The sequence below is a fragment of the Blautia intestinalis genome, assembly GCF_014297355.1.
In the GTDB taxonomy this organism is placed as follows: domain Bacteria; phylum Bacillota; class Clostridia; order Lachnospirales; family Lachnospiraceae; genus Blautia_A; species Blautia_A intestinalis.
This window is the reverse complement of the sequence record NZ_JACOQE010000009.1, coordinates 57,672-115,342: the sequence shown is the minus strand read 5'-3', so window position 1 is coordinate 115,342 and position 57,671 is coordinate 57,672. Positions and strand designations below refer to the sequence as shown.

The 57,671-nt window shown below is 41.4% G+C and carries 51 protein-coding genes, 1 tRNA gene and 2 pseudogenes (1 of these 54 only partly in view); 32 read left to right on the top strand and 22 right to left on the bottom strand.

Annotated features, from left to right (window positions below):
- The 8 genes from H8Z79_RS13185 to H8Z79_RS13150 all read left to right on the top strand — a co-directional run.
- A protein-coding gene (locus H8Z79_RS13185) for an ABC transporter substrate-binding protein (protein WP_015540680.1) crosses the window boundary here: on the top strand, nt 1–1,061 show its 3' portion. The gene continues 184 nt to the left of window position 1, outside the view; only the last 1,061 of its 1,245 coding nucleotides appear in the window; its start codon lies off the left edge, out of view; it ends in the stop codon at nt 1,059–1,061.
- 20 nt (nt 1,062–1,081) lie between these two features.
- Nucleotides 1,082–1,975: a carbohydrate ABC transporter permease gene (locus H8Z79_RS13180; RefSeq protein WP_015540681.1), complete on the top strand. Its 894-nt coding sequence runs from the start codon at nt 1,082–1,084 to the stop codon at nt 1,973–1,975.
- Nucleotides 1,976–1,979: 4 nt separating this feature from the next.
- On the top strand, nt 1,980–2,786 hold the full coding sequence (locus H8Z79_RS13175) for a carbohydrate ABC transporter permease (RefSeq protein ID WP_187002866.1): 807 nt from the start codon (nt 1,980–1,982) through the stop codon (nt 2,784–2,786).
- A 12-nt stretch (nt 2,787–2,798) separates the two neighbouring features.
- Nucleotides 2,799–5,279, top strand: a complete 2,481-nt coding sequence (locus H8Z79_RS17315; protein ID WP_118049057.1) for an alpha-L-rhamnosidase-related protein — start codon at nt 2,799–2,801, stop codon at nt 5,277–5,279.
- Nucleotides 5,280–5,301: 22 nt separating this feature from the next.
- Nucleotides 5,302–6,351: a LacI family DNA-binding transcriptional regulator gene (locus H8Z79_RS13165; RefSeq protein ID WP_015540683.1), complete on the top strand. Its 1,050-nt coding sequence runs from the start codon at nt 5,302–5,304 to the stop codon at nt 6,349–6,351.
- Between the two features lie 46 nt (nt 6,352–6,397).
- A complete protein-coding gene (locus tag H8Z79_RS13160) occupies nt 6,398–7,588 on the top strand; it encodes a glycoside hydrolase family 172 protein (protein ID WP_015540684.1) in 1,191 nt (396 codons plus the stop codon).
- A 653-nt stretch (nt 7,589–8,241) separates the two neighbouring features.
- On the top strand, nt 8,242–8,934 hold the full coding sequence (locus tag H8Z79_RS13155; protein ID WP_015540685.1) for a response regulator transcription factor: 693 nt from the start codon (nt 8,242–8,244) through the stop codon (nt 8,932–8,934).
- Between the two features lie 87 nt (nt 8,935–9,021).
- The gene (locus tag H8Z79_RS13150) at nt 9,022–11,598 is read left to right on the top strand and encodes a sensor histidine kinase (RefSeq protein ID WP_015540686.1); all 2,577 of its coding nucleotides are present in this window, start codon (nt 9,022–9,024) and stop codon (nt 11,596–11,598) included.
- Nucleotides 11,599–12,118: 520 nt separating this feature from the next.
- Here H8Z79_RS13150 and H8Z79_RS13145 read toward each other — a convergent pair.
- Entirely contained in the window at nt 12,119–12,331 is a 213-nt protein-coding gene (locus H8Z79_RS13145) for a FeoA family protein (protein ID WP_015540687.1), read from the bottom strand.
- Between the two features lie 276 nt (nt 12,332–12,607).
- On the opposite strand from H8Z79_RS13145, the gene H8Z79_RS13140 reads away from it, so the two are divergent.
- The 7 genes from H8Z79_RS13140 to H8Z79_RS13110 all read left to right on the top strand — a co-directional run bounded on the left by H8Z79_RS13140 (nt 12,608) and on the right by H8Z79_RS13110 (nt 21,488).
- A complete protein-coding gene (locus H8Z79_RS13140) occupies nt 12,608–15,463 on the top strand; it encodes a fibronectin type III domain-containing protein (RefSeq protein WP_118049054.1) in 2,856 nt (951 codons plus the stop codon).
- A 537-nt stretch (nt 15,464–16,000) separates the two neighbouring features.
- Nucleotides 16,001–17,959, top strand: coding sequence for a methionine--tRNA ligase (metG, locus tag H8Z79_RS13135; RefSeq protein WP_118049053.1), 1,959 nt, complete (start codon nt 16,001–16,003; stop codon nt 17,957–17,959).
- A gap of 221 nt (nt 17,960–18,180) precedes the next feature.
- Nucleotides 18,181–18,669, top strand: coding sequence for a cyclic pyranopterin monophosphate synthase MoaC (gene moaC / locus H8Z79_RS13130; protein WP_118040227.1), 489 nt, complete (start codon nt 18,181–18,183; stop codon nt 18,667–18,669).
- Entirely contained in the window at nt 18,666–19,646 is a 981-nt protein-coding gene (moaA, locus tag H8Z79_RS13125; RefSeq protein WP_118040229.1) for a GTP 3',8-cyclase MoaA, read from the top strand. The genes moaC and moaA overlap by 4 nt, the downstream gene beginning before the upstream one ends.
- A gap of 2 nt (nt 19,647–19,648) precedes the next feature.
- Nucleotides 19,649–20,140, top strand: a complete 492-nt coding sequence (locus H8Z79_RS13120; RefSeq protein WP_118040231.1) for a MogA/MoaB family molybdenum cofactor biosynthesis protein — start codon at nt 19,649–19,651, stop codon at nt 20,138–20,140.
- Between the two features lie 119 nt (nt 20,141–20,259).
- Complete coding sequence (locus tag H8Z79_RS13115; RefSeq protein WP_118040233.1) at nt 20,260–20,700, top strand: MOSC domain-containing protein; 441 nt, start codon at nt 20,260–20,262, stop codon at nt 20,698–20,700.
- Nucleotides 20,700–21,488 carry a TatD family hydrolase gene (locus H8Z79_RS13110; protein WP_118040235.1) on the top strand — a complete coding sequence of 263 codons (789 nt, stop codon included), beginning with the start codon at nt 20,700–20,702 and terminating at the stop codon, nt 21,486–21,488. Before H8Z79_RS13115 ends, H8Z79_RS13110 begins: the two co-directional genes overlap by 1 nt.
- A gap of 400 nt (nt 21,489–21,888) precedes the next feature.
- Here the strand turns inward: H8Z79_RS13110 and H8Z79_RS13105 are convergent, their stop codons facing one another.
- The gene (locus H8Z79_RS13105) at nt 21,889–23,409 is read right to left on the bottom strand and encodes a CapA family protein (protein ID WP_182001897.1); all 1,521 of its coding nucleotides are present in this window, start codon (nt 23,407–23,409) and stop codon (nt 21,889–21,891) included.
- Nucleotides 23,410–23,624: 215 nt separating this feature from the next.
- Here H8Z79_RS13105 and H8Z79_RS13100 point away from each other — a divergent pair, with 215 nt between their 5' ends.
- The gene (locus H8Z79_RS13100) at nt 23,625–24,077 is read left to right on the top strand and encodes a MarR family winged helix-turn-helix transcriptional regulator (RefSeq protein ID WP_118049052.1); all 453 of its coding nucleotides are present in this window, start codon (nt 23,625–23,627) and stop codon (nt 24,075–24,077) included.
- Nucleotides 24,078–24,082: 5 nt separating this feature from the next.
- Here H8Z79_RS13100 and H8Z79_RS13095 read toward each other — a convergent pair whose 3' ends face one another.
- Entirely contained in the window at nt 24,083–25,930 is a 1,848-nt protein-coding gene (locus tag H8Z79_RS13095) for a DUF885 domain-containing protein (RefSeq protein WP_118049051.1), read from the bottom strand.
- Between the two features lie 100 nt (nt 25,931–26,030).
- On the opposite strand from H8Z79_RS13095, the gene trxB reads away from it, so the two are divergent.
- On the top strand, nt 26,031–26,951 hold the full coding sequence (trxB, locus tag H8Z79_RS13090) for a thioredoxin-disulfide reductase (RefSeq protein ID WP_118049094.1): 921 nt from the start codon (nt 26,031–26,033) through the stop codon (nt 26,949–26,951).
- Nucleotides 26,952–27,429: 478 nt separating this feature from the next.
- Here the strand turns inward: trxB and H8Z79_RS13085 are convergent, their stop codons facing one another.
- From H8Z79_RS13085 to H8Z79_RS13045, 9 genes are read right to left on the bottom strand one after another with little or no spacing between them, the layout of a single operon-like run.
- Nucleotides 27,430–28,053, bottom strand: coding sequence for a V-type ATP synthase subunit D (locus H8Z79_RS13085; RefSeq protein WP_015540698.1), 624 nt, complete (start codon nt 28,051–28,053; stop codon nt 27,430–27,432).
- Between the two features lie 14 nt (nt 28,054–28,067).
- Nucleotides 28,068–29,450, bottom strand: a complete 1,383-nt coding sequence (locus H8Z79_RS13080) for a V-type ATP synthase subunit B (protein ID WP_015540699.1) — start codon at nt 29,448–29,450, stop codon at nt 28,068–28,070.
- A 17-nt stretch (nt 29,451–29,467) separates the two neighbouring features.
- Nucleotides 29,468–31,237 (bottom strand): V-type ATP synthase subunit A, encoded by a 1,770-nt coding sequence (locus H8Z79_RS13075; protein ID WP_015540700.1) that lies wholly within the window; start codon nt 31,235–31,237, stop codon nt 29,468–29,470.
- Nucleotides 31,230–31,817 (bottom strand): V-type ATP synthase subunit E, encoded by a 588-nt coding sequence (locus tag H8Z79_RS13070; protein ID WP_015540701.1) that lies wholly within the window; start codon nt 31,815–31,817, stop codon nt 31,230–31,232. The genes H8Z79_RS13075 and H8Z79_RS13070 overlap by 8 nt, the downstream gene beginning before the upstream one ends.
- 18 nt (nt 31,818–31,835) lie before the next feature.
- Nucleotides 31,836–32,144 (bottom strand): V-type ATP synthase subunit F, encoded by a 309-nt coding sequence (locus H8Z79_RS13065; protein WP_015540702.1) that lies wholly within the window; start codon nt 32,142–32,144, stop codon nt 31,836–31,838.
- Between the two features lie 12 nt (nt 32,145–32,156).
- On the bottom strand, nt 32,157–32,588 hold the full coding sequence (locus tag H8Z79_RS13060) for an ATP synthase subunit C (RefSeq protein ID WP_015540703.1): 432 nt from the start codon (nt 32,586–32,588) through the stop codon (nt 32,157–32,159).
- Between the two features lie 59 nt (nt 32,589–32,647).
- Nucleotides 32,648–34,594 carry a V-type ATP synthase subunit I gene (locus H8Z79_RS13055; protein ID WP_015540704.1) on the bottom strand — a complete coding sequence of 649 codons (1,947 nt, stop codon included), beginning with the start codon at nt 34,592–34,594 and terminating at the stop codon, nt 32,648–32,650.
- Between the two features lie 20 nt (nt 34,595–34,614).
- Nucleotides 34,615–35,658, bottom strand: a complete 1,044-nt coding sequence (locus H8Z79_RS13050) for a V0D/AC39 family V-type ATPase subunit (RefSeq protein WP_015540705.1) — start codon at nt 35,656–35,658, stop codon at nt 34,615–34,617.
- Between the two features lie 15 nt (nt 35,659–35,673).
- The gene (locus H8Z79_RS13045) at nt 35,674–35,985 is read right to left on the bottom strand and encodes a hypothetical protein (protein ID WP_015540706.1); all 312 of its coding nucleotides are present in this window, start codon (nt 35,983–35,985) and stop codon (nt 35,674–35,676) included.
- Between the two features lie 237 nt (nt 35,986–36,222).
- Here H8Z79_RS13045 and trmB point away from each other — a divergent pair, with 237 nt between their 5' ends.
- The 3 genes from trmB to H8Z79_RS13030 all read left to right on the top strand — a co-directional run bounded on the left by trmB (nt 36,223) and on the right by H8Z79_RS13030 (nt 37,388).
- On the top strand, nt 36,223–36,885 hold the full coding sequence (gene trmB, locus H8Z79_RS13040) for a tRNA (guanosine(46)-N7)-methyltransferase TrmB (protein WP_118040249.1): 663 nt from the start codon (nt 36,223–36,225) through the stop codon (nt 36,883–36,885).
- 148 nt (nt 36,886–37,033) lie between these two features.
- Nucleotides 37,034–37,213, top strand: coding sequence for a hypothetical protein (locus H8Z79_RS13035; RefSeq protein WP_015540708.1), 180 nt, complete (start codon nt 37,034–37,036; stop codon nt 37,211–37,213).
- A gap of 102 nt (nt 37,214–37,315) precedes the next feature.
- A tRNA-Lys gene (locus H8Z79_RS13030) sits at nt 37,316–37,388 on the top strand.
- Between the two features lie 97 nt (nt 37,389–37,485).
- On the opposite strand, the gene H8Z79_RS13025 is transcribed toward H8Z79_RS13030, so the two are convergent.
- Nucleotides 37,486–38,349 carry a LysR family transcriptional regulator gene (locus H8Z79_RS13025; RefSeq protein ID WP_015540709.1) on the bottom strand — a complete coding sequence of 288 codons (864 nt, stop codon included), beginning with the start codon at nt 38,347–38,349 and terminating at the stop codon, nt 37,486–37,488.
- A 185-nt stretch (nt 38,350–38,534) separates the two neighbouring features.
- On the opposite strand from H8Z79_RS13025, the gene H8Z79_RS13020 reads away from it, so the two are divergent.
- From H8Z79_RS13020 to guaA, 3 genes are all read left to right on the top strand, one after another.
- Nucleotides 38,535–39,224: a DUF6198 family protein gene (locus H8Z79_RS13020; RefSeq protein WP_015540710.1), complete on the top strand. Its 690-nt coding sequence runs from the start codon at nt 38,535–38,537 to the stop codon at nt 39,222–39,224.
- A gap of 216 nt (nt 39,225–39,440) precedes the next feature.
- Nucleotides 39,441–40,148 carry a nuclease-related domain-containing protein gene (locus H8Z79_RS13015; protein WP_118041525.1) on the top strand — a complete coding sequence of 236 codons (708 nt, stop codon included), beginning with the start codon at nt 39,441–39,443 and terminating at the stop codon, nt 40,146–40,148.
- Between the two features lie 328 nt (nt 40,149–40,476).
- Nucleotides 40,477–42,054 carry a glutamine-hydrolyzing GMP synthase gene (guaA, locus tag H8Z79_RS13010; RefSeq protein ID WP_119246862.1) on the top strand — a complete coding sequence of 526 codons (1,578 nt, stop codon included), beginning with the start codon at nt 40,477–40,479 and terminating at the stop codon, nt 42,052–42,054.
- 292 nt (nt 42,055–42,346) lie between these two features.
- Here the strand turns inward: guaA and H8Z79_RS13005 are convergent, their stop codons facing one another.
- Complete coding sequence (locus H8Z79_RS13005; RefSeq protein WP_009247529.1) at nt 42,347–42,877, bottom strand: helix-turn-helix domain-containing protein; 531 nt, start codon at nt 42,875–42,877, stop codon at nt 42,347–42,349.
- Between the two features lie 448 nt (nt 42,878–43,325).
- On the opposite strand from H8Z79_RS13005, the gene H8Z79_RS13000 reads away from it, so the two are divergent.
- Genes H8Z79_RS13000 through H8Z79_RS12985 form a run of 4 tightly spaced genes read left to right on the top strand, consistent with a single transcriptional unit; the run spans nt 43,326 to nt 46,075 of the window.
- Complete coding sequence (locus H8Z79_RS13000; protein WP_009247528.1) at nt 43,326–43,514, top strand: helix-turn-helix domain-containing protein; 189 nt, start codon at nt 43,326–43,328, stop codon at nt 43,512–43,514.
- Nucleotides 43,515–44,606: a site-specific integrase gene (locus tag H8Z79_RS12995; protein WP_009247527.1), complete on the top strand. Its 1,092-nt coding sequence runs from the start codon at nt 43,515–43,517 to the stop codon at nt 44,604–44,606. It abuts the gene before it with no gap.
- The gene (locus H8Z79_RS12990; protein ID WP_009247526.1) at nt 44,596–44,931 is read left to right on the top strand and encodes a plasmid mobilization protein; all 336 of its coding nucleotides are present in this window, start codon (nt 44,596–44,598) and stop codon (nt 44,929–44,931) included. Before H8Z79_RS12995 ends, H8Z79_RS12990 begins: the two co-directional genes overlap by 11 nt.
- A complete protein-coding gene (locus H8Z79_RS12985; RefSeq protein WP_009247525.1) occupies nt 44,921–46,075 on the top strand; it encodes an AAA family ATPase in 1,155 nt (384 codons plus the stop codon). Before H8Z79_RS12990 ends, H8Z79_RS12985 begins: the two co-directional genes overlap by 11 nt.
- A 313-nt stretch (nt 46,076–46,388) precedes the next feature.
- Here the strand turns inward: H8Z79_RS12985 and H8Z79_RS12980 are convergent, their stop codons facing one another.
- Genes H8Z79_RS12980 through H8Z79_RS12970 form a run of 3 tightly spaced genes read right to left on the bottom strand, consistent with a single transcriptional unit; the run spans nt 46,389 to nt 48,158 of the window.
- Complete coding sequence (locus H8Z79_RS12980; RefSeq protein WP_187002865.1) at nt 46,389–46,718, bottom strand: hypothetical protein; 330 nt, start codon at nt 46,716–46,718, stop codon at nt 46,389–46,391.
- A 33-nt stretch (nt 46,719–46,751) separates the two neighbouring features.
- A complete protein-coding gene (locus H8Z79_RS12975) occupies nt 46,752–47,465 on the bottom strand; it encodes an EcsC family protein (RefSeq protein ID WP_118041482.1) in 714 nt (237 codons plus the stop codon).
- Between the two features lie 51 nt (nt 47,466–47,516).
- Nucleotides 47,517–48,158, bottom strand: coding sequence for a helix-turn-helix domain-containing protein (locus H8Z79_RS12970; protein WP_118041480.1), 642 nt, complete (start codon nt 48,156–48,158; stop codon nt 47,517–47,519).
- Nucleotides 48,159–48,377: 219 nt separating this feature from the next.
- Between H8Z79_RS12970 and H8Z79_RS12965 the strand changes: the two genes are divergently transcribed.
- Nucleotides 48,378–48,575, top strand: coding sequence for a hypothetical protein (locus H8Z79_RS12965; protein WP_022431210.1), 198 nt, complete (start codon nt 48,378–48,380; stop codon nt 48,573–48,575).
- A complete protein-coding gene (locus tag H8Z79_RS12960) occupies nt 48,576–49,400 on the top strand; it encodes a tyrosine-type recombinase/integrase (protein WP_225876994.1) in 825 nt (274 codons plus the stop codon).
- Here H8Z79_RS12960 and H8Z79_RS12955 read toward each other — a convergent pair.
- The 4 genes and pseudogenes from H8Z79_RS12955 to H8Z79_RS12940 form a co-directional block, all read right to left on the bottom strand.
- A complete protein-coding gene (locus tag H8Z79_RS12955) occupies nt 49,357–49,560 on the bottom strand; it encodes a plasmid recombination protein (RefSeq protein WP_225876993.1) in 204 nt (67 codons plus the stop codon). The genes H8Z79_RS12960 and H8Z79_RS12955 overlap by 44 nt on opposite strands.
- 280 nt (nt 49,561–49,840) lie before the next feature.
- Nucleotides 49,841–50,218 (bottom strand): TnpV protein, encoded by a 378-nt coding sequence (locus tag H8Z79_RS12950; protein ID WP_187002864.1) that lies wholly within the window; start codon nt 50,216–50,218, stop codon nt 49,841–49,843.
- 30 nt (nt 50,219–50,248) lie between these two features.
- Nucleotides 50,249–50,620, bottom strand: a complete 372-nt coding sequence (locus H8Z79_RS12945) for a plasmid mobilization protein (protein WP_118041476.1) — start codon at nt 50,618–50,620, stop codon at nt 50,249–50,251.
- Nucleotides 50,604–50,903 (bottom strand): annotated as a pseudogene (locus tag H8Z79_RS12940) (tyrosine-type recombinase/integrase); the annotation flags it as partial. The gene H8Z79_RS12945 and the pseudogene H8Z79_RS12940, both read right to left, overlap by 17 nt.
- A gap of 17 nt (nt 50,904–50,920) precedes the next feature.
- Between H8Z79_RS12940 and H8Z79_RS12935 the strand changes: the two are divergent.
- From H8Z79_RS12935 to H8Z79_RS12930, 3 genes and pseudogenes are all read left to right on the top strand, one after another.
- Nucleotides 50,921–52,831 (top strand): annotated as a pseudogene (locus tag H8Z79_RS12935) (UvrD-helicase domain-containing protein); the annotation flags it as partial.
- The gene (locus tag H8Z79_RS17310) at nt 52,808–53,794 is read left to right on the top strand and encodes an RQC domain-containing protein (RefSeq protein WP_330607580.1); all 987 of its coding nucleotides are present in this window, start codon (nt 52,808–52,810) and stop codon (nt 53,792–53,794) included. The pseudogene H8Z79_RS12935 and the gene H8Z79_RS17310, both read left to right, overlap by 24 nt.
- A gap of 271 nt (nt 53,795–54,065) precedes the next feature.
- The gene (locus H8Z79_RS12930; protein ID WP_118040968.1) at nt 54,066–56,084 is read left to right on the top strand and encodes an ATP-binding protein; all 2,019 of its coding nucleotides are present in this window, start codon (nt 54,066–54,068) and stop codon (nt 56,082–56,084) included.
- Nucleotides 56,085–56,451: 367 nt separating this feature from the next.
- Here H8Z79_RS12930 and H8Z79_RS12925 read toward each other — a convergent pair whose 3' ends face one another.
- Nucleotides 56,452–57,540 carry a sensor domain-containing diguanylate cyclase gene (locus H8Z79_RS12925; protein ID WP_118040970.1) on the bottom strand — a complete coding sequence of 363 codons (1,089 nt, stop codon included), beginning with the start codon at nt 57,538–57,540 and terminating at the stop codon, nt 56,452–56,454.
- Nucleotides 57,541–57,671: the final 131 nt, after the last annotated feature.

Genomic DNA, 57,671 nt, shown 5'->3' with positions numbered 1-57,671 from the left:
TTGAATATTCAAGTGTTAATCAGACAGATTATACCACAACACTTGTGACAACCGCATATGCAAATGGTGAATGCCCTGATATTCTCTGGGTAGAACCGGCAACTTACAAAAAATTCACGGAAGCAGGAATGTTGGCAGACCTTTCTTCCTACTATACAGATGATCTGAAAAAGGATATTCTTCCCTCATACCTTGAAGCGGCAACCGGAGACGATGGAAAAATTTATACATTGCCATTTGAGTGTGAGACTCTTGGACTGTTTTATGATGCGGATGTACTTAAAGAAGAAGGCATTGAACCACCGACAACGTGGGAGGAACTGAAGAGTGCAGCTGAAAAACTCACAACAGATGACAGATATGGAATCGTTCTTCCGGTAGAAAAAACAGCATATACACTGTTTAACTGGTGGCCATTTATGTGGATGGATGATGCAGATATTTATGATGCTGATGGTAATGTAACAATTGGCAGCGACAATATGGCAGATGCCCTTGATTTCTGGGGATCATTTTATCAGAACGGATACTGCCCATCATCATTACAGAGCGGCCCATGGAGTATTGATAATATTGCAAATGGCGTAGCTGCTATGCAGATTGGCGGAACCTATATGATAAATGCAGCAGAAGAATACAACAAAGATGGACATAATATTGGAGTTGTACCGCTTCCGACACCGGAAGGAAAAGATGCTGTAACTGTCGCAGGAGGACAGATGCTGGGAGTTTCCAGTCAGAGCAAAGATGTTGATGCAGCAGCTGATTTTATTTTCTGGTGTTTCGGAAGCGATGATACAACTAATGTCGTAAAATGGTGCACAGAAACCAAATTTGCATATCCGGTACGTCAGTCCATAATCGATAATAATAAAGACCTTTTCCAGGAAGGAATAAAGGCAACCTTTACAGAATTTTATGATACAGCAAGACCTGAACCACAGTATTCAGCTGAAGTATCAGATATTATGGGGGATACATTGCAGGCTGTAATGTTTGGAGGAAGCTCAGGTGAGGAAGCAGCAAAGGATGCACAGGAAAAGATTGAAGCATTAAAATAAAACACAAAAGAGGTAGAATTATGAAGCAGAAAGGAAAAATGTCCGGTAAAAAAATGAAACAAATGCTTGTAACATATACATTTGTTCTTCCTGATTTTATTGGTCTTCTGGTTTTTATTATCATACCAATCATATATTCGTTTTATATGAGTTTATATAACTGGAATTTTGCGAATATAAAGGAATTTATTGGATTACAGAATTATGTAACAATGTTTAGTGATTCTGAATGGTGGCAGTCTCTGGGAAGAACTTTTAAATTAACTTTACTGTATGTTCCGGCATTATTTATATTGTCAATATTATTTGCAGTTTTGATTAACTATGTCAAAAACGAAAAAGCTGCCGGATTTGTAAAAACAGCTTTTCTGCTTCCATATTCTATCACATCTGTAATTGCAAGCTGTCTGTGGATGTTTCTTTATATGGACAGAAGTGGATTTATCAATGTATTTCTGAAGGCCTTTGGACTGAAAGGAGAAAAGTTTCTGGGATCTACTTCTCAGGCAATGGTTTGTATTGCAGTTGTTTTGATATGGATCAATCTGGGTTATAATATTATTCTTTTTCTATCAGCAATAAAAGATATACCTTACAGCTATTATGAAGCAGCAAAACTGGATGGAGCAAATTCCTGGCAGATTTTCTGGAAGATAACGTTTCCGTTATTAAAGCCAACCAGCGTTTTTGTACTGATCACATCAGTGATTGCATCCTTCCAGTGTCTGGATCTTATCATGGTAATGACCGGGGGTGGACCGGCAAAATCGACAGAAGTTGCCAGTCTGTATATATACAAACAGTCATTTGAAATGATGAAGGCTGGATATGGAGCCGGATTGTCAGTTGTAATGTTTCTAATTCTGACAGTGCTTGCCGTTATCATGTTAAAAATAAATGGAAAGGAGGAATGATGATATGAAGAAAAAAACAAATAACATACTTGCAGTAATTCTTATAGTATTGGGAATTGTAATGTTGTTTCCGATTTACATTTTATTTATGGTCAGTTTTAGAAATGAAAAAACTGTTTTTGTAGGATCACTGATCACAGCATCTCCTTCTTTTGAAAGTATAAAATCAGCGATAACACCGGATTTTCTTGTTGCAATCGGTAATTCATTTCTTATTGCAGTAGCAGTTACGATTATTGCTTTAATTCTTCATTCAATGTGTGGATACGCATTTGCAAGAATGAATTTTCCGGGGAAAAAGCCGATGTTTACAGTGATTATCAGTACTTTGATGATTCCTGTATCGTCTATTCTTGTACCTTTGTTTATGATATGTAAACAATTAGGAATTACAAACAGCTATGCTGGAATTCTGTTACCGGCATTGTTTAATGCTTATGGTATATTTTTGTTCAGACAGTTTTATATGAGTTTCCCTGTAGATCTTGAAGAGGCTGCAAAACTGGATGGCTGTTCTACCTACAGAATGTTTTTCACAATTATTTTTCCACTTTCACGACCGATCATTATTCCACTGTGTATTGCCTTTTTCCTGGGTAACTGGAACAATTATCTTTGGCCGTTGATCGTAAATAAGAAACCGGAATATCGAACAATTATGGTGCATCTCGCAAATATGGTTGGAGGCTATAACACGAAGTGGAATGTGGTTATTGCAAGTGCAATGCTGGCCTGCTTGCCGGTATTTCTGATATCGCTTTTCCTGCAAAGCCATTTGCAGAACAGCATAAAAATGTCAGGCATCAAATAGGAGGGAAAGCTTGTGGAAATCAGAGAAAGTTATGAAACCAGAAGACGCGAAGAAGAATACAGGGCAGCTCTGGAAAAATCAGTACATTATTTTAGTGGGAACAGCTATATTACAGAACTCAGAAAAATGGGTTATGATCAGGCAAAACTGCAGGTAGAATATGAAACAGAAGAATCTGGAAAGCAGATAATCTGCAGTGCGGCAGCAGAAACAAAAACATTTTTTGACACAAAGGCTACAGAAAAATTCAGTGCAAAAAATAGTCTTTTTAAATGCGAAGATGTGAATATTTATGGTGATATCAGGCAAATTTACAGCCTTGAAAATAATGGTAAAAAGACAGTTTACGGCTTGACAGAATCAGATGGGATACAGAACTATATCACCATTCCCTATGTTTCAGGAGAAGACGGGAAAGTATATGAAGACATTTCCTCTCATAGAATCTGGAAGCGTGAATTTAGTGCAAAAACATCAGATCTGGACTGTGCGCTGAGATTTCGTATCGCACCGGATATCTGGCCGAATATAAAAATCAAAGAAGCAGATTTGTCACCTGAGGATATTTTTGCACATGCTTATGAAGCTATTTTTGATATAGAAACAAAAGGTAAAAAACAAGTGGAAATTCAGCTCCCTTATCAGACATTTTACTGGAATTCTGATACGGAAATGCTTATATGCGGAAAGTACCAGATTGAAATAAAATGCGATGAAAAGCTGTCCTTTGTAGCAGTATTTGACCAGTATGTAACAGAAATTATCGCAGGTGATAAGGTGCTGGTACTGCTGAATAATCTGACCAATGAAGCAAAAGAAATCAGTGTTATTGATATCAGTGGAAATCTTGGAAAAATCCGAGTTGGAGAAAATAATGATCCACATATCCATGTGGTGACAGAGAAAGAAACAGAGACTGAGATTACTGTATACGGACTGAGAGGTCTGGCATACAGTAAAGAAGCAACAGAAGCATTGAGAAGAAAAAAGAGCGAAGACAGGCTTATCTTCGCAAATGACAAGTTTAAAGTTTATGATAATCATGTTGAAGATATCTGTTATGGGAAACCGGATGCGTATATCATAAACTCAGAAGAAATTGTGTCAGCAGACAGGATTCTTGAAGAATTTCAATGGAGAAAAACAAAATGGGGCGACATGACAAGAAAGTCATGGAGAACAGACAAGTGGACAGCAGATAGGAATCTGAAAAAATATCCTATACTGAAATCCAGTTCTGATATTCTTTCCGCAACATGGAATCTGGCGATGACAGTCTTTGACCGTTGTACCGATGGCGGATATGCACTTCCCGGACAGGAACATATGTGGCAGGCAGGACTCTTTCAGTGCAAAGGGGAGGGTTTTGGAGTCTGGCTGAGGGATTCTGTGCATATAGCGATGCGTGGCGGCAGTCTGATCGATCCGGAAACAGCAGGGCGTTCCCTTTTGTATGCTATAAAAAAAGGATTTGACAATGGAAGCGACGGACCGGCAATGGGGGCTGTCGGATTGTGGGATTATTATCTGGCTACTGGCGACAGAAGCTTACTTGAAGATGGATATGACGTACTAAGAGAAACAATGACAGAGATTGAAAACAGATATAATGAGGATAAAGGTCTTGTACGTGCAGAACAGTCTACTTCTAATGATGCGTTTCCTGAACCGGAAAATGCCGGTTATTCCCTGGGTAGTGAATGTTATTACATGAAGGCATATGATTCCATGGCAAAGATAGAAAAGCTTTTGCATGGAGAAAATGAAAATTCTGAAAAATGGAGTAGGGTTTCCGAACAATTGCGTGAGAAAATTCGCGAGGAATACTGGAATGATGAGGCTGGATACTTTACCAGCGGGCCAAAAGGCAGTGAAGCATATGAAAAGAAAATCTGGGAGACTTCTGGTGAGGAAGCCGCTCTGTGGGATAAGTTCCAAATTGCAACACAGAAACAGCGAAGAAAAATCCTGAACAGTGGAATACATACTGCGATGACACCATATGGAATCCGCTTGTTCCCTCACAGGAAAGAGCGTAACCATTTCGTGGGACCGGTATGGCCGGTATGGGAATCTGGCTTCGCTTCTGCGGCAGCTGAAACACAGAACAGAGAACTTTTGCTTACAATGCTTGCACAACAAATGAGAACAGCAGTTCTCCATAAAAATTTTCATGAAGTTCTTGAAGCTGATACAGGGAAATCCTGGAGATGGCCGGGACAGCTCTGGCATGCCTGCGGATTTGCCGCACAGGTTTTATATGGTATTTTGGGAATCAGCTATGATGAACAGGGCCTGAGATTTCAGCCATGTGTTCCAGATGCTTTTAAAGGACTTGAAATAGAAAATCTGAATTACCAGTCAGCAAAACTAACTGTCAAAACAAGTGGCGTTGGAACTGTGGAATATGTTATATTTGATGGTGAAAAAGTTGATTTTATACCATATGGTCTTACTGGAAATCATATAGTCCATATAAAGCTGAAAAATTAATATGAACAGAGAGTGAAAGCATATGAAAGCAAAGATTACAGATGTGGCTCAAAAAGCCAACGTTTCCATATCCACAGTATCGCATGTGTTGAATCACACACGTTTTGTATCCGAAGAGACCAGAAAAAAAGTCATGGATGCAGTAGAAGAATTGGGATATTCACCGGATGCATCTGGCAGAACTTTTCGCACCGGCAAAAAAATGATGATAGGACTTGTTGTACCAGATATTACAAACTCCGTTTTTGCTGCACTTATTGAAGATGTAGATGATGTGATATCAAAACAGGGATATAATTTGGTTATTTCCAATACAAGAGATAATCTTAGAATGGAAAAACAGGCGTTAAGAAGTTTGGCATCAGGTGTTGTAGACGGAATTGTGATTGCTTCTACGGCAGAAGATTTTCAAACAATAAAGAGCCAAATGCCAGATAAGTTTCCACTGGTATTCATGGATCGAGTGTTGCCAGATCGAAATTATGACAGTGTTATTTTGGATTGTCGGGAGGCAACTGCCAAAATGCTGGAAGAAATGATTGGAAATGGATTTAGAAAGATTGGTTTTCTGGTCGGTCTGCCACAGATTAGCCCAACATATGAAAGGGTAAGTATCTATCAGGAGATTTTAAATAAGCATGGCATACCGGAAGAAGAACAATACATCCGGTACATCAATCGTAAAAATAATACGTATGATGTAGCCAGTGAGTTGATTGAAAAAGGATGTACAGCACTTATAGCGACAAACACAGCAATGACTCACAGTGTGCTGAATTGTGTGGAAGACAGAGGGTTAAAGCTCGGAGAAGAGATAGTTATAGGTGGCTTTGTAGATTCTGATTTTGCAAATCGCTTTATGCATAAGATTCCGGTAGTTTATGAGCCGATGAAAGAAATGGGAAAACTTGCAGGAGAGATGATCGTAGAAAAAATAGAAGATAAAAACGAAAAATTTTCTGTAAAAGCGCTGCTATGTGAATATGACTCTAATAACTTTTACAGAAATCAGGTAGCGAAATACAAAGTAACAGGAAACACAGACACCACACAGACAAAGAGTATGCTGTAATGAAAGTTGACATTATATCACCTTTCAGACAAAAGAGAGGTATTTTATGTTAGAAAATAAATTGTTTAAATTTGAAGAGGGTGTTGTATCAAGATGGGCAAGCTATGAAAATCCAGATGGTGCAAAAGGTGCTGGTGGAACAGTGAGAAATGGCAGAAAAGGAGCTCCTTGGTTTACACTGAATCCAGGAGAGAGCCGGGTTTTAGCTCATGCTGAAAATACAAGTGGTATTATCCGACGCATGTGGATTACAATTAGTGATCAGACCCCAGAAACTTTGAGAGGAATAAAATTGGAGATGTTCTGGGATAATAGCGAGAAGCCTGCAGTAAGTGTTCCATTTGGTGACTTTTTCTGTGTGGGATTGGGAAAAGTTGCAACATTTAAAAATGCATTATTCTCAAATCCGGAAGGACGTAATTTCAGCACCTATATTCCAATGCCATTCAAAACAGGTATGAAAATTTTAGTTACAAATGAATCCAGTGTTACGATTAAGCATTTTTACTATGATATTGATTATACACTGGGTGATAAGTTCACAGAGGATACTTTGTATTTCCATGCTTTCTTTAACAGAGAAAATCCTACACACATGAAAAAAGATTTTGAATTGCTTCCATACATTGAAGGAAAAGGAAGATTTTTAGGCACTAATATGGGTGTTCGGTGCAATAAAAAACTGTATTCAGATACATGGTGGGGCGAGGGTGAATTCAAAGCGTATATTGATGGCGATACTGATTATCCGACCATATGTGGTACAGGTGTAGAGGATTATATTGGAACAGCATGGGGACAGGATTATTATTATGATCTGTACTGTGGCTGCCCGGTATATGATAAGGAGAATATGGAATTGTGCTGTTACCGTTTCCACATTCCGGATCCTATTTATTTCAACAGTAATTTTAAAGCAACGATACAGCAGATAGGTGGAGTTGACAGAGATGATTATTTCCATCATGCTCAGTTGCTGTATAAGAATAAGATAGCCAATAATCAGGTGATTTCTGTTGATGGAGATCCTATAGATTTTGCTGATATTCCAATGCTGAATGGTATCCCTCTTTTATTTGAAAGGGAAGATGACTGGTCATGCTGTACTTATTTCTACTTAGATAAGCCTGAAAATAATTTACCGGAATTAATGGATGTTTCCGAAAGGACGAAAGATTTGGTTGCCCGCCCTGGCTTTATGGGAAAATATCCACAGGATATGCCGCTGTTTCGTTAGCAGCCGGTAAGTGAAAATTATAAGTGAAAGTTTTTTTACTTTATTGAAAAAAATAAAGTTCACAAAATTCTCAAATTTGAAATATGTATTTTGCACAAAAAAATAAGAAAGTCTATTGATAAAGGAATAAATACGATATAATTCCCATAAAACATAAAGGCTTTACCCAGAGAATTATTGAAGTAGAGAATGTGCTGCTACACACCCTATGGGTCAAAAGAAATGTAGGAAGGGGCACACCCGCCAATAATTCTTTGGTTTAGCAATATAGATGATACTATGGGGCTATCGGGAAATAGATAGTTCTAAAACAGGGAGTGTATGACTCACAACGAGTCATACACTCCCTAAAATTTATCTGAAAAAAGAAAAAAAGATGGCTAACGACAACCATCTTTCTCTCCGTTACATGTTATAATGTAACTATGCTAACAACTAATTATTATAACGATTTTTTTGAATTAGGGCAACAGAAAATTAACTTTAGTTTCTTCGAAATTTATTCTTCGGTGCTGTTATTCAGATATAAATAAAGAGTATTTTCTGTTACAATGGAAAAGGTTAAAAAGATAAGAGAATCTTAAGATTTTACCCCACAGATATTAATTCTTAACAGCTATAGTAAGACCATAACAAACAGGAGGCAGGGGACAATGGCAGAGATACTGGTATGCGATGATGACAGGGACATCGTAGAGGCAATAGAAATCTATCTGACGCAGGAGGGACATCACATTCTGAAGGCATATGACGGTGAGCAGGCGATTCGGGCGCTGCAGAGTAATCCGGTGGATCTTTTGATCATTGATGTAATGATGCCGAAGCTTGACGGCATTCGGGCAACGCTGAAAATACGTGAAAAAAATGCGCTGCCAATCATCATTTTATCAGCAAAATCAGAGGATGCAGACAAAATTCTCGGATTAAACGTCGGAGCAGATGATTATGTGACGAAACCGTTTAATCCGCTGGAGCTGGTGGCGAGAGTGAAATCTCAGCTTCGCAGATACACCCAGCTCGGGGCAGCTGCAGAAAAAAGAGGCAATATTTATGAGACCGGCGGGCTGATGATCGATGATGACCGCAAAGAAGTCACAGTTGACGGAGAGGTTGTAAAGCTGACACCGATCGAGTACCGTATTCTTCTTTTACTGGTGAAAAATCAGGGACGCGTTTTTTCTATTAATCAGATTTATGAAAGTATCTGGGAGGAAGAAGCAATCGCAGCGGACAACACGGTCGCAGTTCATATCCGGCATATCAGAGAAAAGATTGAGATCAATCCGAAGGAGCCGCGTTATCTGAAAGTAGTGTGGGGACTTGGGTATAAAGTGGAAAAGATCTGAACTTCGTCCTTTGGTTGTGGAAAATATCCTGCACAACTTCTCTACCTGTTACCGAGGCTGGTTTATATAGAAAGGAATGGGGCATAAATGAAAAAAAGATGGTATAGAAAGAGTGGCATAAAGGGACTTCTTGTGCTGCTGACGATATTTTTTGTGACGGTTTCCTGCGTGGGAGCCGGAGCATCCGCAGTGATCATGAATAAAGGGGTTCAGCCGCTGGACAGCAAAAGCTACGTGGATTCGCAGAGTTTCAGAGACAATGTTTATAATCTTTCGCATACGATTGTCAATGCGATCAGTAACAGATATATTCTGGATCAGGCATCGGATGATGAGCTGGTCGATCTCGCCGAACTGAACCAGGGGACAGAGCTGACACACAAAAATACGTCGGGGCTTGCATACAGGGCAGGAGATCTGTACGACTGGGCCAAAAAATCGTCCTGGGACAGAAGTGTAAATGTTCTGATATGCCGTCAGCCGGACGGTAATGATTACTACATGTATTATAATGATTTTGCTGACAAGATCATCACCGGGGAACTGAAGCTTGTTTTTGGAAGCGAGGAAGGACAGGAAGAATATACAAAAGATATACTGTCCATGCTTTCGGGTAAGGAATATATCTATTATGGATACACTGATAACAGTATAGGAATCCGTAATGACGGAGTGGAATACGTTGCAGATGCAGAGGGCAATGTTGTTTACACAGATGTATATAATTATGAGTCCAGCGGAAATAATGATGCTCCATTGAAGGAAGAATATAAGCCGGATGGAGCGGACGGCATTCTTGATGTTGTAAATAACAGTAAAGAATGGAAAGGGAACATCAGCAGAGCATATCAGTATTTATATGAGGCACTGGTAGAATACAGTGACGCATCATATGGTGAGAAAATCCTGAAAACATATACGCAGGGTGCGACAAATATCAACTATATGTATGTAGATACAAAGTCCGATAAAGTGTACAGTAATATAAATGGGGTCACTTCGGCAAATTATGAAAAAATGCTGGATAAGCTGACATCTGGTGCTGATCCTTTCATGCTCATTTCACCGGAGATGCAGGACTGTATACTTGGTTTTACTAATGTTTCGGATTGGACAGTATCTTACTGGCAGAGTATGGTTGAGAATACAGGATTTGCCGGAGAAAATTATCTTTACTTTGTTTCTGTAGATAAAGATTTTCCTGTATTAGACAGAATCAAGCAGGAAAAACTGGCTTATGAGAAGTTTGAACCATGGCTGGTGCCGATCATGGTTGTTTCTGTGGCTGCATTTATTCTGGCACTCGTAGGAATTGTGATTCTGACAGTTGCAGCAGGACGAAACAACGAAGATGAAAAAGTACATCTGAATTTCTTTGACCGATGGTATACAGAGATTGCAGCAGGTATGATTGTTGTAATCTGGCTGATGGGACTTTCAATACTGATACAGGCAATGGATTCAGAAGAAATGCGGATAATCTGGGAAGTCATTGATTTCGGAATGATCGGCATTTGGACAGGAGGCTGGTTCCTGACGGGCTGGCTCAGTCTGGTGCGCAGGATCAAAGCGAGATCACTGTGGAGAGATTCACTTCTCAGACATGTGTTGCGGATGATTAAAAAAATTTTCAAAGCTATCGGAAATCTGGTGGTTTTTATGAGTAAAAATACCATCAGCAGAATAAAGATAGCTGCCGGGTTTGGATGTTTTGTATTTGCACAGATGCTGCTTGTTATGTTGGGATTTGGAGCTGGTGCCATGCTTCCCTTGTTGCTTTTGCTTGTATTGGATGTGGCAGTACTTTACTGGCTGCTGAAAAAGGCATGGGGACGAGAACAGATCATTGGTGGTTTGAAAAAAATCACAGACGGTGAGCTGCAATATAAAATTCCAACGGAAAAACTCTCCGGTGAACAGGAAATGGTGGCGGATTATATTAACCATATCGGGGAGGGACTGGACGCAGCCGTAGAAAACAGCCTCAAGAACGAGCGGATGAAGACAGAACTGATCACGAATGTTTCACATGATATCAAGACACCGTTGACATCGATCATCAACTATATAGATCTTCTCAAGAGAGAAAATCCGGAAGATCCCAAGATCAGGGGGTATCTGGAAGTTCTGGAAAATAAGGCACAGAGACTGAAGGTTCTTACAGAAGATGTCGTAGAGGCATCCAAGGCAAGTACCGGAAATATCACACTGGAAATGACAGAACTGAATTTTGTAGAGCTGGTCAATCAGGTGATCGGAGAATTTGAAGAGAAATTTGAAGAAAGAAAGCTTCAGATGATAGTTCATTTTGATGAGGAAGAGGCAATCATCTGTGCCGATGGACGAAGACTCTGGAGAGTTCTGGAGAATGTCTTTGGAAACACAGCTAAATATGCCATGGAAAACACGAGAGTTTATGTAGATGTAAGTGTGAATCGTCCGAATGTACAGCTCTCCCTCAAGAATATTTCCGCGCAGCCGCTGAATATTACGGCAGACGAATTGACAGAGCGTTTTATCCGCGGGGATGTTTCCAGAAATACTGAAGGAAGCGGTCTGGGATTGTCTATCGCGAAAGACCTTGTGCAGCTGCAGGGAGGTACGTTTAACCTGTATCTTGACGGGGATCTGTTTAAAGTGACGATAGAATTTAAGATGAAGTAACAAAAAAAAACTGTCGATTGTATAGAAATATATAATTGGCAGTTTTTTCACATTATAAGATATTATATGTCTGTGATATATGAAATAACCATTCAGACAGGCTTCGTCGTCCGGAAGTACTAAAGATATTCCTGATTGTTAAAAGCGCTTATAAAAATCGTAAACTCGTTTCACTCAAACAGTACGATTTTTATTCGCAACACAGTCAGATCATATCTAAGTACTTCTCAGACTCCTGCAGAAAGTCTGGATGGTTATTTCAATATACAGACATTTTTATTTTCTTATATCGGAGATGTAAAAGATAGATATAGTATATTTTTTATACTTCACGATGATTTTATTTCACGGGGCAGGTGATAGCCCTGTTTCATATCAGAGAAGTATGAGACTTTCTATTCATAATGATTCAAAACGGGGAGAATTGTAAAAAATTTCTGTACATGAAAAACAGCCGGTGAGATATAGCCGCAAAAATTTGTACGGAACTTTTTACGACTATCCCCGTATCCTCATTACCCTATACCTGAATCCGGTCGGCAACCTCATTGCCGACTGCCAGCCTTCGGTTGTTGCTTCCGATGATCAGCCAGTCCCGGCACTTCTGGATGACCTGAATGGTACTGCCTTCTTTAATATCCATGTTTCTCATCGTTTCCAGAATCTCCGGAATGCCAAACATCCATTTGATCGTACAGGTATCGCCTGCATTTGTCTGTGATAAAGCCTGCATAAAAGTCCCTCCTTTAGGAAAGATAGAAAAGAGTTAACGTCAGATAATTTACACTTTAATTATTGAATTAATCATACAACTCGGAATATATGTTCGTCAATTGGAACATTAGCTAGTCAAATCTCATATTGGATAGCATCCGCTGACAGTAGATAGTGTGCACTAAGAGACCGATTGTATACATAATGAAGCGATAATGCAATTGACAGAATTTCTAAGAAATGTTATTCTTTAACAAGGTTTTAAATAACTAACTAAAGTAAGAGGGGGAGAACTGTGAAGAGACAGATTGCATTTTTAGTTTCGGCAATGATGACTGTAAATTTATTTACAGCGGTGCCGGCTTTTGCGACAGATGATTTTTCTGATGCAGAGGTGGTAGTTGAGGAAGACAGCAATGAAGATGCTGAAGAAATGGAAATTCAGGATTCAACAGAGGAAGATTTTGAGGATGAAGGTGCAGTAACGGAAGATAGCGCTGCATCAGAAAGCGAAGTAGACAGTGTGACAGATGTGGATCTGTTTTCAGACGCGGATTCCGAAGATGCAGTTGCAGAATCCAAACAGTTAAAAGATGCACCGACTGCAGAAGCAAAACTGGAGTCAGGCTTTGGGAGCGATTATCAGAAACTTCTTTTTTCTGACGGTGCATATGCAGGAGGAATCAGCCAGATCCTTGTAAATGGAAATGTATGGGAAAAAGTATCTTCAAAATACAGTTTGTTTAGAAGAAATGCATATTATATGGATAGTTCAGATGCTTCGGCAGTCTTTGACGGCAGTGGAGACGGCATGCTGACTATCGGAGATATTATTACGATAAAAAATCCGTCATATCAGGATCTGCTTCTTTGTGTGAAGGGGAGTGGAAGTGATTTCGCAGTGGAGCCTTATGATCCAAGCAGTGGAAATGATAAAGAAGGTCCATCTGATGGACAGAACACATTATATGTGAGATTAAACGGATATTTTGACAGTGCACTTACCGGTCAGCAGAAATATGATGCGATCAGTGGAGCATCTACTTCGGTTTCTACGAATAAAAACAGCAATGTTATTGTTGAAGCGGCAGTGGTTCCGGACGGAACAACGCCGGGAAAAAATGACTGGAAACCTTTACATGAAGCAGTAACGGTAAATACAAAAAAGACAAGCGTAAATATTGACACGGAATCCTGTGGAATGTCAGGTGTATACTCGATTTATGACAGCTCCCTGTCACTGAGCGGTGTTCCCGATCAACCGGGTTCTTATCCGGTAAGTGTAACAGTAACAGATCAGAATGGCAGAACCGCAACCAGTAATGAGCTTGCATTTAAGGTTTATTCACGTACAGAAAAACTGAGTGACTGCCTGAAACTTGAAAATGCACAGCAGACTGCAGATGGCAAATACATGTATGATATGGAACCATGGGCAATTGCAAATTTTGGCGGTACAAATGAGACAGTAACTGTACCGGCACAGATCAAAGCATGGTATGGCTCTCATACAAGTGGAACATATGGTGAGCTGGGATATTCTGTATCCGAATCAGAAAGCCCGACACAGACATTGATTGTTCCGTCAGGCTGTGATCTGACACTTGTAAATATGAAAATTTTCAGCAGTGTACGAATTATCGTACAGAAAGGCGGAAGACTTTGCCTGCGTGATTCTTCTGTCCACGGACTGATCGAAGCAATGGATGGAGGAAGAATCTCTGTAAATTATGACAACTACGGTGGAAGCTTTTTGACAGGTGCATCTGTGAATGGACAGTTGATCCTGAATGGCGGGGCAATTCTGGAGAACTCGCTGATTTATTCCAATACAAATTTTCTGGCGAATGGATCAGAGGTGCGTCATAATACAGCGCCTGTAGTGCTTGTTAAGGGAAATGTGGCTTTGGAGGGTGAGGTTTACATCAGAGGCGATGAGGCCGCTACCGGCAAAGACCCGAACACCCAGAAAAGTTATAGTGGACAGCCTGCAATGAAAATATCCGGAGGTACACTCACAATCTCGGACAATGGTGTCCTTGGTGTATTTGGCGGGGGAAGAAATGCCACGACATCCGTAGGTGGTGCAGCACTGATTCTGGATCAGGGAACAGTTAAGGGTAATGGAAAGCTGATCGCAGTTGGTGGAAATGGTTCTTTTGACGATGGCGGCAATGGTGTCAGCGGAACCGGATCAATCGAAACATCCAGTGCATGGCTGGAAGGCGGCTCTGCAATCATGTCGAAAGAAGATTCCGTTGCCGGAAAGGCATATGTTTCTTCTGTTAATATAGCTGATCGCACGATAGTGAAATCGGTTGATGGAAGAAAAATTTCCGATAATTTTGAAGATGCAACGGAAAGACAGTGGAAAGATATTACAACAAAACCGAATCTGGCATTATATGAAATAACAGAGCCGGATAAGAAACCAGAGCCGAGTGAGAAGCCAGATCCAGACGAGAAACCGGATCCAGATAAAAAACCGGATCCAGATGAGAAACCGGAACCGGATAAAAAACCGGATCCAGACGAAAAACCGGAACCGGACAAAAAGCCGGAAACAGACAATAAGCAGGAAGGAACTGTAAAACCGGGAACAGTAAGTGCGGTTAAGGCGGTTTCTTCAGGTTATAATAAAATCAAAATAAGCTGGAAAAAAGCGGCAAATGCCAGCGGATATGTGATTGAAAGAAAGAATGGCTCCAGGTGGCAGAAAATCGCCGATATAAAAACACCGGCATTGTCCTATGTACAGAGTAATTCAAAGAAGTATCCGGTACAGACGGGATACAGTTATGCATATCGTATCAGGGCATACAGGGTGTCCGGTGGTAAATATATTTATGGAGAATACTCCAAATCATTCGGTGGAAAAGCACTGCTCTCTGCGTCGACGTTAAAAGCAGCAAAGAAAGCCTCCGGCATTCAGCTCAAATGGAAAAAAACAGCAGGTGCATCAGGATATGTGATATATCGAAGTACCACAGGTAAAAAATGGACTAAGGTTGCAACAACCGCTAAGACCACTGTTATGGATAAAAAAGCTTCCAAAGGTAAAACATATCGTTATCGCATCAGAGCATATCGAAAGGTAAATGGAAAAAAGGTATACGGAAACTGGTCGCGACAGGTAAAAATCAAGAGATAAGTTAAGAATCAGATTTTCCGCTTAGCGAAATTCCCGGTTTACAAATATTTGTAAATATGCTACTATTTCTAAAGAAGCGGAACCAGATAAATCCGCATAATATAAGTAAACTCAAAGAACAAGAGAGTACATTTGATACTGGCATTACAGAGAAATTCCAGAGGAAACGGTTATTATTTTATGACGGATTCCGGCTGCTGAGAGGAATGTGCGGGTACATATGGAAGATGGCTTGGGAGAGGTACGGTTGAGATTGTGATCCGGAGTGAACGCTCGTATTTGTACAGTACAGAGTGTCCGATCTGCATTTAGACTGTAACGGGACCGCCTGTTATAGCGGAAGGGTATCAGGAAAGAGCATGAAAAGGATAATCAGGTTTTTAATGCAGCAATCTGGAATCGTACCCGATAAGGTTTCTGACCGCGAGGCAGGAACGAAAAGAAGTGGTAACACGGGCAGAACTCGTCTTCTCAGTAAAATGAGAAGACGTTTTTTTATGTAAAAGGAAACTGTTATATTTTAGGAGGAACTATAAAATGGACAAGCAGAAGTATTATATTACAACCGCGATTGCTTATACATCCGGTAAGCCGCACATTGGTAACACTTACGAGATCGTACTGGCAGATGCAATTGCACGTTACAAGAGACAGGAAGGATATGATGTATTTTTCCAGACAGGAACTGACGAGCATGGTCAGAAGATCGAACTCAAAGCAGAAGAAGCAGGAATCACACCAAAGGAATTCGTAGATAATGTATCCGGTGAGATCAAGAGAATCTGGGATCTGATGAACACATCTTATGACAAATTCATCCGTACCACAGATGCCGATCACGAAAAACAGGTTCAGAAAATCTTCAAGAAGATGTATGCAAAAGGTGATATCTACAAAGGACATTATGAAGGAATGTACTGTACACCATGTGAATCTTTCTTTACAGAATCACAGCTTGTAGATGGCAAATGTCCGGACTGCGGACGTCCGTGTGTACCTGCAAAAGAAGAAGCATACTTCTTCAAAATGAGCAAATATGCGGACCGTCTGATCGACTACATTAACACACATCCGGATTTCATTCAGCCGGAGTCACGTAAAAATGAGATGATGAACAACTTCCTTCTTCCGGGACTTCAGGATCTCTGTGTATCCAGAACATCCTTCAAATGGGGAATTCCGGTAGACTTCGATCCGAAACACGTTGTTTATGTATGGCTGGATGCTCTGACAAACTATATTACAGGAATCGGATATGACTGCGACGGCGAAAGCTCTGAACAGTTCAACAAACTGTGGCCGGCAGACCTTCATCTGATCGGTAAAGACATCATTCGTTTCCATACTATTTACTGGCCTATCTTCCTGATGTCACTTGATCTGCCGCTTCCGAAACAGGTATTCGGACATCCGTGGCTGCTTCAGGGAGATGGCAAGATGAGTAAATCAAAAGGAAATGTTATCTATGCAGATGAACTCGTTGATTTCTTCGGCGTAGATGCTGTCCGTTATTTCGTACTTCATGAAATGCCATTCGAAAACGATGGTGTTATCACATGGGAACTGATGGTAGAAAGACTGAATTCCGAACTTGCAAATACACTCGGAAACCTTGTAAACCGTACCATCTCCATGTCCAACAAATACTTCGGCGGTGTTGTTGAAAACAAAGGTATTGTGGAGCCGGTCGACGAAGACCTCAAAGCATTTGCACTGGCAGTTCCGGGCAAAGTTGCAGAAAAAATGGACAAACTGCGTGTTGCAGATGCCATGACAGAAGTCTTCACGCTGTTCAAACGTCTCAACAAATATATCGATGAGACTATGCCGTGGGCTCTTGCAAAAGACGAAGCAAAGAAAGACCGTCTTGCAACTGTTCTCTATAATCTGGTTGAGGGAATCACCATGGGTGCAACTCTTCTGGAATCTTTTATGCCGGAGACCACAGAACGCATCCTTGCTCAGTTAAATACAGAAAAACGTACACTTGAAGATCTTAAGACATTCGGACTGTATCCGTCAGGAAACAAAGTTACAGAAAAACCGGAGATCCTGTTTGCACGTCTTGATCTCAAAGAAGTACTTGCAAAAGTAGAAGAACTTCATCCAAAGAAAGAAGAACCGGTTGAAGAAGCAAAAGAAGAAAACGTGATCGACATTGAAGCAAAACCGGAGATCACATTTGATGATTTTGGCAAACTTCAGTTCCAGGTTGGTGAGATCATTGCCTGCGAAGAAGTCAAAAAATCTCGTAAACTTCTCTGCTCTCAGGTAAAAATCGGCAGTCAGGTACGCCAGATCGTATCCGGCATCAAATCTCACTACAGTGCAGAAGAAATGGTTGGCAAGAAAGTTATGGTTGTAACAAACCTGAAACCTGCCAAACTTGCAGGAATCCTCAGTGAAGGAATGATCCTCTGCGCCGAAGATGCGGATGGAAATCTGTCCCTGATGGTACCGGAAAAAGAAATGCCGGCAGGTGCTGAAATCTGCTGATGTATGATGGAGTTTGACAGTTACTGCGAATGAAATTGCAATCCCCTGTGTATCGCAACAACGAGCACGGGGGATTTTTGTAACCAAAAGCTTTTGCATTGTACTTGCAGAGACATATGTTTTACGGGTATACTGTATGTGATTGATATGATAAATGACAGTCAGGCGCAGGACAAGACTGTGGTGAAAATAATCAGCAGAGATTTCAGGAGGGAAAAGTCATGGCGAACGGACTTACACATTTTGATAAAGAAGGAAATGCAGTGATGGTGGATGTTTCCGATAAAAGTGTCACTTATCGGACAGCATTGGCAACAGGCTATATTTCTGTAGGCCCGCAGATCATGACATGCGTTACAGAAGGAAATGTCAAAAAAGGTGATGTCCTCGGTGTGGCACGGGTGGCAGGCATTATGGGGGTCAAAAAAACATCCGAATTGGTTCCGATGTGTCATCCTCTTCCGATACAGAAATGTGCGATAGATTATGAACTGGATCAGGAAAAGAACCGTATTCATGTATTCTGTACCGTCAAGACAGAGGGGAAAACCGGCGTGGAAATGGAGGCTCTGACAGGAGTGCAGGTGACACTTCTGACTATCTATGACATGTGTAAAGCAATTGACAAGCATATGGTAATGTCAGAAATCCATCTGGTAGAAAAAACAGGAGGAAAAAGCGGAGATTTTCGTTTTGGGGATGAAACATGATAGATCGTTGTGGAAGAAATATTGATTATCTGAGGATTTCCGTGACGGATCGCTGCAACTTACGCTGCATTTATTGTATGCCCGAGGAAGGTATAAGGCTGACCGGACGCGAAAATATCCTGCAGGAACCAGAAATCATCCGGGTATGCCAGGTGATGGCAGAACTGGGTATCAAAAAGATTAAAATTACCGGTGGAGAACCGCTGGTGCGACCTCGGATTCCGGGACTGATCCATCAGATAAAAGCAATTCCAGGTATCGAAAAAGTGACACTTACTACGAATGGAATCCTTTTGAAAAAACAGATGAAAGAACTCGCAGAGGCAGGACTTGACAGTCTGAATATCAGTCTGGATACACTTGACAGAGAGGGTTTCATGAAAATCACACGCAGAGATCTTCTTGACGATACTCTTGCCGGTATTGAAGAAGCAATGAAATATCCGAACGTGCAGTTAAAGATCAACTGTGTGCCATTGGGAATAGAGGAGCAGAATCTGTGCGAGATTGCAGAATTCGCCCACAAATATCCCGTACATGTCCGTTTTATAGAGATGATGCCGATTGGTTATGGAAGTTCTTTCACAGGAATGTCACAGGAAAAAATCGTATCTCTTCTGGAAAAAAAATTTGGCATACTTTTCCCATATGAGGGACTCCCTCTTGGAAACGGCCCGTGTAAGTATTATACTGTGGATGGATTTCAGGGCAAGATAGGCTTTATCAGTGCGATCAGCCACAAGTTCTGCAGTGAGTGCAACCGCATTCGCCTGACTTCACAGGGTTATCTGAAAACATGTCTGCAATATACAGCAGGACGTGATCTGAGAGAAGCGTTGAGAAACGGTGGAACGGATGAAGAATTAAAAGAAATCATAAAAGCTGCACTGTCCGAAAAACCGGACGGCCATCATTTCAGAGAAAAGGTAAAAGAAGATGATACAGAGAGTTTGTGTATGTCACAGATAGGAGGATAATAATGAAACGCGCAGCAATTATAACAGCAAGTGATTCCGGGTACAGAGGTGAGCGGGAGGATTTAAGCGGACCTGCAATCAAAGAAATTCTGGAAAGAGAAGGATATGAAGTGATTTCTATGGATATCCTTCCGGACGATCAGGTAATGCTTGCAGGAAAAATGCAGGAAATAGCAGATTCAGAAAAAGCGGAGCTGATCCTGACGACAGGCGGAACCGGATTTTCAGAGCGCGATGTCATACCAGAGGCAACGGAAGAAGTAATCGAGCGAAAGGTTCCGGGAATACCGGAGGCAATCCGCGCATACAGCATGACGATCACAAAACGTGCGATGCTGAGCCGTGCGACAGCTGGAATCCGAGGGAAGACATTGATCATAAATCTTCCGGGCAGTCCGAAAGCAGTACGGGAAAGTCTGGAATATATTATCGATGCACTGGCACACGGGCTTGAAATCCTGAGCGGTGAAGCACGTGATTGTGCACGCAAGTAGAAATATGAACAGCCCTCGGCAGAATCCAGATATGTGAAGAAGAATATGCCATGTCAGGTATGCTGCACATTTTACAGTAGGAATTGTCCGGGTATTTTTAAATAAGGGAGAATTGAGTTATGGGGAAAGTAATTGCAGTCTGCATCAGTGAAAAAAAGGGAACACAGAAACACCCGGTGCAGGCAGCAGAATTTATAGAGGACTGGGGCATCAAAGATGATGCACATGCCGGTAAATGGCACCGTCAGGTCAGTCTTTTATCATATGATAAGATTGAAGCATTCCGTGCACGGGGCGCAGAGGTAGAGGACGGAGCATTTGGAGAAAACCTTGTTGTGCAGGGATTCGATTTTTCAGCACTTCCAGTCGGAACAAGATTTCGATGCAACGATGTTGTGCTGGAAATGACACAGATTGGGAAAGAATGCCATCATGGATGTGCGATATTTCAGAAAATGGGTGATTGTATTATGCCGCGGGAGGGTGTTTTTACAAAAGTACTTCATGGAGGAATCATCCGTGAGGGAGACGAATTTGTGATTGAGGAGAAGAAAGACTGATGGAAACACCTATGATTTTTGAGACACATGCACATTATGATGATGAGGCTTTTGCACAGGACAGAGAGAATTTGCTTGCATCGATGCAGAAACATGGAATCGGGCATATTGTGAATGCATGTGCGTCGGTCGAGAGTCTGAAAGATACAGAAGAACTGATGGAAAAATATCCGTTTGTTTATGGTGCATTCGGTATTCATCCGGACGATGCGGAAAAAATGACAGAGGAAACTCTGGAAGAAATCCGCCGGTTATCCCGTTTGCCAAAATCAGTGGCTATCGGAGAAATTGGCCTGGACTATTACTGGCACAAAGAAGAACACGAGCATGAAATCCAGAAGAAGATGTTTCTGGCACAGATGGAGATTGCGCGCGAAGAAAAGCTTCCATTTATGATCCACAGCAGAGAGGCGGCAAAAGATACGTTGAATCTGGTGAAGGATTGCATGAAAGGCGGTATGTACGGCGGCATTATCCATTGTTTTTCTTATGGAAAAGAAATAGCAGGAGAATATCTGGATATGGGACTGTATCTGGGAATCGGCGGTGTTGTTACATTTAAAAATGCGAAGAAACTGAAAGAAGTGGTTGCATATGCACCGCTTGAACAGCTTGTACTTGAGACAGACAGTCCATACCTGAGTCCGGAACCAAACCGTGGAAAACGCAACAGTTCGCTGAATCTGCCGTATGTGGCAGAGGCAATTGCACAGATTAAAGGATGCAGCGCGGAAGAAGTGATTGCAGTAACCGAAGAAAACGCAAAGAAATTGCTGCTGCGGAAATAACATTCACAGTATCAATTACAGTTATATTAAAACTCCGTCCATATATCCGGTCACGGACAAATCGGAAAGGTGTTAAATTCTTTGTTAAAATTTAAAATTACAATTCCCTGCCCGTCCCCAATGAGAGGCTTGGGATTGTCTGCAACTTATGTATAGAAAAATCCCCTCCGGTGTCCGGTTTAAGACGCTTGAAGGAATTTGTAGAAGTACTTAAAGAAGAAAATACTACGTTGCCCCGAAAAATGATGCTGTCTGAGCGAAGCGAGTTCATCATTCTTCGGGGCGTTTTTAGTAGAATTTTATTCTTTTATAGTACTTCTGAATTCCTGATTTGTCTATAAACCGGACACCGGAGGGGATTTTTAAAATACATAACTGTAGCGGATCCTATTCTGCTCATTTATTCCTCATCCGAGTAGTCACTGTAGTCGGCTGAGTCATCGTAATAATCGGAGCTGTCATCGTAATAATCAGAGCTGTCATCATAATAGTCCGACTCATCACTGTAGTCCGAATCATCTGAGCTATCCGAACTGTCATCCGAACTGCCATCTGAGCCTTCACTCTGTGCATCTGATGCGCTGACAGACCAGATATCATCTACATATTCACCATTGGAATTGACCATATCACCGTCTGAGTTGAAGCTGACATCAAGAAGATCGGTGTTGGTGGATGGCTTTACATTCAGGGACATGATCTCTTTAAAGCGTGCCTGCAAATTTGCAAGAGTAAAGGAATCATCTCCGAGCACTGTACGAAGCTCATGCTGTGAGGCAAGGTCTTCTGTGTAATCAGACAACATATACGGACTGAATACACCGGCTTCTTTATTGTAATGCATGACCATAGGCTTAACTTCTGCATCTTTGATCTCTATAGAGGTCTTGCCGTCCTGTACGGTCTTCTGGATCGTAAAGCAGCCCATTCCCTCTAAAAGTGCATCGAAGGACTCCTGTGTAGAAACAAAGTTTCCGAGAGAATAGAAGATCAGCATACTGTGCCCCTCTTTGTCTGACATACGTCCATATGGCTGGAGTATATGCGGGTGGCCGCCGATTACGACATCTACACCCTGCTGCATCAGGAAAGTTGCCCATTCCTTTTCATATTCGGTAGGCATGGTTTCCATTTCTTTGCCCCAGTGAGCAACAAAGATCAGCACATCACTGTCTGCTTTTGCCTTTTCAATCATGGATGCAACTTTGTCTTTCTCGAAAATATCGATCATGTAATCTCTGCCGTCTCCGGCACCGGAATTGTTCGTTCCATATGTATAATCCAGAAACGCAACTTTAATGCCGTTTACTTCGAGAGTTTTGACTGTATTGGCATCTTCTTCGGAATCATGGATACCAAGAACCGGAACATCCGGGTAACTGGTCTTCCAGAAATTCAGTGTCTGTGCCATGTAATCATAGCCATAATCATCAATGTGGTTAGTTGCAGATTCGATGATATCAAAGCCGGCATTGATCAGTGCGTCACCGACTTCCGTAGGTGTTGCGAAGGACGGATAACCGCTGACTGCATCATGCTCTGTGGTGAGAACAGTTTCCTGATCGACCATGGCAATGTCTGCTGCCTGAATCTCGTCTTTGACATTTTCATAGATTGCATCATAGTTCCATGTGCCGGAATCAGATTCACCTGACTGGATCAGACTGTCATGGTACAGATTGTCACCGACAGCGATTACAGTAGCTGTGGAAATCTCCGGTGCTCTGGCGGCTTTTTCCGCTTCCAGTTTCTTCTGCTCGGCTTCTTTGGAAGCCTGATCTGCCGGCTTCTGGATGATCTGATAATCAAGTTGATGGAAAACAAAGACCAGAAGAATCATTACAACGATGGAACAGATCAGACCAATACGCGAGTTGATCTGCTCTTTCAGATTAAGTGGGATGTTTTTGTTTTTTTTCATAATAAATTCCTTTGTGTATTTGCGAAGACCGTTTGCATATGATTTTAGATACAAAAGGTCCATGTTGTGTTCAATTCATTATTATAGCAAATAGATTCCGCTAAAGAAAGAATTAAGTTAAAAAAATAAACTGAAAAATGTTTTGTGATTCAAACAAACATCGGGTATAATAAAAAATATAAGCAGGAGAGGGGCAGAAAGCGGAGGAGAGCAATATGAATTCGTATGAAACAGTAAACAGTATTCTGGTAAAAATGTTTAAAGATATTCTGGATATTGAAGAACGTGCGCTGATCACATCAGAATACAAAGATATATCCGTAAATGATATGCATATTATGGAAGCAATCGGTATTCAGGAGCCCAAAAACATGTCTACCGTTGCAAAAGCGGTCTCTGTTACGACAGGGACTTTGACGATCGCGATCAACCATCTGGTCAAGAAGGGATATGTAGAGCGAACGAGAAGTGAAGAGGATCGGCGTGTCGTGTTGGTTTCTCTGTCGGAGAAAGGCGAGAAGGCATTTCTTCATCACAAGATTTTTCATGAAAAAATGGTGATGGCAGTTCTTGATGATCTTAATCCGAAGGAGACAAAGGATCTTACCAGAGCATTGCTGAAACTGCAGAACTTTTTTGACAGTTACGGTAACAAAGAAAAGAATTAAAAATATTACAGGAAACATGATAAAACGGGAGGTGCGCTGAGACCAATGACATTGGCCCCGGCACCTCCTTTTGTTGCTTTTTGCAGCCGTTCATGCATATATTTCCGGAGTACCGGAAACTGAACCGGCCCGATCTCAAGCAGATTCCGGTGAAAAGTTTTCAGGTCAAAATCATCATCCAGAGTATCTTCCCATTCTTTTTTCAGATCAAGAAAATTAAGACATCCCCAGCAATATTTCTGGTAATTAGCAGGAGTTTCCACGATGTACTGAAAAATTTCAGATACAACGTGGGTATCTGTGATTCCGAAAAACTGAAGGAGACGGGCTGCCTGTGTTTCGTTCCATCCATAATAATGTATGCCGATATCAAGAAGTGAATAAATGCAAAGATTGATCCGGCGGTTCAGCGCAACCAGCCTTGTATAATCAGTGGCAGCAGGATCATCGAGATCACGGGCAGCATACTGATAACCGTAAGATTCAATATAGGTAGCCCATCCTTCTATGTAACCGGAAGAGGTGATCAAAGTACGGATGTCAGCAGGAGCAGTCTTCTGGAAGTAAATAGTCTGATAAAGGTGTCCGGGAAATCCTTCATGCGAAAGTGTGGCAAAAAGCTCCAGATTTGAAGTCTGATCAGCAGGGTTTAGGTAAATGACATTTGGTGATCCGGTGTCAAGCGGCGGTGTCAGATAGAAGGCCGGACTCAAATAATTTTCCATGGATTTGTGTACGTAGCGTGTTTCAAATTCTGTCTCCGGCAGCTCGGGAAAATCATCGGCTATCCGGTCACGCAGAGCTCCAAGCATCTGTGCAGGTTTGCATTCCGGAAGATCCAGAGAGCTTTTCATCTTTCGAAGGAGAGATGGCTGTTCTTTCAGCATCTGCTGAACCAGTTTCATATCCGTACTGATTTGTTCGGTGAGTCGGTTCTGCATATCTTTGACGGCCGTCCAGGAGCCCACCTGACTGCGGAGCAGATACAGATAATACTCTTTTCCTTTCTGCATATGTGCAAGTCCCTGGCTGGGACGACCGGAACCTCGCAGGGCGAGAAGTCCCTGTATCAGCTTCTGGTAAGCCGGAATTACTGTGTTTAAAAGAATTTCTTTATGCCTGGAATTTAAAGTCTTTTGTTCTGATTCGGAAATGGTACCAAACGCTTTTAACTTGGCGGCAAAAACCTCCAGCATGTAGTTGGAATCCGGTTCTTTTATAAAAGCCTGACACTGACTGACAATACGTTTTAGCGTTGCATCACTCATAAAGTAACCGGCGTCAGCTTTTTGCCGCTCAAAATCCAGAACACTGTCAAAATAAGCGGGAACAGATGTGAGGAGATTGAGATAATCTGCAATGTCCTGTTCCTGATAAAACGCATATTCTGCGAGAAGAACAGGAAGCTGCGCCTGCATGCCGAGGCTGGGACTTAAGTATTCTTCCAGAAGATAAAAGTCAGTGGAACGCTGCTGGGTTTTATAATACAGAAGGAGCATATCGAGAGTGATCTTATTTGTCTCAGAAAGTCCTGCCGGATCAAACGTCTGGAGTTTTTTCATAATTTCCCGGTATCGGGAAATACTGTTGTCATCCGGAGCGGAAACTGTGCCAAGCGTTGGAGCGGGCCGTGTGATCTGCTGTTTTTCCGGATAGGCAATGGAATAGTGGAGATTCAGCATATTTCCGGAGACTTCTTCACGAAACAGACGGTCCGTGTAAGTTTGAAAGGAGCGGTCTGCAGAGCTTCCGCCGGCATTGAGATGACCAAGAACTGATCCGATGAGAAAAACCACACACAGAGCACAGATGATCAGAATGCGGGAAGGATTTTTGCGAAAAGATATATGCATAAAAACCTCAGTGAGAGATGCTTTTTACTATTTTATTGGAAAAAAAGGGATTGTATGCTAAACTTAAATGGTAGCAACAGAGAAAGTGAGGCAGAATATCATGGAAAATATATATGATCTGGCGATTCTGGGAGCAGGTCCTGCAGGAATCTGCGCAGCTATTTATGCGACAAGAGCAAAACTGAATACAATCTGGCTGGATAAGAAATTTGTGCAGGGCGGTCAGATTGTGGACACATATGAGGTAGATAATTATCCGGGACTGCCGGGAATCACCGGTCTGGATCTCGGGGAAGCAATGGCAGGACATGCAGAAAAACTGGGAATGAAACCGCAGAGGGAGCCGGTTCGTTCTATCGAGACAGAGCATGGAATCAAAGTTATCCGCACGAAAAAAAATGAATACCGTGCCAGAGCAGTGATCATTGCCTGCGGGGCAACACACCGCCACCTCGGAATCCCGGGTGAAGAAGAACTGAGTGGCATGGGGGTTTCCTATTGTGCGACCTGTGATGCAGCATTTTTTCAGGACAGGACGGTTGTCGTAGTCGGTGGCGGAAACGTGGCGGTGGAGGATGCGATCCTTCTTTCACGTACCTGTAAAAAGGTTTATCTGGTACACAGAAGAGATGAACTTCGTGCGGAGAAAATCCTTCAGGAGAGTCTCTTTGCATGCAAAAACGTGGAGCTCATATGGGACAGTATTCCATTGTCCATTGAGGGAACGGATAAAGTAGAGGCATTGAAGATCCGGAACAAAAAAACACAGGAAGAAAGTTTCATTGAAACAGATGGTGTGTTTATCGCAGTCGGAATCGTTCCGGGAACAGAGAAATTCAAAGATCTGGTGAAGCTGGATGAAGCAGGATATATTGTGGCAGGAGAGGACGGGATTACCAGTGAGCCGGGAATCTTTGCAGCAGGCGATATCCGTACCAAAAATCTTCGTCAGGTCGTAACTGCAGTCGCAGACGGGGCCAATGCAGTGGCTTCGGCACAAAGATACCTTCTCGATAAATAGTTTGAGCAGTCAGACAGTAAAGAGCTATAGTTTCTGCAATTTAACGGAACTGTAGCTCTTTTGTTTTGCAAAAAAAGTCGAATAAAAACGAACAAATAGCAAATTGCACAAAGCGTGTCGAATAATGGGGAAAAATGTGGATAACGCGAAAAATGGTGTAAAAGTTATCCACATCCTAAAAAGGTTGAAAAATCGTTGTATTTGAGTTATGCACAAAGTTATCCACATTATCCACAAAAAATCAATGTGGAATAAGTGATTTACATAAATAAATAAAAAACAAATGTTTTGGTTAATAATGATGAAATTAACAAATTCGAAAAAAAGATAGAAAAATCTATTGACTTTTTCATAGTGAAAATATTACTGAATTTTGCTTTCAAAAGAAAAATTTTAAACTTTCAAACTTTAATTATCAGACAATAGTAGTAATTAAAAAGTCCATCCGCGTAATTGCAGATGGACTTTTGTAAGTTGCTTAAGAAGTCTGTTTCATTCGTTTAATAACTTTCAGACGTGTGAATTCTTCTCGCTCTTTTTCCTCAAGGGCATTCTGAATATCCTTTGTCAGTGCCTCGTATTTCGGAATTGTGATGTTCTTTAATGCGTTGGCACGTTTCTGGGTCTTCTTGATGTTGGCTGCGAGACGGATCGCTGCGTTTTCGATGCCTGCGAGCTGGATGGAAAGCTCTTTTACCTTTTCGAAGGCGGCTTTTGCTTCATCCAGAGAAGCCTTTGTGCTGTAGTAGGCATAAGTCGGGGTGTTGGTAAGCTGCTCTTCATATTCGACGAGTGGAATTTCCGTACCCATAACGCTTCGTGTCTTGATCCGAATGGAATCCTCAAGAGGAACGGTGTAGGAAACCTGCTGTACAAAGGCAATACCCATTTCCATGTTGGCTTTCTGAAGGGCTGCATAGGCGGCACGGAAAGTCACATCGATCTGAGACTGGATATCCTTTGCCTGATCGATCAGTTCCATCATTTCGCGGATCAGGATATTCCTTTTTTTATCCATCAGCTCAAATCCCTGACGGGAGAGCGCGAGGGAATTCTTGGCAAGAATTAGATTTCCCTTGGTGGGGAAGGTATTTGGATCCATAAAGCCACCTCCCCTTAACGTACGGTTTCTTTATAGTACTTGTTCAGGATCTTTGTATCAATTCGGTCAAGTTCATCCTTCGGAAGAAGTCCGAGGAGTTCCCAGCCTTTGTCAAGTGTCTCTGTGATGCTGCGGTTTTCGGTTTCGGACTGTCCGACAAACTCTGCCTCGAAAGCTTTACCAAAAACAAGATAACGCTTGTCAATCGGGGAAAGTTCATCTTCGCCGATAACGGAAGCAAGTGCTCTTGCATCGCCTACTTTTGCGTAGCAGGAGAAGAGCTGGTTGGCGACATCCTGATGGTCTTCGCGTGTAAATCCTTCACCGATACCATCCTTCATCAGTCGTGACAGAGAAGGAAGAACATTGATCGGCGGGTAGATTGCCTGTCCGTGAAGCTGACGGTCAAGAACGATCTGACCTTCGGTGATGTAACCGGTAAGGTCAGGAATCGGATGCGTGATGTCATCATTTGGCATGGTCAGGATCGGAATCTGTGTAACTGATCCGGTACCTCCCTGCACGATTCCGGCACGTTCATACAGTGTTGCAAGTTCACTGTAGAGATAACCCGGATAACCTTTACGGGAAGGAATCTCACCTTTTGAGGAGGAAACTTCACGCATTGCCTCGCAGAAGGAGGTGATGTCGGTCAAAATAACAAGGATATGCATGCCTTTTTCAAATGCCAGATATTCAGCTGCCGTAAGTGCGATCTTGGGAGTCAGAAGTCGTTCAACGACCGGGTCGTTTGCCAGATTCAAAAACATGACAACGTGGTCGGAAGCACCGCTTTCTTCGAAGGTACGGCGGAAAAATTCTGCGACATCGTATTTGACACCCATAGCAGCGAATACGATTGCGAAGTTTTCATCGGAATCACCGCCGAGGGAAGCCTGCTGTACGATCTGTGCAGCCAGTTTGTCGTGCGGAAGACCGTTTCCTGAGAAGATAGGAAGCTTCTGTCCACGAATCAGGGTGGTCAGACCGTCGATTGCGGAAATACCTGTGTTGATATAGTTTCGCGGATATTCACGTTTGACCGGATTCAGCGGAAGGCCATTGATGTTGAGGCTTACTTCCGGTGTGATATCGCCCAGTCCGTCAATCGGCTGTCCGATACCATTGAAGGTTCGTCCGAGGATTTCCGGAGAGAGTCCGATCTCCATAGGATGGCCGGTCAGACGTGTGTGGGTATTGCCGAGGGACATATTATCTGTTCCCTCGAATACCTGAATAACTGCTTTGTCTTCATAAATTTCAATGATACGACCGATCTTCTGGGTTCCGTCGTCCATGCGGAATTCTACGATTTCTTCGTAGGAAGCATTTTTGATACCTTCCAGAACTACGAGAGGGCCGTTTATTTCACTTAATCCTAAATATTCGATTGCCATAAATCTCGTTCCCCCTGTCAGCCGTTTTTCTCTAATACTTTGTTATAAAATTCATCGATGTCTTTCTGATACTGATCAAATCGGTCAAGCTGATCATTCGGAACATCATATTTGATGGAAATGATACGTTCGAAGATATTGTCTTCTTTCAGTACGGAAACCGGCATGCCGCGGTTGATGAGGGCTTTTGATTTCTCATACAGATACAGGATGATCTCCATCATCTTGAATTGTTTTTCCATTGGGACACAGGTGTCTTCCTGATGGAAGGCATTCTGCTGAAGGAATCCGAGTCGGATGACACGGGCAATCTCCAGCGTCAGTTTCTGATCATCCGGAAGAACGTCGCTTCCAATCAGTTTTACGATCTCCATCAGAGAACTTTCCTGGTTGAGGATCGCCATGATCTGATTTCGGTCTGCTACAAATTTCGGTGATACGTGATCGCGGTACCATGGGGTCAGATCTTCGAGGTATTCACTGTAACTGGTCAGCCAGTGGATAGCCGGGAAGTGTCTTGCATAGGCAAGAGATTTATCAAGTCCCCAGAAGCAGCGGACAAAACGTTTGGTGTTTTGCGTAACAGGTTCGGAGAAGTCACCACCCTGTGGGGAAACGGCACCGATGATAGATACGGAACCCTCTGTACCATTGAGGTTCTGCATCATGCCGGCACGCTCATAAAATGCGGAAAGCTTCGATGCAAGGTAAGCCGGGAAACCTTCCTCGGCAGGCATTTCTTCCAGACGTCCGGAGAGCTCACGGAGAGCTTCGGCCCAACGGGAGGTGGAGTCTGCCATGATCGCTACGTCATAACCCATGTCACGGTAGTATTCTGCAAGTGTGACACCGGTGTAAATGGATGCTTCACGTGCTGCAACAGGCATGTTGGATGTGTTGGCAATCAGCGTGGTACGGTCCATCATAAGGTTACCGGATTTCGGGTCGATCAGTTTGCTGAAATCTTCGAGAACCTGAGTCATTTCGTTTCCACGTTCTCCGCAGCCGATGTAAATGATGATATCTGCATCGGACCATTTTGCAATCTGATGTTGTGTCATGGTTTTTCCTGTACCGAAACCGCCAGGAACGGCAGCTGTACCGCCCTTTGCAATCGGGAACAGGGTATCAAGGATACGCTGGCCGGTGACAAGCGGAACGCTTGCCGGATAACGTACATGAGTGGGTCTCGGAATACGGATCGGCCATTTCTGTGCGAGCGCGAGATCTCTGGTACTTCCGTCGCGAAGCTCAATAGTTACAATCGGCTCCAGAATGGTGTAATCTCCATCAGGAGCAGCTTTAATGACGGTACCTTCGGCAATATTCGGCGGTACCATGGATTTGTGGAGAATAGAAGCGGTTTCCTGTGTTTCGGCAATGACCGTGCCCGGACCTACGACATCTCCTTCTTTTACAGTAATATGTGTGTGCCATTTTTTCTCTGTATCAAGAGAATCTACACTGACACCACGGGAAATATATTTTCCGGAAGTTTTTGCAATCTCTTCCAGAGGACGCTGGATACCATCAAAAATATTGTGGATGATACCCGGTCCGAGAAGTACGGAAATAGCATCGCCGGTACCGATAACGGTTTCGCCCGGACGAAGCCCTGTTGTTTCTTCGAATACCTGAATGGTAGTCATGCCTTTTTTCAGACCGATGACTTCGCCGACAAGATGATCTTTGCCAACATAGACCATTTCGGAAATTTTGAATCCGGAGTCACCCTTCAGATAGATAACAGGACCGTTGATGCCATAAATAATACCTGTTTTATTCATGGGTCATTCCTCCGTCAAAGTTGAATTCTTTGCGCATGGCATCGAGATTGGCTGCAAATGAATTGTCAATCAGGATATTTTTGTGCGGGATCTCTGCACGGATTCCGCCGATGAAATCTTCTCCGGAGACCTGAAGTGAAACGCCGGTCTTCTGAATAAGCGCATCCAGACGTTCCCTGTCAGTGCTGGAAAGGAAAATATGAATCTCATCATTTTCGGCAAAATCCTGTGCTTCTTTGATTTTCCGGCAAAGATATGTTTCATATTCGGGAGTTGACATAAAGTCTCTGATTTTGGTGCTCACTTCGCCAAAAAGAGCTTCTTTCAGTTCTTCCTGCTTTTTGGACCAGTCTCTTTTGAGAGTGATCTGTTCGGCGGAAAGAGCCTTGTTGACTTCACGACGGACATGCTCTGTTTCGGCTTTTACTTCTGCTTCTGCATTCTGGCGGCTGAGTTGTCTGTGCTCTTCAAGCTTTTCGGAAAGCAGCTTTTTATGTTCCTGAATCGCCTGCGCTGCATCTTCACGGGCTTCTTCAAGGGAAACCTCATAAAAATGCTGCAGCTTTTCGTCAATTGTCATGATAGTGTTACCTCCTGCCTACAATTTCAGTCCGATTGCTTCATTAACATATGAAGTGATAAAATCCGGTTTACGGCCGGTTCCGTGTCTGTCAGGAATTTCAATGATCAGGGGCGTTTTGTGATGCAGACGGACTTCATCGATGATTTCGGGAAATTCTCTGCCGAATTTTTCGGTCAGAAGGATGATTCCGATCTCTTTATCGGAGATTGCCTGTTCGAGGGCATCTTTCAGTTCGCTGCGTTCGTGAATGACAACACCCTCCACACCTGCCAGACGCATGCCTGTGTAGGTATCAATGTTATCACTGATCAAATACATTTTCATAGGGAGCGCTCCTTAAAGCTTACCAAGGATCATAAAGGAAATGATCAGACCGTAAAGTGCGATACCTTCTGCCATAGCTACGAAGATAATGGATTTACCAAACAGGGATCCGTCTTCGCTCAGTGCGCCAAGAGCTGCACTTGCGGAGCTTGCAACGGCGATACCGGAACCAAGACCGGAGATACCTGTAACAAGAGCTGCACCGAGATAACCAAGACCTGTAGCAAGTCCGTCAGCAGAAGAGCCGGCAGCCTGTACGCTTGCAGTACCTGCGAAGCTGACTACGGTTGCGACAAGAAGCACACCGAAGAACATAAAGCAGTTGGCGATCAGAGATTTTTTGTAACGTTTTTTACTCTTTTCGCCGAGGAAAAAGTAGCCGAAAGGTACGATGATGCTGAGAATCATTGCAATTGCAGTTGTAATCTGAATAATCATGTTCATGATAATATCCTCCTGATGATAAAAATGTAGGTTTATTGGGTGGGCTTTGCCCGTATATTTTATTTCTGCGCGCTTTTACGTAATGTTTTCATAAATGGCTGGAATTCACGGCCGTTGCCTGCATAGAAACGGCTGAAGATCTCATAGTACTCCAGACGGAGAACCTGAATACCAACGATCAGACCTTCCATTGCACATACGAAGATGTTGCCGAGTACGACAACGATCCAGTTGGGGCTGCCTCCGTTGGTAGCACCGGCAAGCATAAGTACGACTTCCATCATTGCTGCGTGGCTTACGGCAAATGCGCCGATACGCAGGAAGGAAAGTGTATTGGAAAGGTAGCTGAGCAATACTTCAAATAATTCGAAGAAGCTTTGTACGAAGAACATACCTTTCTGCTCCGGGAAAATCTCTGATTTCTTTTCAACGAGGTTGGTAAGAGGCTCCTTGAGGAACATGAGCAGGAGCGGTACGCCAAACATCACGACAAGAACAGCAGTTGCCGGAAGTTTTTTGCCGGAAATAAAGAGTCCGACAGTCAGTACGATCGAACCATAGAAAACAAGTCCGGCTACGGCGTTGCTGTCAAACCAGGCCTTTTCGACATCTTTGTTTCGGAGGGAATTGATGATATTGAATATCATACAGATCAGAATGATAAACATTCCGAAACCGATGGCGATAACAAAAACTGCATTCAGTCTTCCGACCAGTGGTACGTCCATCATCTGGTTCATAGGTTTCAGCCATATGGCTTTCAGGACATCCTCGAAACCGAAGAAGCTGCCGTACATGAAACCGAAAAATACGGAAAATACACCGGCACAGCTGATGATTCCCGCAAGGTCCATATGTTTGGTTTTGTAAAGGAACAGACCGCCGAGGAAAAGGATCAGTCCCTGGCCGACGTCACCGAACATAGCTCCGAAAATAAAGGAATATGTGATGGCAACAAACCATGTAGGATCCATTTCGTTGTAGGCAGGAAGTCCATACATTTTTACATACATTTCAAAAGGTTTGAAAAGCTTTGGATTCTTAAGCTTTGTAGGTGGCTTTTTCCTGGCGGGAGCTTGCTGGTCTTCCATGAGACAGAAGATTTTTTCATCGTTCTGAATATCCTTCTGGAAAGCAAGTGCATCCTTTTCGGTCATCCAGCCGCACAAAATATAGAAGGTGTTGGTGTCACCATGTGTGCAGGCGGCCAGTTTACGGATGTCAAAGCTTCTGGAGCAGGCTTCAAGAGCGGCTTTTGCGGAAATGATCGCAGAGCAGTTGTCCTCGAGGAATTTCTGGTAGGCTGCTTTGTTGGCATCGAGACCTGCGTGGATCTCACGATGTCTGTGGTCCAGTTTTTCGAAAGCTTCTGCGGCGGTTCCATGATATTCATCAGGAATAAAAATTCGCTCAAAATGCATGGATGAATATACGGCATGTACTTTGTGAGCCTGATGCTCCGGTACAAAATAAACACCGTAGATATATAATTCATCTTCTCCGCATTTGATAAAAAGAGTATCCAGATTGTCGTAGATATATTTCTCGAATTTCTGGAGATACTGCTTTTCGATACGTCCGAAACGATAGTGGATATATTTGAAGTTCAGGATCTGTGACACATCAAAATCCAGATTTCTGAATGGACGGATAATTTTCAGAGAGTCGACCATTTCAGCGTGTTCTGACTGGAGACGGGATTTCTCGGCATCCAGCTCCTGCGCTTTGTTCCGGAGATTCTGAACAGTCTTGAGAGCCGTTTCTAAGGACATATCACTGACGACTGCCTTTTCAGGTGCTTCCAGTTGTTCGTAGAAACTGTCGATCACATTCAGATGATCTTTGTAAGGATTAATCTCCAGAAACGGCGACAGATTTGCGACTTCGGTGAGCTCTGCAAGGGCATTTTCCAGATGAATCTCATATCTGGAAAGGTAGGTTTCCGTCATTCTGTCAATATCCGCTTTTGGCCCGGTGATGCTTAAAAATTTCATTTTCTCAATCATGATTTTATCCTCCGGGATGGTTAATTGTTACGAATATACTGCATTGCTTCGTCCGGTGCCACACCATAACGGATACATTCGATGGCGATGGTCAGACGGTTTACTTCATGCTCCTTGTGATACATGTAGGAATAAAGCATCGCGACGGAATAAGGATCGCGTCGGGCCTCTTTTTCCAGGGTACTGCGGAGCATGTAATTATAAAATTCTTCGAGATTGTGTGCGGAAAGATGTTCGTATTTTTTTCCGTAATAAGTCCTGCGGAAAAGCTGCTGTGATTCTTCATAGGTTGCAGCTTCAACGATCGCACGGATCTCTTCTTTTTTCAGTTTATAGTTCATCGGGATCAGCAGAGCATAAATATCTGCCGGCGCCATGCTGAAGTAGCGCTTCGAACGAAAAATAAATTGAAGATTCAGCATATCGAATTTTTCACCGTAGGCCTTTGTGATCTGTTCGAGATCTTTGCCTGAAAAAAGTTTCCTGCGGACTTTCCATATCAGTGAAAAATAATATAGATCCAGAGCCATTCCGTAATCAAAAAGGAGTGCGGTATCGTGGTTCTGTATCTGAGAAAGTGGACTGTAAAATTCGTTTCCTTTAAGGGCATTGATGAATTCGTCCATCGTTTTGCATGCGGTAAGTGCATCCAGATCGAGGTTGGAATGCCGACGGAAGAACTCCCGGTAAGGAGAAAGGTCGACAGGGTCTGTATCGCGGTGGTCAAAAAGGTTGGTCATGAGCTCTTTGAGAACACGGATTTCATATCGTCTGGAATACAGATCGAGGAATTTTCGCTGTTCGGAGCTTGCAAACTGATAAATCTTTGAAAAATTATTGAAAATAGATGCTTTCAGTAATTTTTCAATCTGACCGCGGTGCAGGGAATTTTCATCAAGTGATGCCCATGTTTTGGAATACTCCGGTGTCCGCTTGAGCCATGCGGCGGCATGTGATGTGCTTGTAAACTGAAGCATTTCCTGAATCTGGTCTTCGGTGATCAGTTTACTCTGCATGGCGCGGATTTTTGTGGAGATTCCGCTGTAGGAAAGGAGTTTTCCCATGTCAGATCACTCCTTTCATCGTTTTAGAAGTTGTTGGAATAGGTCTTCCGAAAGCTGCCGGTGATTTTCCTTGTAATAGACATCCAGATCGGCAAGGTGCTGCTCTGTTTGCTGGCGCAGAGCGGTCAGTTCCTGATCCTTGCGAGATTCCAGACTGTCCCGAAGTGCCTGTATCTTGCGGTTTGTTTCCTGTTCCAGTTCCAAATCAAGGTCCTTACACTGCTGTTCCATTTCGGCTGAAAGGGCTGCTTTGGTTCTGTCGGCATCTTGCATGATGCGCTGCGCTGTGATCTCGATTTCAGATAACTTTTGAAGTATCTGCTCCATATTCACCCTCCTTTTCTATGTTTTTTTGGAACTTTATCATATAATACACCTTTTGTTAAAAAAATACTATAAAAAATTGCACAATAAAGGGTAAAAGACTTACTGTTAAATAGGTGATTTTTGATATTGTGAACAGAGCCTGCAGGTATCGCTGTATAAAAACAGGAATTATGCTTGCCCGATATGAAGGAAACGTGTATGATAATAAACATATTCAACAGGACGGAGAAATAATTTATGAGATTAAGAAATATACCAGGAGCCAAAGATGCCATCACAGAAAGCCCTTATGTAGTACAGAATCCGGCAGAATGTAAGGGGAAATGGGCGCAGGTGTTTACACAGGAGCAGCCGATTCATATTGAAGTAGGAATGGGCAAGGGTCGTTTCCTTATGGATATGGCAAAACTGCACCCGGAAATCAATTATATTGGAATCGAGATGTACGACAGCGTGCTGCTCCGCGCACTCCAGAAGAGGGAAAAGATTGAAGAAGCGGGAGAGAAGCTTGATAATCTGAAATTTATGTGTGTGGATGCGAGACTGCTTCCGGAGATTTTTGAAAAAGGTGAGATTCAGCGTATTTATCTGAATTTCTCTGATCCATGGCCAAAGGCACGCCATGCAAAGAGAAGACTGACTTCACGGGAATTTCTTGCACGTTACAGTCAGATCCTTCCGGACGGGGCGACCGTAGAGTTCAAGACAGACAATAAGGGTCTGTTTGAGTTTTCACTGGAAGAAGTAAATGAGAGTGAAGGATGGAAACTGGTTGCGCATACCTTTGACCTGCATCATCAGGAAGATATGATGGAAGGAAATGTCATGACAGAATACGAGGAGAAATTTTCTTCTGTGGGTAATCCAATCTGTAAGCTGATCGCGGTTTTTCATGAATGAGCGGTTTGTTATTGGGACATTGAAGTATATATATAACAGGAAAGCGCGAAACGTGTGGCGGACGGGAAGATATAGCTCCTGCCTGTTGCACGTTTTTTTTGAATTTAACATATAATATAGGAAGATTTGCATTTCGGGATGGATTTCTATGGGACAAAAAAGATGCAACTGCCGCATGCATGCGCTTATGGCACAGTTCTTTTATGAACACAGGTGCCTGGATGGCTGCTTCCGCAAAGTCCGCAAAAGTGCGGATGAATTATGCAAAATACTGGATTGCATGTCGTCGCCAAAACCGAAAGATAAGGAAAAAAAGAAAGAAAAATAAAAAAACATAAAAAATTATAAAATTTTTCTTGACTTTTTGCCGGGGCTTTCATATAATAGTTTTTGCGTCAGGGAAATCCTGAATGAACAATTTCATAAACATGCGCTTTTAGCTCAGTTGGTAGAGCACCTGACTCTTAATCAGGGTGTCCAGGGTTCGAGCCCCTGAAGGCGCACTAAGAACACTGTTTTTGCAGACGTAGGAGCTGCGGGGACGGTGTTTTTCTTGTTTTTACAAGGGTTTCAGGGGTGTAAGGAGATGTCCCCAAATTATTATTCCCCAATACTTTTGCAGTATTGAAAGAACGATTCCTCCTGCTCGGAGCGGATTCCATATTTTCTTCTCGCGATATAAAATTTTGATTTCCAGATGGATGTCTGTACCGGAATTGCCACAAGATTGTGGAGATGTACAATATCCATGTAAGGCAAAACGGAAATTCCGAATCCGTTTCCGATAAGGCCTGTAATAACTTCTATTTCTTCGGCGGAACACACCGGCTGGATGGTGATTCCTTCTGCGGCAAAAACCTGCTCCTGTAATTTGCGGAAGCCACTTGTCTTGGAAAACATGATCTGTGGGTAGTCTGCAACGTCTTTTAAAGAAATCGCATTTCTTTTTTCAAGAGGATGGCCCTTTGGAACGACCACTGCAATATAAGAATCACGAATGGGATAGTATTCCAGATCCTCGGATTTTAAAAGATCTGAACAAAAACCAATATCGTATTTGCCATCCAGAAGTCCTTCTGAAATTTCCGGTGTCAGGTGGTTGTAAATGACAAAAGGAAATGTTGCACCAGATTCTCTCAACATGCGTGGAACCATGCCTGCCGCCAGAGGATACACCGTACCGATTCGAACTGTTTTTTCCTCCGCCCGCATTCCGGCGGCTCTCTCTTCCATTCGAAGATAAATATCCAGAATATCTTCTACATCAGTCATCAGTTCTTTGCCATAATGACTCAGACTTACATTTCGTCCTTCTTTCTGAAAAAGAGGAACACCATATTCTTCTTCAAGTGTTTTGATTGCATGGCTGAGCCCCGGCTGTGAAATGTTCAGGGCTTTTGCAGCTTTTCCGTAGTGCTGAATTTTGGCAAGCTCGGCGAAGTACTTTAAATATTCAATATTCATATTTTTCTCTTTCTGAAATCTTTTTCTTGTATTATATCATTTATAATTAAAAAATAGAATTGATTTATTCAAAATAATCATTTGTTTTTATGAATTTTTCTATATATAATAAGCACAGTTCCATACAGTATAAAAAGAAGAAAACAACAAATTGTTTTATTATGAAAAAGGAGGAGATGCAAGGTATGAATACGAAAAAAATTCATTTTGCAGGAGAAACAGCGCTGCTACTTGTTTTGCTGATCAATTCACTTGGTGTGGATCTGATGTCTAAAAGTGGGCTGGGGATTTCAACGATTTCGTCCGTGCCGCTTATTTTTAACAATGTATTTCCGATAATTTCCTTTGGAACATGGAATTATATTTTCCAGACATTACTTGTGATCACGCTGATGATTTTGAAACGGTCTTTCTGTCCGGGATACCTGTTTTCTTTCGTGATAGGAATCGGATTTGGAAAAATGATCGACGTTCACAACATCTGGGTTCAGACACTGCCAAACGTACTGCCATTAAATGTGTTTTACTTTATCATGGGATTTTTCCTGATGTGCTTTGGTATCTGCCTTGCCAACAACTGCATGCTTCCGATCATCCCTACAGATATTTTTCCACGGGATCTGTCTGAAATTCTGAAAAAGAAATATAAACTGATCAAAACATCTTTTGATTTGAGCTGTCTGACGACAACAGTTATTTTGTCACTGGTAATTCTCCACAGATTTTATGGGATCGGAATCGGCACAGTCTTTTGTGCATTTCTGACCGGAAAAACAGTTTCGATTATTCAAAAGTTTGTAGGTGAACATATAGAGTTTTATCGGCTGACGGGAAAGAAACGCATGATGTTGGGAAGAAATGTACGACATGCATAAATAACAGAAGCTGCTGATTTTGTATTAAAAAATCGGTGGCTTTTTTAATTAAAAATTTATTATATGTGCTTTGTTGTGTGGGAAAAACTTGTTGTTCTTTTGTTGAGAGGACAGTACAAGTATTGTAAGATAAGAAGGAGTATATTCTCTTTTAATTTGGTTTTGAGAGGTTTCGGGTGAGAAAGTAAAAGTGTTCAGGACAAAGGAGCAAAAAGTATGTATGAAGAAATGATAGCATTATTGATTATTGTCTGTATTATTGTGTGGACGGCCGTTTTAATAAAATATTTGCATGAAAACAAGAAATACAAAAATTCAAGTTACGGAAAACAAAGTAGTAAAAGCTTTTGGAAGACAATTTCAAATCAGGGGGCAAGAGGTGAATACCGAACTTCATTGGTTATTGATGATGCACCATTAAAAGATAAGATGATTTTCAATTGTTACATACCGAACAGAAACGGTGATAAAACGGAAATTGATATGATCATGTTGTGCAACAAAGGAATTTATGTTATAGAAAACAAAAACTATTCCGGATGGATTTTTGGAGATGAAAAGAGTAAGAATTGGTGTGAAACTTTGAAAGGAAAAAAATATTTCTTCTATAATCCGATAAAACAGAACAAAAGTCATATAAAAAATCTGGAAAAGATGCTGAAGGTTGGAGATGAGAAATATATTTCGCTTATTACATTTAATGCAAATGCTAATTTGAAAAAAGTTTCTACGGAAAGTCAGAATGTGTATGTGATTGGCTATAATAAATTAAAGCAATTTATGAAAGATCAGCTGGATAAATCAGATGTATTAACGGATGAACAGATAGAAGAGATATATCAGAAACTTTTGCCGGGTACACAACTCAGTGATGCGGAGAAGCAGGAACATATTGAACGCATAAGGAAAACATATAAAAAGTGATATAAAAAGAAGGAGGGCCGGGCTGTCGTGCCCGGCGAGTATGAAAAAGAAAAATCTATGTAAAAAAGCATTCGCTTTATTTGCTTATTACTATACTGGGAATCTGTGATGAATTTGTGATGAGAGATTGAAGAAAACGTGATAGATTTCTAAAGAACTTCTAAAGTAAAAATAACGTATTTCGAAAAATCTGTCCGGTGGAGGAAATTTGCCGTTGTAAAAGTTCTGTTACTCATTTATAATGAGAAGAAGATTCTAAGTTACCGCGAACAGAGTGCGCGGTAATGATTCTAAAGAGATTTTATAGGGAAAAAACAGGAGGAAAGCCTTGAAAAAAGAATTAGTTATTGTCATTGATTTTGGCGGTCAGTACAATCAGCTTGTTGCAAGACGTGTCAGAGAATGCAATGTATACTGCGAAATCTATTCTTACAAGACCGATCTTGCAAAGATCAAAGAGATGAATCCTAAGGGAATCATCCTTACCGGCGGTCCGAATAGCTGTTATGAGGCAGATTCACCGACATACCAGAAAGAATTATTTGAGCTTGGTATTCCGGTACTTGGACTCTGCTACGGCGCACAGCTTATGATGCACGTCCTTGGCGGCAAAGTTGAAAAAGCAGAGGTCAGCGAGTATGGTAAGACAGAACTTCTCGTTGATAAGACAGATTCCAAAATTTTCGAAAATGTATCCGATAAGACAATTGTATGGATGAGCCATACAGACTACATTTCCAAACCGGCACCGGGATTCGAGATTGCTGCACATACAGCAGACTGTCCGGTAGCTGTTGCTGAAAATGCAGATCAGAAGCTGTATGCGATCCAGTATCATCCGGAAGTACTTCACACAGTAGAAGGTAAGACGATGCTGTCCAACTTTGTACTTGGCGTATGTGGATGTGCAGGTGACTGGAAAATGGACGCATTCGTTGAGAATACTATCAAAGAAATTCGTGAAAAAGTCGGTGATGGCAAGGTACTTCTTGCACTGTCTGGTGGAGTTGATTCCTCCGTTGCAGCAGGACTTCTTTCCAGAGCAATCGGTAAACAGCTTACATGTGTGTTTGTAGATCATGGTCTTCTTCGTAAAGACGAAGGTGATGAAGTAGAAGGTGTATTCGGACCAAACGGTCAGTTTGATCTGAACTTTATCCGTGTAAATGCACAGCAGAGATATTATGACAAACTTGCCGGAGTTACAGAGCCGGAAGCAAAACGTAAGATCATCGGCGAAGAATTTATCCGTATTTTTGAAGAAGAAGCAAAGAAGATCGGTGCAGTAGATTTCCTTGCACAGGGAACTATTTATCCGGACGTTGTAGAGAGTGGCCTTGGCGGTGAATCCGCAGTGATCAAATCCCACCACAACGTAGGCGGGCTTCCGGATTTCGTAGATTTCAAAGAAATCATCGAGCCGTTGCGTGACCTCTTCAAAGATGAGGTTCGTAAAGCCGGACTGGAACTCGGAATTCCGGAAAGACTGGTATTCCGTCAGCCATTCCCGGGACCGGGACTTGGTATCCGTATCATCGGAGAAGTTACCGAAGAAAAAGTAAGAATCGTACAGGACGCAGATTACATCTACCGTGAAGAAGTCGACAAAGCAGCCGCCGACTACAAGAAAGAGCACGGAGTGGATCCATCCTGGATGCCGAACCAGTACTTCGCAGCGCTTACTAACATGCGAAGCGTAGGCGTTATGGGCGATTTCAGAACATACGATTATGCAGTGGCACTCCGCGCAGTTAAGACAATCGACTTCATGACTGCAGAGTCCGCAGAGATTCCGTATGAGGTACTGAACAAGGTTATGAATCGTGTGATCAATGAGGTTAAAGGAGTTAACCGCGTATTCTACGATCTGACCAGTAAGCCACCGGGAACGATTGAGTTTGAATAAATCGAGTTGCTTAAAAAAGCCAGTGTTTATGCGGGTTTCAGCGATTTCGATTAGTCTTTTGATAACAAATTGATAACAGTCATAGCAAGTGCCATTATTCTTGTTATCCAGTGGTTTATGGGTAACGGAACAATTAACAGGTGGCTTGCAGACTAAAGTTCGGAGCTTGGCTCTGAACAAATTCCATATTATAAACTAAGCCCTTAGCTGTGGTTAATAACCATAGTTAAGGGCTTTTTTGTCGTTGCCAAAGCATCTGTAGGGAGCTGCCAGTGGCAGGTCCTGTAGGTGCTTATTTATCTTTCAAGTGGTCTTTGAATGCTTCCACGAGAGCGTCACTTAATTCCTGTGATGGAACTTTTGCCCAACGCTGTGTGGTGTCGAACTCTGGATAATGGTAACGCCAGTTATCGTATTCTTCTCTGTTGATTTCTTCGGAAGATAGCTTGTCTGCCTGTTCTTTCCAAGCATACAGCATTTTGAGGAGTTCATATGCTTCTCTGCCTTTGTCCTTGTTGACCTTTAAGCATACCTCTCCGTCTGCTTCACTGACAGTAAGACCGTAAATATCTTCAAGGGTAAACAGAGTGTGCATAAGACCGATATAGCTGTCTATGTCAGGAACATCAAGAGCCTGTGGAGAAACATCAAGCACCTGTGCCAATGCATTTGTAAGGTCTGCTTTCGGTTTGCGTGTACCAGTTTCGTACTGTGCCAAACGCACATCAGCACTCTTTTCTGGAAAACCGATTGCTGTACCGAGATACTTTTGTGTCATACCACGCATTAGTCTGAAAAAATGTATTCTTTCGCTGATAGCCATAATGATACGCTCCTTTTATATTTAGTGAAATAAGTATAGCAGAAATGTTTAGTGGAAGTCAAGAAAAACCGAAACAAAAATGTTTAATATTTTCTTTGCAACCACTTGACAATAGCAAATATGTTTAGTAAAATAAATTACGAATTAAACAAATATGCTTAATGCGACAACTGAATGACCGTCCGAAAAGCCAAACCGCCAAGACCTCGTCGGAGCAAGTTCCGTATCGTTCGCTTGTGTGCAAGCACAAAAGCTCATTCGCTGCACTGCTCCTCCTCTTCCCCAAAAGTCTCCGACTTTTCGGAAACCCCTATACGAGCGAGCGCCTGATGTACTGCGGTGCATTGGGACAGCACAGCGCCTGCCGACAAGCAGGAGTGCCTGTTGGAACTTTAACACGGAGAAAGCGGCAAGCAAAAAATTATTTTAAGAAAGGAAGAAAAAGGATATGGAAAACAGATTTATCCGAGCCGAAGATGTGGCTCAGGAACTAAACGTATCAAAACCTTATGCATATAAACTCATCAGACAATTAAATGAGGAATTGAAAGCAAAGGGCTTTATTACGATTGCAGGGCGTGTAAATCGCCAGTATTTTTACGAAAGGCTCTACGGAGCAGGAAAGGGGGAAATGTAAATGCCGGTATTTAAGAATGAAGATAACGGTACTTGGTATGTGATGGCAAGGTATGTGAACTGGAAAGGGGAACGCAAGCAGAAATGCAAGCGTGGCTTTGCTACCAAACGAGAAGCACAGGAATGGGAAAGAATGTTCAAATTGCAGACTTCTTCAGACCTTGATATGAGTTTTGAAGCCTTTACGGAGCTTTATATCAATGATGTGAAGAACCGTTTGAAGGAAAACACGTGGCTTACCAAAGAGCATATCATACGCACAAAGATACTTCCGTATTTCGGGAAACTGAAAATCAGCGAGATTTCCACAAAGGAGATTATTACTTGGCAGAATGAAATGCTTGCCTATCGTGATGAGAAGAAAAAGCCTTATTCACAGACGTATCTGAAAACGCTGCACAATCAGTTGTCCGCCATTTTCAATCACGCTGTCCGCTACTATGAACTGCGTTCCAATCCTGCGGCAAAGGTGGGAAATATGGGACGTGAGGAACACAAGGAAATGCTGTTCTGGACAAAGGAAGAATACAAGAAATTCTCTTTTGAGATGATGGACAAGCCTGTTTCCTTTTATGCGTTTGAAATGCTTTACTGGTGCGGTATCCGAGAGGGCGAGCTGTTAGCTTTGACTCCGGCAGATTTCAACTTTGATAAGGAAACAGTCACAATCAATAAATCCTATCAGCGTTTGAAAGGGCAGGATGTGATTACTTCTCCGAAAACGAAAAAGAGCAACCGCACGATTAAAATGCCGAAGTTTCTGTGTGAGGAAATGAAAGAATATCTCGGTATGCTTTACGGATTGAAGAAGAAAGACCGTATCTTTACGGTGACGAAAAGCTATCTTCATCACGAGATGGACAGAGGGGCAAAGGCGGCAGGCGTGAAGCGTATCCGCATTCACGATCTCCGTCACAGCCACATTTCACTCTTGATTGATATGGGCTTTTCTGCGGTGGCGATTGCTGACCGAGTTGGTCACGAAAGTATTGATATTACTTATCAGTACGCACACCTCTTTCCGTCAAAGCAGATTGAGATGGCAGAAAAATTAGATGATTTAGGGAAAGGAGATTTTGAAAATGTCAGCTAAGAACAGAGATAACAAAAATCGTTGGAGGAATATCACAGTAGGGTTTCGAGTATCGCCCGAAGAAAACGAACTCATTAACAGAGCTGTAGCTCTATCAGGATTGCCAAAACAGGAGTATTGTTACCGCCGTTGCTTAAATCAGGATGTGGTGGTACAGGGCAATCCGAGAGTGTATAAGGCGTTGAAAACGGAATTTGCCACAGTCCTTGCGGAACTGAAAAGGATTGAAGCAGGAAAAGGTGTGGATGATGAACTGCTGAGTGTAATAGAACTGATTTCCATTATTCTCGGCGGTTTGAAAGGAGAGGATGCGAATGGAGAATAAAAAAGAAATGACTATTCCAAATGTATCTGCGGCAACAGATGCGGAACAGTCACTTTCCAAATGTACTGACAATAGTATAGTCAATCAGGATACGGATTTCAAGGGGTACGAGCAATCTTTTGAAGAAATGCAAAGGGAAATACTCAGACAGTTAGACCCTTCCTATCTGAAAACAGTATCAATGACAACGCTGTATGATACGGTGTTTGAGGTTCAGACACCACTTATCGACGGTCTGCTCCAAAGGGGAACTTACCTTTTCGTAGGTTCCCCGAAAGTGGGAAAGAGCTTTATGATGGCACAGCTTGCCTATCATATCAGCACAGGCACACCGCTTTGGGAGTATAAGGTGCGTAAGGCAACGGTGCTTTATTTTGCCCTTGAAGATGATTACCCACGTTTGCAGAAGCGATTGTTTCAGATGTTCGGTGCAAAGGAGACAGGCAATCTGTATTTCGCAACGGAATGTAAAACGGTCAATGGCGGACTGGAAGAACAGATAAGAGGGTTTATGAGGGAACACCCAGACACAGGCTTGATTATCATAGACACCTTAAAGCGTGTGCGTGAAGCAGGCGGAGCAGATTACAGCTACGCAAGTGATTATGATGTTGTGGCAAGGCTGAAAGCGTTGGCAGACAGTTACAAGGTTTCAATGCTTATTGTTCATCATACACGCAAACAAAAATCGGAAGATATATTCGATATGATTTCAGGCACGAATGGTCTGATGGGTGCGGCAGACGGTGCATTTGTTCTCAGTAAGGACAAGCGTACTTCCAACAATGCCACACTTGATGTTGCTGGCAGAGACCAGCAGGATATGAAAATCCATCTTGTAAGGGACAGCGAGCGATTGGTGTGGAACTTTGCAAAATCGGAAACGGAGATGTGGAAAGAACCGCCCGAACCTCTGCTTGAGAAGATAGCGGATACGCTCTTTTCGGAAAGTGACAGATGGGAAGGAACTGCTTCGGAACTTTGCGAAAGGCTTGCGGTGGATATAAAGCCGAATGTACTTTCTTTAAGGCTCAGTATCAACGCAAGCAGGCTGTTTCGTGATTACGGTATCCGTTATCAGAACAGCCGCACACACGACGGAAGAAAGGTTTCACTTTGGAAAGAAACCGAGCAGACGGCGTGACAAACGGTGTCAAAGGTGTCAATGTTTTTGAGAGCAGCACGCTGTGAAAAACATTGTCACCATCGTCACACTTTGACACCGGATAAAGTTTAGGGGAGTGTGCAGAGAGTGCCTTTTCAAAGGCGGCTCTTTGGTCTCGCCTGCTGGCTCGGTCGGTTCGCAGGCGTGTGTGCCACCGGCACACGCTCACCCCTCGGAGAGCCTTCGGAGAACGCAAAACCTGTTTACAGGTCGCATTTTTGATGGGTGTACCCGTCAAAAGTGCTTTTGCGTTACTTTTGACAAAAGTAACAAAACCTGAGAATGTTGAAATTTACAGATGGGAGATGAAAAAATGCAGAGAACGATAAGTGCAATGGTCGGTAAAGGCTCGGTCAATCACAATAGCCGAAAGTTCCGAGCAGAAAATGTAGACGGAAACGATATATCCACAATATCCTAAAAATACTGCCAATGGCACAGCTGCAATGACAGTTAATATTAAAAGTACTGTAAAAATAGCTCCATCACGATTAAATTTCTGTATAGCTTCTTTGCTAATTTCTTCTTTCATAGTAGTAATATCTCCTTTGATTAGTTGATCAAGGCTTAATATTAAACCTATAAATTGAAATAATGTTGAGTGCCATTCAGCTGATGTCATGGGCAAGATACCTCCTTTTATAATTTGTGCGTACTAAGAATTGCTTTTATCTGCGGGTGTTTCAATGTTATCTATATCTACGTCTATAATTTCATCATCGTCTTTATCGTCTAAAGCACTAAAATCCCCTTTAATAAACATTTTGTATGCTCTGTTTGCAATAACTTTGGTTTCTACTAAATCAAATCCCCCACCAATGACACCGCCAACAACAGGCACTAATTTAACAATATTGATAATACCTTTTTCTCCAAATTTGGTTAAGAATCTAAATCCTACCTTCTGATTGATTTTTGTTAATACAGTACCGGGAATCTTTTTTACCATGGCAGTAGTAAATTTAGTTCCAAATTTTATGCCGGCTTGTTTGATTATTTGATCAATAGAAATGCCTGCAAGACAAGCATAAACTAATGTTTGTACCTGATCGCTATTAGTATCATAACCACCCATATATGCAAGGCAGGCAATCATACGCATTTGAACATACATCACACTGCTGACATTTGCAGGAATGGCAACTGGTAATGTAATAAGTCCGCCTAATCCGGTTACAAATCCCGAAGTTGTACACTTTGCAACTTGATAATTTATAAATTGTTTTGCTGCTTTTTCTATTGAATTATTTTTCGATAAGTAATCGTTGGCTAAAACATCAATAGGTTGACTTACTTTAGGGATGCCGTTTATGGATTTTGCATATAATGTATCTAATAGTTCCATTATTTGATTTTGATTCATTTCCATATGTAGAATTCTCCTTTATCTTTTTTAGAGGCAATGTAAATTACGCGAAGGTTACTCCTTCTTCGGTTTCCTTTTCCTCTTCACATATGAGAAATCCGGAAACAAGTCTTTTAACAATTCAGCAGTTTCTTCTGCATCGTCATCTTTATCCATATTCTGAACAAGTAGCTGGTCGTCATCATCAAGATTTAACGATACAGTATATTCTTTATTTGGATCTGTCGGGTTTATTGGGTACTTTACTTCTTTGAGATAGTATTCTGTTTCTGATATTTCCCCATCTTCCAATTTTTCCCGTAAACGTGCCCAATACTCAACCATCTTTCGGAAGTTCTCAAGGTCTTCCTGTGGACGGGGACCGGCACTTGGAAGCCGCTCTTCAAATTTGAAGCATACTTCTCCATCTTTCATAGTGGGGCGTAGTCCGTATGCCCATTCAATGTCAAATAATACATGAAGTGCGCTGAATATATTGGTAACATTAGGGTCAGATAATGCATAAAAGCTGACCCCTAGATTGTTTGCAATATTTAATAAAGTTGCTTCATCTGGATATCTGTTTCCAAGTTCATAGTTTCGGATGGTGGATTCGTTTAATCCACATTTATCTGCTAATTCCTTTTGCGTCATGTCAGATGCAATTCTGAAATTTCGAATCAAATAGCCTACCCTACTGGTGAATTTTTCGCCCATTTTAACTGCTCCTTATTTGTGGAATGAGTGTTGTAGCATGCATGAAGATACGAGGTAAAAAACATGCATCTGCATACATTATATCATCAACAGTGCAAAAGTGAAATGTTTTTTGCGAAAAGTATTGACAGTACAAAAGTGAACTGTTAATATAATGTACATCATAACCGTTCAAAAATGAACTGAATAATAAAAACGAAAGAGAGGAGGCATTAGCTTATGGAGAACAAGAGATTTTTAACAGCACAGGATGTCATGGAAATGCTGGGAGTATCATTATCGTATTCCTATAAACTGATACGAAGGTTGAATGCAGAACTTGAGGCTGATGGATTCGTGACAATAAAAGGACGTGTCAGTACACAGTATTTTATGAAGCGAATCTACGGGCTATCTACGGATAAGGAGGTGGGATAGATGGCGGTTATCAAGAATCATAAGACCGGAATGTGGGAGGTGAGAACCTATTATAAGGATTTGACCGGAGCAAGGAAACAGAAAACCAAGAGGGGATTTGCCAAGAAGAGCGAAGCCCTTGAATGGGAGCGGAATTTCAAACTGAAAGAGAACCAGAGTATCAGTATGAGCTTCAAAAGTTTTGTGGATATTTATCTGACGGATTTAGAATCAAGAATAAAGCGCAATACTTTTCTGACAAAGAAGCACATTATTGAGACAAAGATTCTGCCTTATTTCGGGAAACGAAAACTGGATGATATTAGGACTTCGGATGTCATCCAGTGGCAAAATGAGATTATGATGCTGAAGAAGGATAATGGGGAGCTATTCTCCCCTACCTATCTGAAAACCATCCATAATCAGCTCAGTGCCATATTAAATCATGCGGTAAATATGTATGGTCTGAAAGATAATGTGGCACGAAAAGCCGGAACTATGGGGAAAGAAGAAAATAAGGAGATGGAGTTCTGGACACAGGAGGAATTTCAGGCATTTTTGGAGTGCGTGGCAGATAAGCCTATTTCCTATTATGCATTTGAAATGCTTTATTGGACAGGCATTCGTGAAGGTGAGCTGCTTGCCTTGACTCCAGCGGATTTTAATTTTGAAAAGAAAACACTCCGGATTAACAAGTCATATCAGAGACTGGAAGGCAAAGATGTGATTACAGACCCGAAAACTCCAAAGAGTAACAGAACCATTGTCATGCCGGATTTTCTTGCTGTAGAGATGGAGGATTTTATAAGCAGCCTTTGCGTTTCTGTTTTGCATTGTATTCCTTAAGCGCCTTATCAAACAGTTTATGATATGCCTGTTTAATATCCTCATGGATAAGAGTGATATTATTTGGAGTGCGGCTGGCATCTACATTGTCAGCTATAAATCTTCTCGTGTTGTGCCCGATGGAACCTTCCCCATTCATGAAACTGATTGTTCTTTCCATTCTCAAAATCCTCCTCTTTTGGTATGTATACAGGCACCTCCTTCTTATCCGTAATAAGTGCCGGATACGGCACGAAACAGCAGATTTCCCTGGGAAGGTTTTGTTACTTTTGTCAAAAGTAACAAAAATGCAGAACCGCAAGCGGGTTTTGCGCTCCTCGCCGGAGTGGCTATACGGCTCTTCGATCCGGATAAAACTCCCTTACGGGAGTTTATGAGCCGCGGATACGCGGCATATCATTTACCATTCACAAATCCATTTAATATCTATGCCGGCTCCCCTAATGAAAACAGTTCACCACATCGTGCAGAACTACTTCCTCTGCTATCATTCTTGCCTGATTTCGTAGCTGGTACATTTCCACAAAAGAATTCGCATGCTTTGGTTTGTGTTTACGCAACCACTCATTTTCAATATCTTCGAGCAATTCATAAGCCACTTCATTTACCTCGGTTGCTTTATCATGTAATTCTCCAAATCGAACCAAACTTCTGTATCGCTGCGGATATTCATTCTGTATGTAATCCATCCACATACGACCATATTTTCCAACATCTGTACTGTTCTCCTCCCCACCTAATGTAATCAACGGATAAAAAATGCCGTCTTTTTCTATGTATTTCACACCTAATTTTTCAAATAATGTTTCTTCGCTCATAACAGTCACTTCCTTTATGCAAAATATTTGTTATTCCTCATTTGATACTGTAAGTTGCTTCATATCTGCCAATGTTCTCGGTTGTTCCTTGAAGCCTTCCAATATTTCCAGCATGGAGCGGATGGGAGTAAGTAACTCCCCATCCATGTCCGATGCCTTTTCTATCCTCTCAAGCTCGTGCTCAATCCTTTGCAGGTTCTGCCGGAATTGCACCAGCATCAACGGATTACCAGTGGCAACCACCTTTTGATGAAGAACACTCTGGATTATATAATCCTGCTTGGTACGAAATCCGCAGAGCTTCACTCTGTTATTCAGATTCTCGTTTTCCTCCGGTGACATGCGGAATGCTATTGTCACATTCCGCCATCTGTTTTTATCATCTCTATTCTTTTCTGACATTGACTAACGCCTCCCTTTCTGTTTCCAGTTGTGATGCCATATCCGTCTGCACCGTTGGAAATAAATGTGCATAATGATATGTGATATCTACCGCCTCATGTCCGACTCTTTCACCTATTGCCAATGCAGAAAATCCTAAATTGATTAGCAATGAAATGTGCGAGTGTCGCAATCCATGAATCCGTATTCTCTTCACTCCCGCAAGCTTTGCACCTCTATCCATCTCGTGATGCAGATAACTTTTTGAAATAGTGAAAATTCTGTCATCATCCTTTATTCCATAACTCTCTTGCGGCAAAGGTTAAATATCTGGTGGAGAAACAACATATTGATCCGTCACAGATTTTAATAATTTCTTTTACAAATAAAGCCGTGAATGAGCTGCGGGAACGAATTAATAAAGACTTAAATATTCCCTGTCCGATTGCAACATTTCATTCGGCAGGAAATGCGATACTTCATAAGAATGATCCGCAGAATCTTAATATCGTAGATTCTAATAAATTGTTTTTTTGCATACAGAGATATCTGAAAGATAAAATTTTGCGTGATCCGGTTATGGTGAAGAAACTGGTATTGTTCTTTGCGTCATATTTTGATGCGCCTTATGAAGGTGATGATATTAATGATTTTTTTAACCATGTGGCACATGCAAATTATGCGACTATGCGAAGTGAACTTGAAGATTTTCGGACAGAAGTAATAGATCGTAAAACACGAAATAAAGTAACAATTCAGAATGAAGTAGTACGTTCTTATCAGGAAGTAGAAATTGCTAACTTTTTCTATCTTAATAATATTGATTACGAATACGAACCTGTATATAAATATAATATTATGCTGTCCCGTAAACCGTACACTCCCGATTTTATTATCCGTCAGAATGAGCAGGAGATATATATTGAACATTTTGGAATTACAGAAGATGGTCACAATTCGCTTTATACTGAAGAACAGTTGGAAATGTACAAAAAGGCAGTAAATGATAAAATCCTTTTTCATAAAAAACATGGAACAACACTTATTTATACATTTTCTTCTTATAAAGATGGACGAAGCATTTCTGCACATCTGGAAGAGAAACTGCTTCAGCATGGAATTGAACTGAAACGCCGCTCTGATGAGGAAGTGGCGAAAAAATTAGTATCTTCGGAAGAAAACAGATACATTAAGAGATTGATTATACTGGTATCAAATTTTATTCGAAATTTCAAAGTAAATGGATATGATGAAGATGACTTTGCGGTATTGAATCAGAAAACAGATAATGTAAGAACAAAATTATTTCTGGAGATCAGCCAGGCATGTTATCTGGAATACAAAAAGTGGCTGATCGAAAATCATGCAGTGGATTTTGAGGACATGATCAATGAGTCTGCCCGTGTTTTAAATAATGTAAAGGAAATGAAGCAGAAACTGGACTTTAAATATCTGATTGTTGATGAATATCAGGATATTTCGCGGCAGAGATTTGATCTGGTTAAAGCTTTTTCGGAAGTGACATCAGCAAAGGTTATGGCGGTTGGTGATGACTGGCAATCTATTTACGCATTCAGTGGTTCGGATATCACTCTTTTTACAAAATTTGAAGAAAAGATGGGATATGCCAGACTAATGAAAATTGTTCATACATATCGAAATTCGCAGGAAGTCATTGATATAGCGGGGAATTTCATTCAGAAAAATACTTCACAGATACGTAAAGCCCTCATTTCACCAAAGCATATTGAAAATCCTGTGCTTATTTATACATATGACAGTACAATGAAATCTCCGAATGCGAATAGAAGAAGTGGGGCAGATTATGCAATTGCTTATGCAGTGCAGACATCGCTGGAACAGATTATAAATTATGCAAAAAAAGATGGAAAAGATCCGTACAGTTTAAAAGTACTGTTGCTGGGAAGGTTTGGGTTTGACGGACAGCGTCTGACCAGAACCGGTATGTTTGAATATATTAATCGGGGATCGAAAGTTAAGTCAGTAAAACATCCGCAGATGAATATTACCTTTATGACGGCGCATGCGTCCAAGGGATTGGGGTATGATGAGGTAATTGTAATTAATGGACGTAATGAAACTTATGGATTCCCATCAAAGATTGAAGATGATCCTGTTTTGTCACTGGTTGTAAAAGAGGACAGGAGCATGCAGTATGCGGAAGAAAGACGCCTTTTTTATGTGGCGATGACTCGAACAAAAAACAGAGTTTACTTTATAGCTCCGGAGCAAAATCCATCAGAGTTTCTTCTTGAAATTAAGAAAGAATATAAAAATGTTTCACTTTGCGGGAACTGGTCAGAAGAGCCGATTGTTTTGGAGCGAAAAAGATGTCCGGTATGTGGATTTCCCATGCAGCTCAGATACAAACCGGCGTATGGACTGCGCCTGTATATTTGTACAAATGAACCTGAAGAATGTAGTTTTATGACAAATCATATTATGGGTAAAAAGCTGGGAATTATGAAATGTCCCGACTGTCAGGACGGATATTTGATTGTAAAATTCAGCGAGAACAGACAGTATTTTCTGGGGTGCACGAATTATCAGAATAATGGAAAGGGGTGTAATAAAACATTATCTGCAAAAGAATATTACAAGCTTATGGGCTATGATGTTACTGAACTGGACTGGCTACCCAAAAAGGAAATAAAGAAAGAAAATGGGAAACCACAGCAAAAAACAATTGAATATGGAAGCCATAATGAGCAACATAAAAATGATAACTGGGAACAGAAAATTCTGGATAAAAATGCGGATTCTGAAAATAGCCGCAAGAAGCATCCGAAATATAAAGGTCACAGCTTGTTTGAAATTATTGAAACGATCATGAATGCATTGGTTCATATAAGTGAAAAGAAATATTTTGGTGTGTCGATACTGACTGGAGTTTTGCGTGGATCAAATGCGGAAAAAATAAAAAAGAACGGATTGGACAAAGTAAAAGAATATAATGCATTATCATATTTGACGGGAGAAGAAGTTACAAGACTGATCTACTGGTTGATTGGACGTCATTATATCGTTAAGACCACCGGGCAATATCCGGTTCTCCACATTACAAATGAAGGATTGAAATATGCGGAACTGTTTACACCAAGAATTGCGGGAAATCTTCGGAAATGGCTGGAGACAGAAGCGGACAGACGGTTATTAGATGAGCAGGATATTTGATTTTCAGTCAGAAAAATGGCTGAAAAGCAATACGGGGAAGACATATCAAGATGCAATCGACGTATATTACAAGATTCTGGAAAATAAGAAAAAAGGGAAAACAAAATAATAAGTTTTTTAAAAACGAAAATAACCGTATAGCTGTAAAAAACCACGTTGAATGTTACAGCTTTTTGTGTATACTAGAAATAGCAGAAACAATTTGATAAATTTTAGAAATAAACCAGAAAACTTAAAGTCATTTAAGTCTTTTTTAGAAAGAGGGAATCGCATGGATGATTTTAAAAAACTCACAGAACAACTTTTGAAAATATATATTAATGCGGAATCAGTAAATGATTTTGGGATAGAAAATTATTTTGATGAAAATATCAGTCTGATTGGAACTGGGAAACATGAGTTATTCGCGAATCTACATGAGTTTTTAGAATCATTTAAATTTGATGTAAAACGAAGAGGTAAAATCAGACTTGAAGTAAGGAATTTACATCAGGAAGAAGAAAGACTTGATGAGAATCATGTTCTTGCACATGGAACAGTAGATTTTGTTGGTCTGTTTAAAGATGGTTCAATCTGTTTTAAAATGGAGACAAGATTTACGATTATCTATAAGTGGACAAATGGGAAATGGCTGGTTCAGCATCTGCATCAGTCGATACCAGATTTGGAACAGATGGACGGTGAAGAGTTCCCTGTTACATTGGGAAAGCAGGTGAAAAAAAACCGGCAGGCGCTTCATGCATTAGGCACTGCCTATTATCATATCTCAAGGCTGAACTTGAAAACAAAGAAGATCGAACTAATCAAAAAATCCCGGGAAATGTATTTGGATATTAAAGATAATACTGCAGATTGGGATCCTCAGTTCGAGATTATCGAAGATATTATAGCAGAGCCATTTGTACAGAAGTATATAGATTTTTTTGATATACAAACCATGGCGGCACGGCTTCATAATAAAGAATCTATGTCTTCGGAATTCAAAAAGAAGGATGGCTCATGGTTTCTTTCCATGATTGTACCTCAGAGCTATGATAAAAATGGAAATATTATATCTGTGCTGATTGCGAACCGAGATGTGACAGACGAAAAACTGCGCGAATTAAAACAAGAGGAAGAATTGCGGGAAGCTAAATTAAAAGCAGAATGTGCAAATAAAGCAAAATCATCATTTCTGTTTAATATGTCTCATGATATCAGAACTCCTATGAATGCAATCATTGGCTATGCAGAACTGGCATCCAGACATTTGCAGGAAACAGATAAACTTGGCAGATATCTTGAAAAAATTCAAATATGCGGAAAAGAACTTTTGGCGATGCTTGGTAATGTTCTGGATCTTGCAAGAATTGAAAATAATAAGGTTGAAATGGAATATACTGTTTCGAATGTTCATGAGTGCTTTGAAAATTGTATCATTATGTTCCAACAACAGGCAGAAAGTAAAAGTCAGACACTTTCTCTGACAGAACAGATTATGTATCCGTATGTATATATGGATGCACCGCACCTGTCAGAAGTTTGTCTTAATATTATAAGCAATGCAATAAAGTATACAAATACAGGAGGTACTATATCCTGTAATGTTGTACAGAAATCTTGTGAAAAAGAAGACTGGTGCAATATGATCATTACCATTACCGATAATGGAATTGGTATGTCTGAAGAATTCCAAAAGCGTATTTTTGAAACTTTTGAACGAGAACGTAACACTACATTAAGCCATATTGATGGCAGTGGCATTGGAATGGGCATTACAAAAAAGCTTGTAGAGCTCATGGATGGTACAATAGAAGTGAAAAGTAAGCAGGGTGAGGGCTCCCAATTTACAGTAACTATTCCTTGCAGAAAAGCGTCAGAGGACGATTCTCTGGCGAAGAAAAATAGTAATCAGTGCAATAAAAACTGCCTGAATGGTGTTCGGATTTTATTGGTCGAAGATAATGAGATCAACACGGAAATCGCAACGGAACTATTGACGGAAGAAGGATGTATTGTTGAGACTGCCAATGATGGTGTTGCATGCATTGATATGCTTGAAAAAGCTGATGCTGATTATTACAAGATGATTCTTATGGATATTCAGATGCCGGTTATGAATGGATATGACGCTACATTAGCTATCCGAAAGATGAAGGATACGAAAAAAGCCAGAATCCCAATTATTGCGATGACTGCCAATGCTTTCGCAGAAGATACACAAAAGGCCCTTTCTGTTGGAATGAATGCTCATGTTGCAAAGCCTGTTGATATGAACATTCTTGTGCCAACAATGATGAAATATTTGTAACTATTCAGAAGGTAGTATCCCGCGAGGTGTTTTGGCATGTTTTTTGCCAAAATCCCGAGACATATAAGGCAAAATGCCATCACCGAAGGTGATTTGGAATGCATTTTGACTCGTAACTGTGAGGGTACTGAACAGTTACAAATATTTATAATAGACAGATTTAATGAAAATGTACAATATAATACAAAAAAGTTTCGTCGGCAAATCAGCCGTACTATGTGCAGGGATATTTGTGGCTTTGGGAATGTGGATGATATAAATGAGAATTATCTTTCAAGAAGGAAAAACAAAAGAAAACCTCTTCTACCGACTTATTCATCCGCCGGAAAGAAGAGGTTTGATTTTTATATAAAATTATTTCGTTTTATTATGTTCTCATATATATGTGATATCCATCTTTGCCATTCTGTTTGGTTTCATACAGGGCCGTGTCGGCATTTTTGTAAAGATCCATATAACAGTTTCCGGCTTCCGGGACGAATGCAATACCAACACTGATCGTGACATGATTTCCGTTCATTTCCTCAAAAGGAAGACTACGGACATTCTCAATCAGGTTTTTAACGCGTGCCGAGGCGATTTCTTTTGATTCGATGTTTCTCATATAAATGACAAATTCATCACCGCCGATTCTTCCGATAATATCATCTTTACGGAAATGGCGGAAAAATGTTTTGGCAAGTTCATGAAGAACTGTGTCACCGGCAGCATGACCATACCGGTCATTGACGTCTTTGAACTTATCTACGTCGAGAATGACAAAAGTACCTTTTTCATCAGGCATCTGTGTCAGAATTTTATTAATATGTGCTTCGGTAGCGCGTTTGTTGTAAGCACCGGTCAGTCCGTCATAAGCAATGATCTCCCCATTCTGGTTAACGATCAGGCTGTATCCGGAATTATCAAATACATCATTAAAAAGCATACGGCTTAGAGCGGTTACATTATAGGAACCCCCAAGTACAGCGATGACATTACCATTTTGATAAACGGGGATGCCAAGGATTACGCGGGTTTCTTTATCTACGCTGCTTTCAAGTGGATCACTTAAGGTTTCGTTTCCCTGTATAGCTTCCTGAAAATATCGTCGCTGTGCAACGTTTTTTTCGGCTCCGTTATCATAATGAGCGGTGCCGTCTGTTTCAATCAGTGCTGTTCGTTCAAAGTCTGTATTTTCTGCCATGGAAACGAGAAGTTCCATATTTTCATCGGACAGAAGCTCGGAAGATTTCCCCATCTTATCTGCGATACTGTTCAGAAATCCATAATGAATCTGAAGGATGGAAAGAACGTGATTGCTTTGGTGCGAAACAGTACTTGTCATAATGTTCTGTGAGTTGGTAGCAATAGAGTTCTGTACTTTTACCAGAAAAATACTGAGGCTTACTGTCATTGCACAGATAAATATCAGAATTGCAGTAATGTAATTAAATGCATGATTCAGCTTTTTTTTCATATTCCTCCCTCCTTCGTTTCCTGTAGGATTTGGATACTTACAGTATAAATGATTTTCGGCTGTAATGCAAAAAGAATTACCAAATCTGTCTTTGCCAAATGAGGGAAAAGTTACTGTTCACTCCGTTCACA

Coding starts and splice junctions, on each gene's coding strand:
- H8Z79_RS13085 (WP_015540698.1), bottom strand. CDS start 28,053: ATGGATCCAAATACCTTCCCCACCAAGGGAAATCTAATTCTTGCCAAG.
- H8Z79_RS13155 (WP_015540685.1), top strand. CDS start 8,242: ATGGCAGAGATACTGGTATGCGATGATGACAGGGACATCGTAGAGGCA.
- H8Z79_RS13115 (WP_118040233.1), top strand. CDS start 20,260: ATGGGGAAAGTAATTGCAGTCTGCATCAGTGAAAAAAAGGGAACACAG.
- H8Z79_RS13120 (WP_118040231.1), top strand. CDS start 19,649: ATGAAACGCGCAGCAATTATAACAGCAAGTGATTCCGGGTACAGAGGT.
- H8Z79_RS12955 (WP_225876993.1), bottom strand. CDS start 49,560: ATGGAAAGAACAATCAGTTTCATGAATGGGGAAGGTTCCATCGGGCAC.
- H8Z79_RS13095 (WP_118049051.1), bottom strand. CDS start 25,930: ATGCATATATCTTTTCGCAAAAATCCTTCCCGCATTCTGATCATCTGT.
- H8Z79_RS13075 (WP_015540700.1), bottom strand. CDS start 31,237: ATGAATAAAACAGGTATTATTTATGGCATCAACGGTCCTGTTATCTAT.
- metG (WP_118049053.1), top strand. CDS start 16,001: ATGGACAAGCAGAAGTATTATATTACAACCGCGATTGCTTATACATCC.
- H8Z79_RS17310 (WP_330607580.1), top strand. CDS start 52,808: ATGACTCGAACAAAAAACAGAGTTTACTTTATAGCTCCGGAGCAAAAT.
- H8Z79_RS12925 (WP_118040970.1), bottom strand. CDS start 57,540: ATGAAAAAAAAGCTGAATCATGCATTTAATTACATTACTGCAATTCTG.
- moaC (WP_118040227.1), top strand. CDS start 18,181: ATGGCGAACGGACTTACACATTTTGATAAAGAAGGAAATGCAGTGATG.
- H8Z79_RS13145 (WP_015540687.1), bottom strand. CDS start 12,331: ATGCAGGCTTTATCACAGACAAATGCAGGCGATACCTGTACGATCAAA.
- H8Z79_RS13165 (WP_015540683.1), top strand. CDS start 5,302: ATGAAAGCAAAGATTACAGATGTGGCTCAAAAAGCCAACGTTTCCATA.
- H8Z79_RS13035 (WP_015540708.1), top strand. CDS start 37,034: ATGGGACAAAAAAGATGCAACTGCCGCATGCATGCGCTTATGGCACAG.
- H8Z79_RS13020 (WP_015540710.1), top strand. CDS start 38,535: ATGAATACGAAAAAAATTCATTTTGCAGGAGAAACAGCGCTGCTACTT.
- H8Z79_RS13105 (WP_182001897.1), bottom strand. CDS start 23,409: ATGAAAAAAAACAAAAACATCCCACTTAATCTGAAAGAGCAGATCAAC.
- trmB (WP_118040249.1), top strand. CDS start 36,223: ATGAGATTAAGAAATATACCAGGAGCCAAAGATGCCATCACAGAAAGC.
- H8Z79_RS12990 (WP_009247526.1), top strand. CDS start 44,596: ATGTCAGCTAAGAACAGAGATAACAAAAATCGTTGGAGGAATATCACA.
- H8Z79_RS13175 (WP_187002866.1), top strand. CDS start 1,980: ATGAAGAAAAAAACAAATAACATACTTGCAGTAATTCTTATAGTATTG.
- H8Z79_RS13000 (WP_009247528.1), top strand. CDS start 43,326: ATGGAAAACAGATTTATCCGAGCCGAAGATGTGGCTCAGGAACTAAAC.
- H8Z79_RS13060 (WP_015540703.1), bottom strand. CDS start 32,588: ATGAACATGATTATTCAGATTACAACTGCAATTGCAATGATTCTCAGC.
- H8Z79_RS13070 (WP_015540701.1), bottom strand. CDS start 31,817: ATGACAATTGACGAAAAGCTGCAGCATTTTTATGAGGTTTCCCTTGAA.
- H8Z79_RS13065 (WP_015540702.1), bottom strand. CDS start 32,144: ATGAAAATGTATTTGATCAGTGATAACATTGATACCTACACAGGCATG.
- H8Z79_RS13015 (WP_118041525.1), top strand. CDS start 39,441: ATGTATGAAGAAATGATAGCATTATTGATTATTGTCTGTATTATTGTG.
- H8Z79_RS12930 (WP_118040968.1), top strand. CDS start 54,066: ATGGATGATTTTAAAAAACTCACAGAACAACTTTTGAAAATATATATT.
- moaA (WP_118040229.1), top strand. CDS start 18,666: ATGATAGATCGTTGTGGAAGAAATATTGATTATCTGAGGATTTCCGTG.
- H8Z79_RS13150 (WP_015540686.1), top strand. CDS start 9,022: ATGAAAAAAAGATGGTATAGAAAGAGTGGCATAAAGGGACTTCTTGTG.
- H8Z79_RS12945 (WP_118041476.1), bottom strand. CDS start 50,620: ATGTCAGAAAAGAATAGAGATGATAAAAACAGATGGCGGAATGTGACA.
- H8Z79_RS12980 (WP_187002865.1), bottom strand. CDS start 46,718: ATGACATCAGCTGAATGGCACTCAACATTATTTCAATTTATAGGTTTA.
- H8Z79_RS12995 (WP_009247527.1), top strand. CDS start 43,515: ATGCCGGTATTTAAGAATGAAGATAACGGTACTTGGTATGTGATGGCA.
- H8Z79_RS13045 (WP_015540706.1), bottom strand. CDS start 35,985: ATGGAGCAGATACTTCAAAAGTTATCTGAAATCGAGATCACAGCGCAG.
- H8Z79_RS12960 (WP_225876994.1), top strand. CDS start 48,576: ATGGCGGTTATCAAGAATCATAAGACCGGAATGTGGGAGGTGAGAACC.
- H8Z79_RS13180 (WP_015540681.1), top strand. CDS start 1,082: ATGAAGCAGAAAGGAAAAATGTCCGGTAAAAAAATGAAACAAATGCTT.
- H8Z79_RS13050 (WP_015540705.1), bottom strand. CDS start 35,658: ATGGGAAAACTCCTTTCCTACAGCGGAATCTCCACAAAAATCCGCGCC.
- H8Z79_RS13100 (WP_118049052.1), top strand. CDS start 23,625: ATGAATTCGTATGAAACAGTAAACAGTATTCTGGTAAAAATGTTTAAA.
- H8Z79_RS13080 (WP_015540699.1), bottom strand. CDS start 29,450: ATGGCAATCGAATATTTAGGATTAAGTGAAATAAACGGCCCTCTCGTA.
- trxB (WP_118049094.1), top strand. CDS start 26,031: ATGGAAAATATATATGATCTGGCGATTCTGGGAGCAGGTCCTGCAGGA.
- H8Z79_RS12985 (WP_009247525.1), top strand. CDS start 44,921: ATGGAGAATAAAAAAGAAATGACTATTCCAAATGTATCTGCGGCAACA.
- H8Z79_RS13110 (WP_118040235.1), top strand. CDS start 20,700: ATGGAAACACCTATGATTTTTGAGACACATGCACATTATGATGATGAG.
- H8Z79_RS12970 (WP_118041480.1), bottom strand. CDS start 48,158: ATGGGCGAAAAATTCACCAGTAGGGTAGGCTATTTGATTCGAAATTTC.
- H8Z79_RS12975 (WP_118041482.1), bottom strand. CDS start 47,465: ATGGAAATGAATCAAAATCAAATAATGGAACTATTAGATACATTATAT.
- H8Z79_RS13160 (WP_015540684.1), top strand. CDS start 6,398: ATGTTAGAAAATAAATTGTTTAAATTTGAAGAGGGTGTTGTATCAAGA.
- H8Z79_RS13025 (WP_015540709.1), bottom strand. CDS start 38,349: ATGAATATTGAATATTTAAAGTACTTCGCCGAGCTTGCCAAAATTCAG.
- H8Z79_RS12950 (WP_187002864.1), bottom strand. CDS start 50,218: ATGAGCGAAGAAACATTATTTGAAAAATTAGGTGTGAAATACATAGAA.
- H8Z79_RS13055 (WP_015540704.1), bottom strand. CDS start 34,594: ATGATTGAGAAAATGAAATTTTTAAGCATCACCGGGCCAAAAGCGGAT.
- H8Z79_RS12965 (WP_022431210.1), top strand. CDS start 48,378: ATGGAGAACAAGAGATTTTTAACAGCACAGGATGTCATGGAAATGCTG.
- H8Z79_RS13005 (WP_009247529.1), bottom strand. CDS start 42,877: ATGGCTATCAGCGAAAGAATACATTTTTTCAGACTAATGCGTGGTATG.